Below are 48,877 nucleotides of genomic sequence, written 5' to 3'. Positions count from 1 at the left end.
ATATAAACCTCAAAATAATATTAAAAACAGTGATTATTCTCAGATTTTATCCTACATGTTTCGATTTGATTGTAAACAAGCGTATTTTTTCCATCCTTCAAAAGAGGAACATCATAAAATACTTTATTTAATGACGGGAGTAAGAACTGAAGTCACTCCTACAAAAAATGAAGATGTCCGAGTAGAAAAGATTGGGCTCAAAATTCCAAAAGCTTCAAGATATGAAGAATTTGTGGATAGTATAAAAAAGAGCGAAAAACAATTTTTGGATAAATTAAATCTTTGAATACTCATCTTATTCAACAGATTTCTATATAGTGGTCTAATAAAATTTATAAATGATTAAAGAATAAGATTAATGAAATAAAAATTAGTAACGAGACTAGTTTCTAGCTATAATTTAGATTTGAGATTCTGTTTTTAAGGCTATATATATTCATTTAATCAAATTCAATTATCTTTGTTACACATTGAATTAAACTTCTTTTCATTTTCTAAATTTAAATATTAGTGTAGTGTTAAGAGTCACAATTGATGGTACAATTTAAGGGAAGTTTTTTATAAGGGAGTTTTATTATGGTTAACAATAATATTAATTTAGTTATACATAACGAAATTCAAAAGGGTTTAGAATCAGGTATATACAAACAATTTGGTTCTGTTATCAGAAATAATAAGGGACAAATTATTAAACATCTTAGAGCAGTGGATCTTTCTAAAGATACTGCAAATAAATTAATTGGCAACAAGGCTATAAAAATTGGGCTAATAGGTGCAGGAGTTTTAGCTGTAGGAGGAGTTGGTTATTACGGCTATCGTAGTATTCAGATGAATAGTGTATCAAAAACTTTAATAAAGAGGTTAACTCAGTATTTAATTACCGCTCAAAAAGGAGAATTGACTGAGAAAGATATTGATAAGTTTTTAAATTTCTTAAATAAAAATGAATCTCTGCTAAAGAAATTAGAATTAGATACCTCTCTTGATGAATTATTTGAATTGGTGAAAACTTATACAGAGCAGTTTGCTGAAGCAAACAACTATATATATAATAATGAAACTAAAAGAAAAACTAATCATAACGACAAAATTATTAATCTAAAAGAGTATCTTAAAGTACAAAAGAACATATACAGTTCAGAAGTAATTTAGTTATTTTAATTTTATAATTTGAGATGCTAAAAAAGTTTTAAATCTAATTTCTGAAAATAATTTTTAAATGAGTATTTTTCTTTAAATCATATTTGTTTATTTTCATGTATGGCTTTGAAGTATATGAATCAAAGTAGTAGATGGATGACAAAATTGTATTTTGAGAAGATAAAAAATTTGGAAGAATTGTTGAAATTAGGACAAGAACGGTTGAGATAGTTATTGGAAATAAAAAAGGTAGAATTTATGAAAATTAAAAAAATTAATATTCAAAATTATCGTCTATTGAAGGATTTTTCTTTAGAATTGAAGAGTGAATTGTCGTTAATTGTTGGGAAAAATAATTGCGGAAAAACCTCAGTTTTATCTATATTGGAAAAGGTAATTAATAAAAGATCTAGTTTAACCTGGGAAGATATAAATTTAAATCATAGAAAAGTAATTTTTGAAAATATAAAAAAGGTCTCGGATACTTCTGACTCGGAATTAGAATCTATTTTAGGAATCAACCTTCAAATATGGATTCAGTACTCAGAAGAAGATTCTTATCAAAACATCCAGCCATTTATGATGGATCTAAATCCCGATAATAATTTTATTATTCTTGAATTTACGTATATAATCCCGATTCAAAAACTTCGTGACTTAAATCTTCAGGTTAGTGGTTTCATAGATGATTTTTCAAAGTTTGAGTTGTTCATGAAGAAAAATATGAGTAAACTTTTCGAAATGCAGATTTACTCACTAGGATACAATCCTTATACTCAAAAATTAACAGAAGAAAAATCTGATTTACTTGAAATGAAAGATGTTCATAAAATTATTAAAGTAAGAGGGATCAGTGCTAGTCGAGAAGTATCTAATAAAGAAAATAACCATTCATTGTCTAAGACGTCAAATCAATTTTATAAATTAAATAATGGTGAAGATATTGACAGCAATGCAAATAATTTACTTCGATCTGCAATTTTAAAGGCAGACGAGACTTTAACGAAAGCTTATAGTGGTGATGATAGCAATGAAGGTATATTTACTCCAGTCTTTGAACGAGTAAAAAGATTTGGTGGACATGATAGTGAAGCAGAGTTGGCAATTCATTCATCACTGTCTGAAAAGGATATTTTAAGTAATAATACGACGTTATATTATAAACATGATGATAGTCTATTACCTGAGACATATAATGGTTTGGGATATTTAAATCTATATGGAATAATTTTTGAAATTGAGACTGTAATGGCAGATATAAAACAAGACCCTGCAGATATTAACCTAGTTTATATTGAAGAGCCAGAATCGCATACGCATCCACAATTACAGTATATTTTTATCAAGAATATCAAAGATTTATTAGCAGAACATGTAAAGGAGCTTAAAGAAAAAAGTAGTGCATGTGACATCCAGTCCTTAATTACAACTCATTCATCGCATATTGTATCTGATTGTGATTTTGATGATTTAATTTATTTTAAGCGCAATAATGGTACTGCCACAGCGAAGGCTTTTAATTCTTTAAAAGAAGAATATGGTACAGATAGACTCGGATATAAATTTGTGAAGCAATATCTGACTTTAAATAGTAGTGAATTATTTTTTTCTGATAAAGTTATTTGTATTGAAGGTGATACAGAAAGAATTTTACTACCAACAATGATGAAAAAAGTGGATGTAGCTAACCCAGTTCAACAAAATTCTACTATCATGCCCTTGCTTTCGCAAAATATCTCTATTATTGAAACAGGTGCTCATTCACAAGTATTTAGGAAATTATTTGAATTTTTAGAGCTTAGAATATTGATTATTACTGACATTGATCCAGTAAAGAAGAAAAAAAACGGTCGTCTTACTTCTTGTTCAGCCCAAAAAGCAACATCTACTTCAAATTCATCAATTAAAAATTTTTTTGATATTTCTGGGGATAATAATTTTTTAGCAGTTAGTAATAAACGTTTTGAAGACAAAATCAATTCAGATAATAGCATTCGTATCGCATATCAAATTGGCGATCCAGAGAGTAGCTATCAGCCAGCTAGTTTTGAAGATGCTTTTATTAGCTTGAATAGTCAGTTTATCTTAGATAATAAAGAGAATTTAATAGAATATGAGGCGCTTAAGAGTTTTAGTAAAAGTGATATTTACGATTTGTATCATTTTGCTAGGGATAAAGTGAACAAAAAATCTGCCTTTGCATCAAGTCTATTGTATTTTGAAGATGACCAAAATACTTGGAAAGTTCCTAAATACATTTCGGAGGGATTATTATGGTTGAGAGAACAATAGAGCCAGAAGTAGAAAAGGTATTTGAAGCAATCAAAGAAGATAAAAATTTCATTCTTGAAGGTGGTGCTGGAAGTGGAAAAACTTTTTCATTAATTTCTATAATTGAAAAAATATCAAGAGATGAACCAGATAAATCCATTGTATGTATTACATATACTAACAATGCTGTTGCTGAAATTAGAGAGCGGATAACTAATGATAAATTAAAAGTATCAACGATTCATGAATTTATCTGGAGTATCATAGAACAATTTCAAAATGAAATAAAATGCTGTTTAATTGATCTAATAAATGATGATGAGCAGAAAGCATTTATTAGACCTCTTGATTACCCGAGTGAAGATCCACTTACAGATACTTATTTTGAAAACATTCGTGTAGATTATGATGAGCGTTATTCAATGAGTATAATTGATAATCGCGTTCAAATTAGTCATGACCATATTGTAATAGTTGCTGAAAAAATGTTTTCTACATATCCTAAGTTATGCGATATTTTGATCGATATAGCTGATTATATTTTTGTAGATGAATACCAGGATACTAGTCCGTTAGTTGTAAAAATTTTATTGGAATATATACAGAATAGAACAAAGAAAAATATTGTGGGATTTTTTGGAGATTCTATGCAATCCATCTATGACTCAGGAATAGGAGATTTAAGTTCATATAATTTGGAAAAGATAGCAAAAGCTCAAAATCGTCGCAATCCTAAAAAAGTTATTGATTTAGCTAATAAATTTAGAGATGATGGATTAGTCCAAATTCCTTCGGGGGATGTAGACGCTCCGAACATGAATAATGGTAATGTAATTCAAGGGGTGGTGAAATTCATCTATGGCGATGGAATTAATCATCTTGAAGATCTTAGAAATAGTAAACTATACAAAGATTTAGAATTTGATATATCTCAAAAAACAAAGGAATTACGCCTGACACATAAACTTAATGCTGAAATGGCAGGTTTCTCTAAGCTATTTGAATTATATAATTCTGATTTATTTGTAAAGTTAATTACAAATATGAAGAAAAAAATTAGTGCAAACGAGCTAGTTGATAAAGGAAAATCGTTTGAAGAACTAGTAGAAGAGGCAAAAATAGTTTTTGGAAAGGGCGGTCCATTAATAATTGATATTGTAAAATCTACTCCAGAACTTTTAGCTATTTACAATATAATTAAGACATTTTCGTTTGAAGAAGTGATTAGTAAGAGTAAAATTAATAAAGATTCTTTATTGGCTTATAAATTTAATGGTTTAAATAATAGATATGAGGCTGGTACAGATAGAGATAGGATTCTTAAAAGATTAGATTTAATTTATGAACTATTAGAACTATATAAAATAGGTAAACATAATGAATTTTTGCGTATTACTCGTTTTAAAATAACTTCGTCAGATGATAAAATTACTCTATCTAAAATTATGACGGAAATCTCTGCTAATGATACTACAATTGGAAGAGTCATAGAACTTGCAGAGAGAACAGGATTAATTTCAAAGGACGACTTATTTACTAGTTTTATTGAAAATAAGGGATGTTATTTATGGTTACGACTCGAGAAATTACCATTTCAAGAATATGTAAATAGTATTGCTTATCTTAGAGAATATGTATCAGTCATAACCCAGCATAAGGTTAAAGGTAGTGAGTATGAGAATGTCTTAGTTTTGTTAGACAACGGAAGATGGAATCAATATAATTTTAACACTATATTTGGAAAAGGTTCAGCTAATGAGAATGTTCAAAACAGGACTAAGAAACTTTTTTATGTTGCAATCACTAGAGCAATGAAAAATTTAATTGTTTACATGCCAAGTAATGATCAACAGATTGTTGAAAAAGCTCAAGATTATTTTGAATCCAGTGATATTGTTGATGTTCTATGTTTAGACAAAGCGTAAATAATAATATTTGTTAACTTAAATTTAGTAAGGAGAAAGTATGATTACATTACGAAAAAAAATTCTTGAATTTGATATTACAGGTGTTTTAGGTTCTGAAATTAATCAGCATATTGATTTTTTTAATATTGGAGTTGAAGAAGCTTATGTTGCAATAAAAAATAATGATGACAGTAAAGCTCTGTCCATTTTAAAAATATTAAAATCACAACTAGACATAGAGTATAAGTATTTTGATTCTAAAAGGTTTTGGGATTTTGCAACATTAAACGACGCTTATAGTTATGTTGATGGCATAAAAAGAGCTAGTCGAGCATTGGTGGGAGCACCCAATTATCGAAATATGAGATCCATGATTTATGATATTCGAGATTATATGACTAAAACAAGGTTTGACGATGATAGGTATTATGGAAATGTATTCGCTTTAGATGTTGACAAATATTTAGATGAGATGACAGCTTCGGAACGTCATTCGCGTTTTGGAGTATTCCTTCAAGGGATTAGAACATTTTACCATCGACCAGGAAAAGGTACAGCAAAACAATGCCTTACTCTATCTAAAGGTCTTGCTCACAAAGATATAGAGCCTTTTATCTTCGTAGAGCATATTGAGAGATATTTGTGATAATTTATAATGTACCCGTAAATACTTATAATCAAACACATAGAATTTCTTGTGATGTTTTGTTTGTATAAAACAATAACAATTTAAATTGTGTGAACTTTTCGTAAAGTCTAGCTCAACTCGTGTATTTTTAGGGTAAAGTTCACACCATTCAAATGACAGTTATTCAAATTAGATAAAATTCTTCTGTCTAAAAATGTGAGGAAACATTGATTTTAAGCGCATATTGAAACTTATTCAAATAAAAGTGTTTCTAAACTAGCCTTAAGAAAGCTAAAGACTATCAGTAAATTTCTAATGCTACATTTTTATCACAAAAATTTAGATAATTTCATTTAAATGTAAATTATGTGTTTTAATCAAGGAAACTATAGAAGTGATCAAAGGTTAATTTTTGAAATTAAAACGAAGCATCAAATAATAGAAGAATAAAATTTAATATAAAAAAACCTCACCAGAAAAATTTTGGTGGGGTTTTTGGTGGGGAACCAATCAATTTCGATTGATTTTTAACCTTTTATAATAATAGAAAGTGCTGTTAAAACAACCATTTCACTTCAAATCATGTTTATAAATCATTCCCACTCAACAGTTGCAGGTGGTTTACTTGTGATATCATAGACGATACGGTTAACGTGGTCAACTTCGTTTACGATACGGACTGAGATTTTTTGGAGAACTTCCCATGGAATCTTAGCGAAGTCTGCAGTCATTCCATCGATAGAAGTGATGGCACGGATAGCGATAGTATAGTCGTAAGTACGGCCATCTCCCATAACACCTACGGAACGAACGCCAGTGTTAACAGTGAAGTATTGCCAGATATCGCGGTCAAGACCAGCTTTAGCGATTTCTTCACGAAGGATAGCGTCTGATTCACGAACAGTTTCAAGTTTTTCTTCAGTGATTTCACCCATAACACGGATAGCAAGACCTGGTCCTGGGAATGGTTGGCGCCACACGATGTGGTCTGGCATACCAAGTTCAGTACCAAGGGCACGAACCTCATCCTTGTAAAGAGTGTTGAGTGGTTCGATGAGTTCAAACTGCATGTCTTCTGGAAGACCACCCACATTGTGGTGAGACTTGATGGTTTGTGCAGTATCCGTACCTGACTCAATAACGTCTGTATATAGTGTTCCTTGAGCAAGGAATTTCACATCTTTTAGCTTGCTTGCTTCATCATCAAAGACATATACAAACTCGTTACCGATAATCTTACGTTTTTGTTCAGGATCAGATACACCAGCAAGTTTATCCAAGAAACGTTTAGCAGCATCTGCTTTGACAATGTTCAAACCAAACTTACCACCAAGCATATCCATAACTTGGTCAGCTTCTCCTTTACGAAGAAGACCGTGGTCTACAAAGATACAGATTAGTTGATCTCCGATGGCTTTTTGGAGAAGAACCCCAACAACAGAAGAGTCAACACCACCAGAAAGTCCGAGGAGAACACGTTTGTCTCCAACTTTTTCACGGATTTGTTTGATTTGCATCTCGATGAAGTTATCCATAGTCCAATCACCTTTGGCACCACAGATATTTAAAGCAAAGTTACGAAGGATATCATAGCCATGAACTGAGTGGCGAACTTCTGGGTGGAATTGGATACCGTAGATTTTCTTGTCTGGATTTTCAATAGACGCGTATGGACAGTCAGCTGATGTACCAGTACGGATAAAGTCAGCTGGAATTTCAGTAACAGCATCCCCGTGGCTCATCAAGACAAGTTGCTCATCTGGAGTACCCGCAAAAAGAGCAGACTCAGTGTGAGTAAGAGTGGATTGTCCATATTCACGGTTACCAGCATCACCTGCAGGAACAACCTTACCACCAAGCTTGTGAGTCAATAGCTGCATACCGTAGCAGATTCCTAAAATTGGAATTCCAAGTTCAAAAATCTCTGGATCAATATCAAATGAGCCTTCTTCATAAACAGAGTTTGGACCACCTGAAAGTACAATCCCGATAGGATTGATAGCGCGGACTTCGTCAGCCGAAATCTTGTGACTTTTTAGTTCTGAAAAGACACCAATCTCACGGATACGACGTGAGATAAGTTGGTTATACTGGCTACCATAGTCCAGTACGATGATCTTTTCGACATCTTGCAAATCAGTTGAAATGTTGGTCATCTTTTCCCTTTCTTAAAAGAAATATCTTCTTGAATATTCTATCATAAATGCCCCAGAATTACCAACCAAACAAGTGCAGTTTGACTTTTCCCCATGAGATAGGGTACAATGGAAAAAATAAAGAAAAGAAGTGAGCATGCATGTTACCAGCTTATATGAAAATTCATGACCAAATCAAAAAAGGTATTGACGAGGGAAATTGGAAAATTGGAGAAAGACTTCCAAGTGAGCGAGACTTAGCTGAGGAATTTGAGGTTAGCCGTATGACCCTGCGTCAAGCCATCTCCCTTTTGGTCGAGGAAGGAGTTTTGGAGCGTCGTGTGGGTAGCGGGACCTTTGTTTCTAGTACTCGTGTTCAGGAAAAAATGCGTGGAACGACTAGTTTTACGGAAATTGTGAAGGCTCAGGGGAAAACACCATCGAGTCATCTGATTTCCTATCGTCGAACTATTCCTAATGAGCAAGAAGTTGAAAAATTAGGGATCAAGACCACTGAAAATATTATTCGGATGGAACGTGTTCGTTATGCAGATCAAGTTCCGGTAGTCTACGAGGTGGCTTCTATACCTGAGAAATTTATCAAAAATTTCAAGAAAGAAGAAGTAACCAAGCACTTCTTTCAAACCTTACAGAAACATGGTTATCGGATTGGTAAATCTCACCAGACTATTTATGCTCGCTTAGCCAAGGAAAAGATTGCTCATTATCTGGAAGTAGAAAAGGGGCATGCTATTTTAGGACTGACTCAGGTTTCTTACTTTGATGACGGTACAGCTTTTGAGTATGTAAAGAGCCAATATGTCGGAGAACGTTTTGAGTTTTATCTAGAAAATAATTAGTTTTTAAGAAATCTCTTGAAGTTGGGAATCCTATCCACTTTAAGAGTTTTTATTTGGTTAAGATTAGAAAACAGTTTCCGATTAAGAAAAATAGTAATCATACGAGTATTTTTTAAAGATTCGTGTTATAATAGTTAGGTTATATGGTCCCGATAAGGTGGTAGTGAAGGTCGTTTATCGATTCTCTACCAGTACTTTGTAACTCTATAACGAATATTTTTTAAGGGGGGACATTTTTATGTCAGAACGTAAATTATTCACGTCTGAATCTGTATCTGAGGGGCACCCAGATAAGATTGCAGACCAAATTTCAGATGCTATCTTGGATGCTATTTTAGAGCAGGATCCAGAAGCCCACGTTGCTGCTGAAACAGCTGTTTATACTGGTTCAGTGCATGTCTTTGGTGAAATTTCAACTACTGCTTATGTAGATATTAACCGTGTAGTTCGTGATACCATTGCAGAGATCGGTTATACCAATACTGAGTATGGATTCTCAGCTGAAACAGTAGGAGTTCATCCATCATTGGTAGAGCAATCTCCAGATATCGCCCAAGGGGTTAATGAAGCCTTGGAAGTTCGTGGAAACGCAGATCAAGATCCACTTGATTTGATTGGAGCTGGAGACCAAGGTCTCATGTTTGGTTTTGCGGTTAATGAAACTGAAGAACTCATGCCACTTCCAATCTCACTCAGCCACAAGTTGGTTCGTCGTTTGGCAGAACTTCGTAAGTCTGGTGAAATTAGCTATCTTCGTCCAGATGCTAAATCACAAGTTACTGTTGAATATGATGAAAATGACCAGCCAGTGCGCGTGGATACAGTCGTTATTTCAACTCAACACGATCCAGAAGTGAGCAACGACCAAATCCATGAAGATGTGATTAACAAGGTTATTAAAGAAGTGATTCCAGCTTCTTATCTTGACGACGAAACTAAATTCTTCATCAATCCAACAGGTCGTTTCGTTATCGGAGGACCTCAAGGAGACTCAGGTTTGACTGGCCGTAAGATTATCGTGGATACCTATGGTGGCTACTCTCGTCATGGTGGTGGTGCCTTCTCTGGTAAGGATGCGACTAAGGTTGACCGTTCAGCTTCTTATGCAGCTCGCTACATTGCAAAAAACATCGTTGCTGCAGGTCTCGCTAAGAAAGCAGAAGTTCAATTGGCTTATGCCATTGGTGTAGCTCAACCTGTATCTGTTCGTATCGATACCTTCGGTACTGGAACAGTAGCTGAAAGCAAGCTTGAAAAAGCAGCGCGTCAAATCTTTGACCTTCGTCCAGCAGGAATCATCCAAATGCTTGATCTCAAACGTCCAATCTACCGTCAAACTGCGGCTTATGGACACATGGGACGTACAGATATCGATCTTCCATGGGAACGCTTGGATAAGGTTGATGCCTTGAAAGAAGCAGTTAAATAATATTAAAAAAGATTGGTAAAACTACCAATCTTTTTGCATATAAAAACCAGTTGTTGAACTGGTTTTTATTTTGTTGGGATTGAGATTTCAATCAATTTTTCAGAGTAGAGGGTCTTGATATTAGCTTCATCGATATTTTGCTTTTCGATCTTGCGATTCAAGAAAAATTCTTGGATTTTTTCCATTTCTTGTTCGCGGATAGCACGATGTTTATTGGAAATGAGGATTTCATAATGAAGCGGTGCCTGAGTAAAGATAACATCAGTGTTGCCTGCAGAGTAGACTTCTACGAGTGTAGCGTCGGTACTCTCCAGTTGGCTTTTAACAAGGTTTGAGTGAGAATTAGTAGTGTTGATGAGCTTCATAGGCTTTCCTCCTGTGTTTCTATTTCTATTATAGCACTTTTTGGAAAAATTGGAAAAGTTAATTTAAACTTGATGCTGTTTTTTCCAAGCTTCAATTGCCCATTTATGACTGCCACGTTTTAAGTTAGCAATGGCTTCATCGATTGGGAACCAAGCTAGATGATTGAAGTCCTCCAAAGGTTTTTGGATTTCTTGATAAGAAGTAGCTTCGTAGAGATAGGCTGGATTGTAGTAGTAAGTATCACGATGGCTGGAATAGAAATACTCATCTGCTTGTCCATAATAAGTGCCAATCTCAGCTGTAAAACCTAATTCTTCAATCAGTTCTCGTTTGAGAGCTTCAAAATGATCTTCACCTGCTTCAATCTCGCCACCAGGCAAGAACCATGCACCATTTGGAGCTTGAACGAGGATAATCTTTTCATGTGCTGAGTCAGGGATGACTGCATAAACACCATATCTAGTTTTGTAGGTTACACCCTCTTTTTTTTCTCCAAAGGTTGGATTTGTCATAAATTTCTCCTTTATGTGTGCGCTTTCTTTCTATCATATTAAAGAATGCTCTTACTGTCAAGTAAGAACATTCTTTTAGTATGTGGAATTAGTCATTTGAGTCAACTGTTTCCAATTTATTTTTTGATTTAATCATGATTTTACCATTGCTAGTCATGACGGCTTTGAGATTTTTCTCGCTTGGATTTTCAAGGTAGTAGTCCGTAATGGCATCTTCGATGTAGTCTTGGATGGTACGACGGAGTGGGCGAGCTCCCATTTTTGGATCGTAACCAAGGTCTACAAGTTTTTCTTTAACCTTATCTGTTACATCCAAATGGATGTTATTGCTTGAGAGTCGTTTATTGACATCATCTAACATGAGGTCAACGATTTGAAGGAGATTTTCCTTGCTGAGAGCCTTGAATTCAATAATACCATCAAAACGGTTCATGAATTCGGGGCTGAAAAAGTTACCGAGTTCACCTAGAACAGAGTTGGTACGACCTTCTCGAGCAGCACCAAATCCAACACTAGCTTCTGCCTTACCTGTACCTGCATTTGAGGTCATGATAATGATAGCGTCTTTAAAGCTAACAGTTCGTCCTTGACCATCCGTTAAACGACCATCGTCCAAGACTTGAAGGAACATATGCATAACATCTGGATGGGCTTTTTCAACTTCATCCAAGAGGATCAGTGAGTAGGGGTTACGACGAACTTTTTCAGTCAATTGTCCAGCTTCATCGTAGCCAACATAACCTGGAGGGGCACCAACGAGTTTAGCCACGCTGTGTTTTTCCATGTATTCACTCATGTCAAAGCGAATCATGCTGTCAGCAGAACCAAAGAGTTCGATGGCCAGCTGTTTAGAAAGTTCGGTTTTACCGACACCGGTAGGACCAACAAAGAGGAAGCTACCGATTGGACGGTTTGGAGTACCGAGTCCAACACGGTTCCGACGGATAGCCTTGGCGATCTTATCAACTGCATCATCTTGTCCAATAACATGAGCCTTGAGGTCATCTGCTAGGTTGATCAGTTGAGATTGTTCTTTTTCTTTCAAATCACCAACTGGAATATTAGTTTTTTGTTCGATGATGTGTTCGATTGTCTTTTCGCTGATGATTGGGGTATCCTGATCCGTTACCTTAGTCTTTTGCATTTCCTTATACTTGGCAATCTGGTCACGGAAGTAGGCTGCTTTTTCAAAATCTTCATCGCGGGTTGCTTGTGCCTTGAGATTTTCTGCTTCGATTAAGCGTTGGTCGATGACCTTAGGATCTACAAAATTCAAGGTTAAGTTCATTTTTGAACCAGCTTCATCTAGGAGGTCAATGGCCTTGTCTGGCAAGAAACGATCTTGGATGTAGCGGTTAGAAAGGGTAGCGGCCGCTTCGATAGCCCCATCAGTATAGTGAACATGATGGTAATCTTCGTATTTCTTTTGGATACCTTTCAGGATAATAATGGTTTCTTCCACAGTTGGTTCATCAACTTTGACAGGTTGCATACGACGTTCAAGGGCAGCATCTTTTTCGATGATGCGATATTCATTGAGGGTAGTAGCACCAACCAGTTGGAGTTCGCCACGAGCGAGAGCTGGTTTGAGGATATTTCCTGCATCCATATTCCCTTCTCCTGCTGAACCAGCACCGACAATTTCATGAATTTCGTCAATGAAGAGAATAACATCCTCGCGCTCACGAATTTCCTCCATAAGTTTTTGCATGCGCTCTTCGAACTGCCCACGAATTCCTGTGCCTTGGACAAGACTCACGACGTCTAGGCGGATGACTTCTTTTCCTTGAAGCTTATGAGGAACATCACCGTCTACAATTTTTTGAGCCAAGCCTTCAACAACAGCTGTCTTACCAACACCAGGTTCACCGATAAGGACAGGATTGTTTTTGGTTCTACGGTTGAGAATTTCAATAACACGGATGATTTCTTCATCACGACCGATAACAGGGTCGACATTTCCACGACGTGCAATCTCAGTTACATTGATACCGTACTCTTCCAAGAGTCCTTTTTCTTGACTAGGTGGAGGAGTTTGAACTGGCCCACGATTTTGAGGACCGTACCCACCGTTTCCTCCGTATCCTCCACCTGACTGGGTTGGGGGAACATTGTTATTTGAAGAGGGTCTAAAGTTGTTGAGATCGTTAAAGAAATCTCCAAAGGGATCAAAATCACGGTTGTTTAAATCTGTAATGCCCTTGAATAAGCTATTGTTAGGATCTGTTTTGATAATTTTGTAGCAATTTTGACAAAGGTCGATTTGCTTTTGTTGTCCATTGAGATTGGTATAAAGATGAATCGTTGAGTCATTGATTTTACAGTTTTGACAGAGCATACCGCCACCTCATTTCTTTCTTAGTCTTGACTAAATCTAAAAGGTCAAAAATAGTCAAACAAGTATATAATTTAATTATATCATGATTATTGGGCAATTCAAGTAAAAAGATTGGATACTAGCACTATAAATAGTAGAGCGCTAATCTGGAGAAGATTTTGATAGCAAGAAAAAAATCCTATTTGTCATACAAAAAGGATTCTCGTTGGTGAAAGGCGGTGGGACAGAAATCGATAGACAAAGTCTCGATTTCGTAGTCCCGGCTCCGCGAAGATGATTAGGAGTTTTGGGAGTCTAAAAGACGAACGAAAAGTCCAATCAGCTACCGCGTCAAAGTTTGATTGCTAATAAAAAGTGAGGTCGGGATCTTTTGTCCCAACCTCTGTATATCTATTATTAGTATAGAAGTTCGTAAATTTCCATCGCAATCAAGTCGATGCTGTCAAAAGTATATGTTTCACGAGCTTCAACATCACGAAGTGTAAAGATTGGGCCATTTTCTTCATCATGGTTAAAAGCAACTTCAGCTACAACAACTCCCTCGCGCTCAAAGTTACGTTTTAAGTTACCACCATCTTTTGTCATTGCTTCTAGGCGGTTGATGATTCTAACCAAATGTGATTCCATTTTGATTCTCCTCCATTTCTTATCGTTACTATTTTACCATAAAGAGTATCCACTTGACTAGAAAAAACTAAGATTTCTCGCTATTTCTGTTTTCTTTGAAATTTTATTGAAAATAAAAGGAAAAATATTGAATTTTTATTCAAAACATGTTATACTCATACAAGTTTTAAGTTAGAAATTAGAAAGTAGTGGATTTATGAATTTTTCTTTTTTACCTAAATATCTGCCATATTTTAACTATGGTGCTCTCGTAACAGTCTTGATCTCTGTTTTGGTTGTCTTTTTTGGGACAATTTTAGGAGTAGTCTTGGCTTTTGCTCAACGTTCAAAAATGAAGCCCATAGCTTGGCTTGCCAATGTTTATATTTGGATTTTCCGTGGAACACCTATGATGGTACAGATCATGATTGCTTTTGCTCTTATGCATATCAATGCTCCGACAATTCAGATTGGAGTTTTGGGAGTTGATTTTTCACGTTTGATTCCAGGGATTATCATTATCTCTATGAATAGTGGTGCCTATGTATCAGAAACAGTTCGTGCTGGTATCAATGCAGTACCTAAAGGTCAATTAGAGGCGGCTTACTCTCTAGGGATTCGTCCTAAAAATGCCATGCGCTATGTCATCTTGCCACAGGCTATCAAGAATATCTTGCCAGCCTTGGGGAATGAGTTTATTACCATTATCAAGGATAGTTCACTCTTGTCAGCAATCGGTGTTATGGAATTGTGGAATGGAGCTACTACGGTGTCAACAACCACCTACTTGCCTTTAACTCCACTCTTATTTGCTGCCTTTTACTACTTGATTATGACCTCTATCTTGACACTAGCCTTGAAAGCTTTTGAAAATCGTATGGGACAAGGAGAGAAAAAATAATGACTGAAACGCTTATAAAAATTGAAAACCTTCATAAAAACTTTGGGAAGAATGAAGTTTTAAAAGGGATTGATCTTAAAATCAAAAAAGGGGAAGTTGTGGTGATTATCGGACCATCTGGTAGCGGTAAGTCAACCCTCCTTCGCTCTATGAATCTCCTCGAAGAAGCGACAAAAGGAAAGGTTATCTTTGAAGGAGTAGACATTACAGATAAGAAAAACGACCTCTTTGCCATGCGTGAAAAGATGGGAATGGTTTTCCAACAGTTCAATCTCTTCCCAAATATGACAGTTATGGAAAACATTACACTTTCTCCAATTAAGACTAAGGGAGAAAGTAAGGAAGTGGCTGAAAAGAGAGCGCATGAGCTCTTGGAGAAGGTTGGTTTGCCAGATAAGGCCGATGCCTATCCACAAAGCTTGTCGGGCGGGCAACAACAGCGTATCGCTATCGCGCGTGGTCTAGCCATGGAACCAGATGTTTTGCTATTTGATGAACCGACTTCTGCCCTAGACCCAGAAATGGTAGGGGAAGTACTAGCGGTTATGCAAGAACTTGCCAAGTCAGGTATGACCATGGTCATCGTGACGCATGAGATGGGTTTTGCGCGTGAAGTGGCAGACCGTGTCATCTTTATGGCTGACGGTGTTGTTGTCGAAGATGGAACTCCAGAGCAGGTCTTTGAACAAACCCAAGAACAAAGAACCAAGGAGTTTTTGAGTAAGGTTTTGTAAGAATATCATGAAAAGCTCCAAGTGGGCTTTTTCTTATAGTTTCAGACTATAGGGTATCTTAGGTAAGAAGTGTTAGAAGGTCGAGCGTTTTTTTGTTATAATAGAGGATATTTGTTAGAAAAGAGAAAACACATGACACAGATTATTGATGGCAAGGCTTTAGCAGCCAAGCTACAAGGACAATTGGCTGAAAAGACTGCGAAATTGAAGGAAGAGACAGGTTTGGTGCCTGGTTTGGTGGTTATTTTGGTTGGGGACAATCCAGCCAGTCAGGTTTACGTTCGTAACAAGGAACGTTCAGCGATAGCTGCAGGTTTCCAAAGTGAAGTTGTGAGAGTTCCTGAAACCATTACCCAAGAGGAATTGTTGGATTTGATTGCCAAATACAATCAAGATCCAGCTTGGCATGGTATTTTGGTGCAGTTACCATTACCAAAACACATCGATGAAGAAGCTGTTTTATTGGCTATTGATCCAGAAAAGGACGTGGATGGTTTTCATCCGCTCAACATGGGGCGCCTTTGGTCTGGTCATCCAGTTATGATCCCTTCAACTCCAGCTGGCATCATGGAAATGTTTCACGAGTATGGGATTGAACTAGAAGGTAAGAATGCAGTTGTCATTGGTCGTTCTAATATTGTCGGTAAACCAATGGCCCAGTTGTTATTAGCTAAGAATGCAACTGTAACCTTGACCCACTCACGAACACACAATCTTGCCAAGGTAGCTTCTAAGGCCGATATTCTTGTCGTAGCAATCGGTCGTGCTAAGTTTGCGACTGCTGACTTTGTCAAATCTGGGGCTGTTGTTATTGATGTGGGGATGAACCGAGATGAAAATGGCAAGCTCTGTGGAGATGTTGACTATGATGCCGTTGCACCAATCGCTAGCCATATCACACCTGTACCTGGTGGAGTTGGACCTATGACCATTACTATGTTGATGGAGCAGACTTATCAGGCGGCATTGCGTAGTTTGGATAGATAATACAAGCATTGATTTTATATAGTGAAGAAACAAGTTCTAAAAAACGAACTTGTTTTTTCTTGCACTTATTTTAATAAAATTACAGTAAAACTTCTACAAATTATTGAAAATCTTCTACTATTTTGATATATTAAGGTTAACAATATTTATATCTAAAAATTTAGTGGGCGTTCTGGGAGGAGGTTTATTTTTTAGCAAAGAATGTAATCGCTTACTAAATATATAAGAAAGGAAAACAGGATTTAATGGATAAGAGATTTTTTGAAAAACGCTGTCATTTTAGTATTCGTAAATTCGCCATTGGTGCGGCTTCGGTTATGATTGGAGCTAGTATATTTGGTCTTCAGGTAGCGCAAGCTGCGGAAACTGAAACAACTAGTCCCAGCGAAGAAACGATTCACCAAGTTCAACCTTTAGATAAGCTTCCAGATGATCATGTTGTGGCCGTTGCAAAAGCTGAGCAAAATGGCCCACAAGATTCAGCTACTGGAGAAGAAAATGATGCGGTTGAAGCAGCAAAACCAGTAACTGAAGAAAAGATGACTGAGGCTACAAGTCCTAAGGAAGAAAAGGAAGCAGAAGTAGTTAGCCCTAAAAAAGACAAAGTTGAAAAAACTGAAAAACCTGCTACTGAAGTGGACGGGAAAGAGTCTACAGATTCAGAAGCAAGTTCTGACAAGCCAGCAGTTCGAGAAGAACATACTGCTAAACCTAATCAGAATAAACCTGTAACGGACGATAAAAGCAAGGAAGAAAAAGCTTCTGCAAGTGAATTGCCTCAAGCCACAAAAGAGAAGGAAAAAGAAGACCAACTTTTACAGGAAAGAAAACAAAATTTCAACAAAGACTGGTATTTTAAACTAAACGCTCAGGGTGATTTTTCTAAGAAAGATGTGGATGTTCATGACTGGTCTAAGTTGAACCTTCCTCATGACTGGAGTATCTATTTTGATTTCGATCACAAGTCTCCTGCTCGTAATGAAGGTGGTCAACTAAATGGTGGTACTGCCTGGTATCGTAAGACCTTCACGGTTGATGAAGCTGCTAAGGATAAAGATGTTCGTATTAATTTTGATGGAGTTTACATGGACTCCAAGGTCTATGTCAATGGTAAATTTGTAGGTCATTATCCAAGTGGTTACAATCATTTTTCATATGATATCACTGAATTTTTAAATAAGGATGGTAGTGAAAATACCATTGCGGTCCAAGTTACCAATAAACAGCCAAGTAGTCGATGGTACTCAGGAAGTGGGATCTATCGCGATGTGACACTTAGCTATCGTGACAAGGTGCAAGTGGCTGAAAATGGAAACCATATTACAACTCCAAAATTGGCTGAACAAAAAGATGGCAATGTTGAAACACAAATTCAAAGCAAGATAAAAAACACTGCCAAGACTTTAGCCAAGGTATTTGTGGAGCAACAGATTTTTACTAAGGAAGGTAAGGCTGTCTCAGATTTGGTTCGTTCTGTAACTAAGAGTCTATCAGGAAATGAGACAGCAGACTTTAAACAAACGATCTTGGTTAACAAGCCAACTCTCTGGACAACGAAAAGTTATAATCCTCAACTCTATGTTCTTAAAACAAAGGTTTATAATGAAGGTCAGCTAGTTGATGTAACAGAAGATACTTTTGGTTATCGTTATTTCAACTGGACAGCTAAGGAAGGATTCTCTCTTAATGGCGAGAGAATGAAATTCCATGGAGTTAGTATCCACCATGATAACGGTGCCTTGGGGGCAGAAGAAAACTATAAGGCAACCTACCGTAAATTAAAACTCCTGAAAGATATGGGAGTTAACTCTATCCGTACAACCCACAATCCAGCAAGTCCACAGTTGCTTGATGCTGCGGCAAGTCTAGGACTTTTGGTCCAAGAAGAAGCCTTTGATACTTGGTATCGTGGCAAGAAAACGTATGACTATGGACGTTTCTTTGACCAAGATGCAACTCACCCAGAAGCTAAGAAGGGTGAGAAGTGGTCTGATTTTGACCTTAGAACCATGGTTGAACGTGATAAAAATAATCCATCTATCGTTATGTGGTCACTCGGTAACGAAGTTGATGAAGCAGATGGTGGTGAGCGCTCTCTAGAAACAGCTAAGCGTTTGAAAGCCATCATCAAAGCAATTGATACAGAACGTTATGTGACTATGGGTGAAAACAAATTCAGTCGTAGATCAAGCGGCTTGTTCTTAGAATTAGCAGCAATCATGGATGCTGTTGGTATGAACTATGGGGAACGGAATTATGATGCGGTTCGTAAGGAACATCCAGATTGGTTGATTTATGGTTCTGAAACCTCTTCAGCGACTCGAACTCGAGATTCTTATTTTGATCCTGCTCATTTACTCTGGCACGACAATCGCCCAAATCGTCACTATGAACAATCAGACTATGGTAATGACCGTGTAGCCTGGGGTAGAACAGCTACTGAATCTTGGACTTTTGACCGTGATCGTGCTGGCTATGCAGGTCAGTTCATCTGGACTGGTTTTGACTATATCGGTGAACCTACACCATGGCATAACCAAGATAATACACCAGTAAAAAGCTCTTATTTTGGTATCATTGATACGGCAGGCTTGCCTAAGAATGATTTCTATCTCTACCGTAGTGAATGGTATAGTGCCAAAGAAAAACCAACTGTTCGTATCATGCCTCACTGGAATTGGACTGAAGAAACGCTCAAGGAACGTAATATGCTGGTCAATGGTAAGGTTCCAGTTCGGACCTTCTCAAATGCCGCCAGCGTAGAATTGTTCTTGAACAATGAATCCCTTGGTAAGAAGGAATTTGTTAAGAAAACAACTGAAGATGGTCGCCCTTATCACGAGGGAGCTAAACCAAGTGAATTGTACCTTGAGTGGTTGGTGGACTATAAACCAGGTACCTTAACAGCTATTGCTCGTGATGAAAATGGCAAAGAAATTGCGCGTGACAGTGTGACAACAGCAGGGGAGCCAGCTAGAGTTCGTCTCACCAAGGAAGAACATGTCATTACTGCAGACGGTAAAGATTTGTCTTATATCCATTATGAAATCGTTGATGAAGACGGCAATGTTGTACCAACTGCCAATAATCTTGTTCATTTCAATCTTCATGGCCAAGGCCAAATCGTCGGTGTGGACAATGGGGAACAAGCTAGCCGTGAACGTTATAAGGCTCAGAAAGATGGTACATGGCAAAGAAAAGCCTTCAATGGTAAAGGTGTTGTCATTGTAAAATCGACTGAAAAAGAAGGTAAATTCACTCTTTATGCGGATTCTGCAGGTTTAGCCTCTGATCATGCAACAGTCACAACCGTTTCAGGCAAGAAAGAAAATCGCCATTTTGTTGCTTTTGCCCCTGTGAAAGCAAGAACTGATGTCAGCGAAAATCCTAAATTGCCAGAGACTGTGACAGCTATTTATAGCGATGGTAGTGTCGAAGAAAAAGCTGTGACTTGGGACATCCCAGAAGATCTCCTTTCAAGTGCTGGTGAGAAAAAAGTTCTTGGTAGTGTGGAAGGTCTCGAAACCAAGGCTGAAGCTCTTGTTAAGGTGGTTGCACTCGATAAGTGGTTGCCTAAGGTAGCAACAGTCCCAGTGGGAACAGCAGCAGAAGATTTGGATAAAACGGTAACAGCTGTTTTATCAGATGGTAACTTAGTTGATGCGGAAGTCGTTTCTTGGACCTTGAAAGATCCATCTGCCTTGACAAAAGAAGGTGGACGTACCGAAGCAACTGGTAAATTGGAAGGCAATGACTACGAGGTTACGGCAACCTTTATCGCGAGTGATCAGGAAACAGAAAATACGGTTACAGGTCTCACGGTTGGAGATAAGACTCTTGAAAACTTTGAGCCTGGAAAGACCTACTACCGAGTATCCCTTCCTTATACTGCTAAAATCCCAAGTGTTGGAGCACAGACAACAGGCTATCAGGTAACCGTTCAACAAGCTTCAGCAGCTAATGATTATCAGGCTTCTGTATTCTTGAGTGACCAGAAGGGCGATTTAGTTCAAACTTACTTGATTCAATTTGTGAAAGAAGCGCCTGCCTTGACACGCTTGGAAGTAAGCGTTGAAGGAAAAGAGACTGCAACAGAAGACCAAGTTCTCCCTTATCATGTCATTGGGCACTACGAAGATGGTACACAAACTGAATTTTCAGCGTCAGATATCCATTTGGAAGCTAAGTCAGCTGATGGTGGACATCTTGAAGTGAACGGCCAGAACTTGCTTCTTTACAAGAAAGGTAGTGTAACCCTCACTCCTCGTATTGACAATCAAACTGATAAGACTCAGTCTGTAGCAACTGAACTTGTGATAAAAGAAAATACAGTAGACAAGAAAATTGTCAAGCTGCATCCTGTTTCTATCTCTACAGATATCAATCAGCAACCGAATTTGCCTGATCAAATCGGAGCAGAATTTGACAAGGGCTTGCCTCGTAAGGTAGCTGTAACTTGGGACAAGGTAGATGTCAAAGAACTTGGTTACTATCATAGCTTTACCCTTAAAGGTCATGTCGAAGGTACAGATATTGAAGCTTTAGCAAATGTAACTGTTGAAGGTTTGCAGGTTGCAGAAGAAATCAGCCTCACTCTTCCTAAGGGTGAAACGGTTCAATTACCTGCTAGTGTTCGTGCTTATCATTCTAATGGAACAACTGTCTATAAAGATGTCCTTTGGGACAAGGTTCCTGAAAACTTGAGTCAGACTGAAGGTATCTATGAAATCAAGGGTCAATTAGTGGGTAGCCATCTAACTACCAAGGCCCATGTTCGTGTTTCTAGTCAAGTTGTTGCTGGAAATAATATCTCTAAACAGTGGACTGGTTCTCAATTGCCAGCTGCTATTGTATCCAATACGGGTGGGGATGATTCGGCAAGTACTTTGAACGACTTGACAGTTTCAAGAGCCAGTACAGATGTTAAGAATCGATGGACTACATGGCAAACAGGTACTGATAATGACTGGGCATCTATCTTGTTTGGTAATTCAGGAGATTTGACCAAACGCTTTGTTGATAATCTTTCCGTTGATTTCTACACAGACGGAGCTATCGGACTTCCAAAAGAATATGTCATCGAATACTATGTCGGTCAAGAAGTTCCGGATCTTCCAAACGATGTCAATCATGCTCAAGGAGATGCGAAGCATCCATTTAACAATGCTGCCAACTGGAAGGCTGTAGAAAATCTTCACGCTCCTGGACAATTATCTGCAGGTCAAACAAACCACTTTACATTTGATAAGGTTGAAACTTATGCTGTTCGTATGCGTATGAAGAAGGCAGATGGAAAGGCTGGTGTTGGTTTAACAGAAATTACTATTTTAGGAAGTAAGGTTCCAAGTGCTACCAGCTCAGAAATTTCTATCCAAGTAGATGGTAAGAAGCTCGAACATTTCAATCCATCTAAGACAGATTATTATATTCCTCAAGCTAGCAAGGAAATCACTGCCACAGCCAGCAACAACGGTTTGGTAACGGTTGTTCCAGCAACAAGTGAAAAAGGTGCGACACGTCTTATCTTGAAAGCTGAGGATGGAACTGTTCTTAAAGAATATCGTATCTTCCGTGATGACGAAAAAGAGTCAACACAACCAGCAGCTGCGGAAAATAGTGCCCAGACCTTGAAAGTTGGCGATCAACTTCAATTGCCTACCGAAGTAACAGTCTACTATCCATCACAGACTGGCTGGGTTAAAGCTAACCTTGCTGTCCAATGGGATGCAGTTCCAGAACATGCGACTGCCCAAGAAGGTAACTTTGAAGTGCTTGGTCATGTTCTAGGAACAGACTTAACAACCAAGATGCAAGTAACAGTTGTTACAAAAGGTAATCAAGTTATCTCAGAAAATGCAAGCAATAATGCGACAGATTCTAAAGCCTTTGCATCTACTACAAATGATACACAAGCAGCTTCTCGGGATAAAATTTTCTATATCAACGATGGTCACTTTAACGAAGATGGACGTTGGACTAACTGGTCTCGTACTCCGAAAGATCAAGAAACATCTGTGGGAATTCTCTTTAAGAAGAATGGTCAGATTACACCTCAGTCTGTTGGAAAAGTAGCTATTCAGTTCTTTAAGGACAGTGGAACAGACGCACCAGCGACAATGGTATTAGAAAGATATGTTGGGCCTGCCTATACAGAACCAAGCACTATTTCTCGCTATGAAGAGAATGCGGATCATCCATTTAACAAGGCAGAGAACTGGCAAGAAATTCCTTATAAGGCGTCTGGAGAAATCGTGGCTGGTAAGCCAATCGAATTTACCTTTGATCCAATTCAGACAACAGCTATTCGAGCACGCATGACTCGTAAATCTACAACTAATGGTCTAGCAATGGTCGAATTTAGTGCTTACTCGCCTGCTAAAGCAAATGATGTGGAAACTCCTTCAGTGACTATTTCGGTTGCTGGAAAAGCATTAGAAAACTTTGATCCTGAGGTTTCAGATTATACAGTGAGCTTAAATGGCACTAAACCACAGGTGACTGCTCAAGCAAGTGGTCACGGTGTGACAACGGTTGTTGAGTCTAGTCAGGATAACCTTCCTACTCTTGTCCGTCTTCTTGCTAAGGATGGTAGTCTTGTCAAGGAATATCGTATTCATTTCAAACCTAGTCACCGTATAGTTCCTGAAGAAGGCGACCAAAGTCCTGTTCTCGAACGACCAAGTCTAGAAGTTGTCAAGAGCGAAATTCCATTTAAGGAAATTATTCGTGAAAACAATGACTTAGCTCAAGATGAACGTCGTGTAATCTCAGAAGGTAAGAAGGGTGAAAGAGTTGATTATGTTGAGGTTCTAGGATTTAACCGTACCACTGTTCATATAGATACGACTGAGGCGCAAGATCGAGTTGTTGAAGTTAAGGTCAAACCAGCCATTACTACTAGCAAAGGTGACGAGCCAGCTCCAGTCGTAGAAATTCCAGAATTTGATGGTGGCGTCAATGCTGCTGAAGCTGCCAAGCATGAGTTGCCAGAATACACAGATGCAATCGGGACAGCAGGTGATGAGCCAGCGCCAGTAGTAGAAGTCCCAGAATTTGAAGGTGGTGTCAATGCAGTAGAAGCCGCTAAGAATGAATTGCCAGAATACACAGATGCAATCGGCACAGTAGGCGACGAGCCAGCACCAGTGGTAGAAGTGCCAGAATTTGAGGGCGGCGTCAATGCAGTAGAAGCCGCTAAAAACGAGTTGCCAGAATACACAGAGGCAGTTGGCACAGTAGGCGATGAGCCAGCTCCAGTAGTAGAAGTGCCAGAATTTGAGGGCGGCGTCAATGCAATAGAAGCCGCTAAAAACGAGTTGCCAGAATACACAGAGGCAGTTGGCACAGTAGGCGATGAGCCAGCTCCAGTAGTAGAAATCCCAGAATTCAAGGGTGGTGTCAATGCAGTAGAGGCAGCTAAGAATGAAGTCCCAGAATTTACAGGTGGCGTCAATGCTCTAGAAGCCGCTAAGAATGAATTGCCAGAATACACAGAAGCAATCAGCACAGTAGGCGACGAACCAGCTCCTGTAGTAGAAGTGCCAGAATTTGAGGGCGGAGTCAATGCAGTAGAAGCCGCTAAAAACGAGTTGCCAGAATACACAGAAGCAATCGGCACAGTAGGCAACGAACCAGCTCCGGTAGTAGAAGTCCCAGAATTCAAGGGCGGAGTCAATGCGGTAGAGGCAGCTAAGAACGAAGTCCTAGAATTTACAGGTAGCGTTAATGCTGTGGAAGCAGCCAAGAACGAGCTGCCAGAATACACAGGAACATTGGCTACAGTGGGAAATGAGCCAGCTCCAAGTGTGGAAAAACCAGCTGCAGAGGTTCAAATCTTATCTGATAAGGAAACTGGAGTTCTGGTAGCAGGGCTATCTCAAGACTTGGATGCTAATCTCAAGCTTCAAGTTCAAAAAGTTCTACGCCAAGAATTAGCTGGTAAGCAATATGATGCTTATCAAGTGAAATTACTGGATAAAGACAACCAGATGGTTGCTCCAAAAGGTGCGGTTCTAGTAAGATTACCAGTTAAAGATCAGATTCAAGAGGTTTATCACATGAGCTTAGATCAAGGCTTGCAGGTCCAAAGGGTGACGCTAGTAGGTGACACAGTTGAATTTGTCACCAAAGATCTAGGACTTTATGCGATTGTCTATAAAGAACAAAACCAAGAACCAGTAGAATCAGATCGTGTAACTACAGTTAATGGAGAGGCCCTTGAAAATGCTTCAGGAAAAGCAAGTGCAGCAAGACTTCCAGAAACAGGTGAAACTCAATCTGATACAGCTGCCTTCCTAGCAAGCCTCAGTCTTGTTTTATCAGTGGCTCTACTAACTGTTAAACGTAAAGAAAAATAAGGCTGATAACTTCCAGCTCTTAAAAAGCTAACCATTATAAAAGAAGAGGCTGGGACAAAAGTCCTAGCCTCTCGATTGTCTTTGGATTGTCGAGCAAGACGCAGTGGTTGAGTGGGTTCTACTACGCTGATTTCATCAGCTTTTACAGCCCTGCTCAACTGTGCGGAGGTGGGACGGTGAAATCGAATTCTAACGAATTACCGATTTCTGTCCCACAGTCTTTATTAATTGGGTAGTGAGGTGTATAATTGAAGTAAGAGAATGTGAGGAGAAGGACCATGATTGTAAAAGTTTGTAATGCAGATTATAGTCTCCAGTGGGATGGGATGTATCAATTTGCTCTTGAAAACTATCCTCAGATTCAAGAATGGGAATTGGAGAAGCTAGCAAAGTTTATTGCTTATGAACAGGACCATCATCGTCAGACCATTGTGGAATGTGAGAATCTTGAATTAAAAATACAAATTCATGATTACTTGCAAGAGCATAGCTTTTTTCCTCCCTACAGACCAAGTCATCGCCTTGTAGCTTCTACCTATGATATCCAGAGGAAGTTGGTTACTTCAAATTATTGTAGTCATACTTGTACAGTTGAGGTGGCTCAGGCTATTTTTCAGACTGGAAAAATCATGTCGGCGGTAAAAGTATTTGGTAAAAGTGGGGCTGAGATAGTTACAGATAGTCGTAATGCAGCTTCTGATCCAGCAGACTATTTTGACTATATCATGTTCGGATGGTCTAATACGACTTCGGGTTACCGACTCGCTATGGAGCGTTTGTTAGGAAGGGCACCTTCTGAAGAGGAATTGCAAGAAAAGTTCATTCCTGGCGTTAGTTTTCATTTTCTGTATGAAGAATTAATTCAAGCGCCAGGTTATATCTTTGATGGCTATCATGTTGCGAAGGTAAGAGATAGTTTAGATTTGAATACCTTTCTTCATTTGTGTATCATCCCGTCAAAAGATAAGGCTTGTTTTGAAGGTTTGATTCCTTGTCAATTACAAGATAGAGTGATTTACCTAGACTATGAGGGAGAAGGGTTACAGGCTTGGAATACCAAGGTTAATCAAGTACTACATTGTAAGGATAAGTTGAAGGAGTAGTGTATGAAAGAGATTGATCAAGCTCTACTGAAAAAAGTGATCATCGAGCGTCCTCGTTCTAGTCATAAGGGAGACTACGGGCGTCTTCTCTTGATCGGTGGGACTTATCCCTATGGGGGAGCGATTATTATGGCTGCCTTAGGGGCTGTTAAAAGTGGCGCAGGCTTGGTGACAGTAGCGACGGATAAAGAGAATATTCCAGCTCTGCATAGCCATCTGCCGGAGGCCATGGCTTTTGACATTGATGATAAGCAATTACTGGAGCAACAGTTACAGAAAGCAAGTGTTGTTTTGGTCGGACCTGGACTAGTGGATGATGAGCGTGGAGAAGAGCTTCTCCAAACAGTCTTTCATTATTCAAATCAAGACCAGACCCTCATACTGGATGGTGGTGCCCTATCCATTTTTGCTAAGACGGGAATGAAATTTCCTAAGGATCAGCTTGTTTTAACTCCTCATCAAAGGGAATGGCAAGTCTTGTCAGGATTAGATTTGACTTCCCAAGGAACTGAGGAAACAGGAGAGACTTTGAAGAGATTTCCTTCAGGAACGATTTTAGTTCAAAAAGGTCCTGCGACTCGAATCTGGCAAGCTGGACAAGTTGATTGTTATCAGCTGAGTGTCGGTGGCCCCTATCAGGCAACTGGAGGCATGGGGGATACTCTGGCTGGTATGATTGCTGGCTTTGCAGGCCAATTTCCACAAGTTAGTCTCTATGAAAGAGTGACTGTAGCGACCTATCTACATTCAGCAATTGCTCAAGAACTAGCTGAGGACAATTTTGTAGTTCTGCCAACCACGATTAGTCAACATATCCTAGCCTTCATGAAGAGGATACAAAAAGACACCTGAGGTTTTGAGTCCACTGAAAAAGTCATCAAATTGATGGCTTTTTTGTTATACTAGAGATGAGGTGAAATAATGCTTGATAATCAGTTAACTATGGATGTCAGTCCTTATTCTAGTTTGTATAATATCGTTGTTCCGAAAACCCACTTTTTACGTCAGCTAACTGAACTCTGTGATTTCAGCTTTATTTATGATGAACTAGAAAAGAATTATCGTCCCGATTTTGGGCGTAAAGCTTATTCACCGATTATGATGTTCAAATATCTCTTGTTGAAAGATATTTATAAGTTATCAGATGTCGATGTGGTGGAACGTTCCTTGTCAGATATGGCCTTTAAATTTTTTCTTGGTCTAGCTCCGGAGGATTCTGTTATCGAACCATCCTCTCTGACAAAATTTAGAAAGCTAAGAATTAAAGATAACAAACTGCTTGATGTATTGATTCAAAAGTCTGTTCAAATTGCACTCGAACATAACTTGATTAAGAGTAAAATCCTCATTGTGGATGCCACTCACACCAAATCTCATTATAATCATAAGAAGCCCCAAGAAATTCTTAGGGAGCGTTCAAAAGCTTTACGTAAAACGATTTATAAACATTCAGAAGATATCAAAATAGAATTTCCAAAGAAACCTCAAGAAGATAACCTCGAAGCAGAGTTGACCTATACAGAGGAATTAATGGCTGTGGTTGAAAAACACGAGGAACTCTTAGCCCTACCGGCTGTTTCTCAAAAGTTCAATTACCTAAAAGAGGCTGTCGATGATGACTTAGAACACTTGGAAGCTTCTGTTAAGGAGCAGGCTAGACTTGGACATAAGACAGCTGATATAAAAGTCATATCGCTATGACAGATGAACGGATTATTACTGCTTGTGTGGTCACTTCTGGTGAACAAAGCGATGGGAAATATTTACCTGAGTTATATGCCAAAACAAAGGAAAATAGTCTGGACATCGAGACTATTATTGGTGATGCGGCTTATTCAGGAAAGGACAACATTCAACTAGCTCGCAAAGAAAAGATTCATTTGGTGTCAAAACTGAACCCTTCAGTTTCAAAAGGTTACCGTAAAGAAGAGGATGCGTTTGAATTTAATAAAGATGCAGGGCTATTTGTCTGTCCAGAAGGACACATGGCTGTTCGCAAAGCAAGGACAGGAAAAAAATATCAAAATAAAAATCAAGTTGTCACTCATTACTTTGACATTGAGAAGTGCAAGAGTTGCCTTTCCAAGGAAGGGTGTTATACGGAGGGGGCAAAGTCTAAAACTTATTCAATAACCATTAAGAGTAACGACCATCTTTTCCAGAAGAAATTTCAGGAAACACCTTATTTTAAAGAAATGGCCAGACATCGCTATAAAATCGAAGCGAAGAATGCCGAACTAAAACAGAGACATGGCTTTGATGTTGCAAGGGCATCGGGTCTTTTCAACATGGAGTTACAGGCAGCCACAAGCATCTTCGTGGTCAATATGAAACGAATTATGACCTTAATAAATAAAAAATAACCGAGGATTTCGCTCAAATCGGTGAGAGACTCCTCGGTTTTCATTTTATTAAAAGTAAGAGAGTTACTTTTTCAGTGGGCTCGAGGTTTTCAGGTGCCTTTTGACTATTAGAAGAGGCCTTTGACCTTATCAACAAGATTACCGATTCCTTCTGATCCTGAAATCAAACTTTGAGCCTGACTAAGGTATTCACCGAGCTGGTCCTTATTTTCTTCGACAAAGGTTTTTGCGGCAGCCAAATCTTTTTTCTCGATTAGCTCTTTTACTTGATTAAACAAATCTAATGGGTTCATGATGTAACTCCTTTTCTACACTTCTATTCAATCATTTTTGTTCAAAACTTGCAAGAAACTTGACTCTTCAAATCAAGTTCATGGATGTCAAATGCTGTAAATTTTGATATAATTTTTAATGATGAATTTTAGAAATGATCGGTACGTTGTCGTGGATTTAGAGGCGACCAGTACCGGAAGCAAGGCAAAAATTATCCAAGTAGGAATCGTGGTCATTGAAAATGGCGAGATTGTTGACCAATATGCCACGGATGTCAATCCTCACGAACCCTTGGATTCTCATATCAAAGAATTAACGGGTTTGACCGACCAGCGACTAGCAGAGGCACCAGAGTTTTCTCAGGTGGCTGGAAAAATTTTTGACTTGGTCAAGGACGGTGTTTTTGTTGCGCACAATGTCCAGTTCGATGCCAATTTGTTGGCAGAATTTCTCTTTTTTGAGGGCTATGAATTGCGCACTCCTCGTATCGATACAGTCGAGTTGGCTCAGGTGTTTTATCCTCAACTTGAAAAGTATAATCTGGGGATTCTCTGTCAAGAGTTGGGAATTTCACTAGAAAAAGCCCATACTGCCTTATCAGATGCCCAAGCAACAGCAGAGCTCTTTCTTTGTATGCGACAAAAAATGTTTGGACTGCCAAAAGGCTTATTGGAGCGCTTGTTAAGTTTGTCAGATGGTTTATTATATGAGTCTTATCTGGTCATCGAGGAAGTTTATCAGAAGCAGTCGATCCTAGTTGAACATGACTTGGTAGAGGTGCAAGGTTTATTTTTAAGAAAAGAAAAGCTAGCCCTTTCTCCACGTAAACTCTCAAAAGATTTCCAAACCAATATTGCCTTGTTGGATTTGGAAGATAGAGCCTCACAAGCTAGTTTTTCTCAAAAGGTTCAAGATTTTCTACAGAATGAGAAAATTGCTTTTGTGCAAGCTCAGACTGGAATTGGGAAAACCTACGGCTATTTGTTACCCGCTTTATCACTAGAAAACGAAAAAGGAATCCTTCTCAGTGTTCCTACTAAAGTTCTACAAAATCAAGTGATGCAAGAAGAAGCTCGTAGGCTGGAAGAGGTCTTTCACCTTTCGATTCATAATCTTAAAGGACCACAGAATTATCTAAAACTAGATGCCTTTCATGCAGCACTAGAGGAAGAAGAATCCAATCGTTTGTACACTCGATTTAAGATGCAACTCTTGGTTTGGTTAACCGAGACAGAAACGGGGGACCTAGACGAGATTGGTCAGCTTTACCGTTACCAGCAGTTTTTACCAAACTTGGTACACGATGGTAATCTTCCCAAAGCTTCTCTCTTTTGGCTAGAGGATTTTTGGAGACGGGGGCAGAAAAAAGCTCGCTCTTGCCAGCTACTTGTGACCAATCATGCTTACCTCGTTACTCGACTTGAAGATGATCCTAGTCTCTTAGAAGGGCGTCTCTTGATTTTGGATGAGGCCCAGAAGATCTTATTAACTTTGGAAAATCTTTTACAAAAGAGTTTTGTTTTAAACGACATAGTAGACCAACTAGATCAAGCCTTGGTTCGCGAAAAAGGGATGCTTCAGAGACGCTTGATGGAGAGTATTCGCTTTGAGCTTTGTCACTTGATGGATCAGTTCCTATCTGGCAAACGAAGAATGTGCCCGACGACTACAATAGCACAACTCCAACAGGATTTCTCTGAGCTAGACGTTCAAGGTTTCCAGGACTATCAGCGATTTTTCTGCACTGATGGAGAATTTTGGCTATCAACCTCAGACTTGTCTAGCAAGAAGGTTGTCATTTCTTCCAGTCGCAATCAACGTCTGCTCTTTTCGGAGATTTTTCCAGAAAGCTGTCAACTCTTAGCTGTCTCTGCAACCTTGGAAATTAGTAGCAGAGTATCTTTACCAGAACTAATGGGATTCCCACATGCAGCTTTTGATAAATTGGATGAGAATTTTCAAGAAAATCAAGAAATTTTTGTCGTCAAGGATTTTCCATTGGTGACAGAAACCTCTCAAGAAGACTATGCTCAGGCTCTCTTAGAAGTGCTGGAAGATTTGTCCTATCTTGAAGAACCCATGCTCGTTTTATTCACTTCAAAAGACCTTTTGTTGCAGGTATCAGATTCTTTATCTCTTTCTCATTTAGCTCAATATAAGAACGGGGATCCTGCTCAACTCAAGAAACGATTTGAAAGAGGAGACTCTCACCTCTTGCTAGGGACAGGAAGTTTTTGGGAGGGAGTTGATTTTGCGACTCACCCTCGAGTAATTGAAGTGGTGACTCGCTTGCCCTTCCAAAATCCAGAAGATCCCTTTACGAAAAAAATGAATCAGGAACTGCGTCTTGAAGGGAAAAATCCTTTCTATGACTATCAACTGCCGATGGCTATTATTCGCCTCAAACAAGCGATTGGTAGAACCATGCGTCGTCTTGGACAGCGCTCATCTGTCCTGATCTTGGATAGCCGAATGACAAGCAAACGATATGGAAAGCAGATTAGCAAGGCCTTGTCACAGACTAGTCGAGTGAGAGAAGTTGGCAAAGAGCAAGTATTCTCAAAAGTTCAAGAATTTTTACACAAAAAATAAAATAAACATCTGAAAGAATGAAGGAGACCTTTATGAAACGTTCTCTCGACTCTCGAGTCGATTATAGTTTGATTTTACCAGTATTTTGTTTGCTGGTGATTGGAGTTGTGGCTATTTACATAGCTGTCAGTCATGACTATCCACATAATATTTGGCCAATTCTCGGTCAGCAACTAGCATGGATCGTCTTGGGAATTATCATCAGCTTTGTAGTCATGTTCTTTAATACAAAATTTTTATGGCAGGCGACTCCCTATCTTTATGCCCTAGGTCTAGCCCTTATGGTTTTACCCTTGATTTTTTACAATCCTAATTTAGTGGCAGCAACAGGGGCTAAAAACTGGGTGTCAATTGGAGGAGTGACACTTTTCCAACCTTCCGAATTCATGAAAATTTCCTATATTTTGATCTTGGCTCGGGTTGTTGTTCAATTCACACAGAAACACAAGGAAAGTGAACGAACGATTCCTTTAGATTTCCTCTTGATATTGTGGATGATTATCTTCACGCTGCCAGTCTTAGGTTTACTGGCCCTGCAGAGTGACTTAGGAACGGCCTTGGTCTTTGTCGCAATCTTTGCGGGACTGGTCTTGCTTTCTGGAGTATCATGGAAAATCATCATTCCAATTTTTGTAACAGCTGTATCGGGAATTGCAGGATTTTTGGCAATTTTCATCACAAAAGATGGGCGTGCTTTCATACATCAAATCGGGATGCCAACCTATCAGATTAACCGTATCCTTGCTTGGCTCAATCCATTTGATTATGCACAAACGACCACCTATCAACAGGCCCAAGGGCAAATCGCCATCGGTAGTGGAGGCTTGTTTGGTCAAGGATTTAATGTATCCAATCTCCTCATTCCCGTTCGTGAGAGTGATATGATTTTTACAGTCATTGCAGAAGATTTTGGTTTTATCGGATCTGTCCTTGTAATTACACTTTATCTCCTACTTATCTATCGAATGTTAAAAATCACTCTGAAGTCCAATAACCAATTTTATACCTACATTTCAACTGGATTTATTATGATGCTTTTGTTCCATATCTTTGAAAATATCGGTGCAGTGACAGGCCTCCTTCCTCTGACAGGGATTCCTCTCCCATTCATTTCCCAAGGGGGATCGGCCATTATCAGTAATCTGATTGGTGTTGGATTGCTTCTATCGATGAGTTATCAAACGCATCTAGCCGAAGAAAAGAGCGGTAAGACAAGATTTAAACGGAAGAAAGTTGTTTTGAAAAAAGTTAAATAAGGAGTAAATCATGGCTAAAGTTGCAGTTATCTTAGCAGATGGCTTTGAAGAAATCGAAGCCCTAACAGTTGTGGATGTATTACGTCGTGCCAATATTGCTTGTCATATGGTTGGTTTTGAAGCCCAAGTGACAGGATCACATGCCATCCAAGTACAAGCAGATCGTGTGTTTGATGGTGAATTATCTGAGTACGACATGATTGTCTTACCAGGAGGTATGCCAGGATCAGCAAATTTACGCGATCATGAACTTTTGATTGCTGAACTTCAAAAATGTGAACAAGTCGGTAAAAAAATAGCTGCCATCTGTGCAGCACCAATTGTTCTGAATCGCGCTGGTCTCCTCAAGGATAAAGAGTTCACCTGCTACGATGGTGTTCAAGAGCAAATTACTGATGGTCACTATCGCAAGGAAACAGTAGTTATTGACGGTCAGTTAACAACTAGTCGCGGTCCAGCTACTGCACTTGCCTTTGCTTATAACCTAGTGGAACAACTTGGTGGCGATGCAAATGGTTTGAGAGAAGCTATGCTTTATCGTGATGTATTTGGTTTAGATTAAGTGAAACGAGAAGAATCTATCAATTAGGGGATTCTTCTCGTTTTTTACTGTTAAAATAGAAGGAAATCGTCGCTTTTTTGATAAAAAAATGCTATAATGAAGGGTATGAAATATCACGATTACATCTGGGATTTAGGTGGAACTTTGCTTGATAATTATGAGACTTCGACCGCTGCTTTTGTGGAAACATTAGCTCAATTTGGAATCGAAGAAGAACATGATAAAGTTTACAATGCCTTGAAAGTGTCAACTGCTTTTGCGATTGACCGTTTTGCCCCAACAATAGAGAATTTTTTAGAAAAATACAAGGAAAACGAAGCGCGAGAGCTTGAACATCCAGCCTTGTTTGAGGGAGTACCTGCTTTATTGGAGGAAATCTCAGACCAGGGAGGACGGAATTTTTTAGTTTCGCATCGCAATGACCAAGTTTTGGAAATCCTTGAAAAGACTGGAATTGCTGCCTATTTTACAGAAGTAGTAACAGCTAGTTCTGGCTTCAAGAGAAAACCCAATCCAGAGTCAATGATTTATTTGCGAGATAAGTACAAGATAAGCTCTGGCATCGTTATTGGTGATCGACCTATAGACATTGAAGCTGGACAAGCAGCTGGCTTAGCGACGCATCTCTTTGAAAATATCGTGACATTGAGACAAGTATTAGACATGTAAGAAAAAGGAAAAAAATGACAGAAGAAATCAAAAACCAACAGGCACAGGATTATGATGCCAGTCAGATTCAAGTTTTGGAAGGTCTGGAAGCCGTTCGTATGCGTCCTGGAATGTATATCGGATCGACTTCAAAAGAAGGTCTTCACCACCTAGTCTGGGAAATCGTTGATAACTCTATCGATGAGGCCTTGGCGGGATTTGCTAGTCATATTCAGGTCTTTATTGAGCCAGATGACTCTATTACGGTTGTTGATGATGGACGTGGTATCCCTGTTGATATTCAAGAAAAGACAGGCCGTCCTGCCGTTGAAACTGTCTTTACCGTTCTTCACGCTGGAGGTAAATTTGGCGGTGGCGGTTACAAGGTTTCAGGTGGACTCCACGGTGTAGGTTCATCGGTTGTAAATGCTCTTTCTACTCAGTTGGATGTTCGTGTTCACAAAAATGGAAAAATCCATTACCAAGAATACCGTCGTGGACATGTTGTTGCTGACCTTGAGGTGATTGGAGATACAGATAAAACAGGTACAACCGTACACTTTATTCCAGACCCAGAGATTTTTACAGAAACAACAACTTTTGATTTCGATAAATTAAACAAACGTATCCAAGAACTCGCCTTTCTGAATCGTGGCCTTCAAATCTCCATCACTGACAAACGTGAGGGACTTGAACAAACAAAACACTACCACTACGAAGGTGGGATTGCGAGCTATGTTGAGTATATCAATGAAAACAAGGATGTCATCTTTGATACGCCAATCTACACTGATGGAGAAATGGATGATATCACAGTTGAAGTAGCCATGCAGTACACAACTGGTTACCATGAAAATGTCATGAGTTTCGCCAATAATATTCATACTCATGAAGGTGGAACACATGAGCAAGGGTTCCGTACAGCCCTAACTCGTGTCATTAATGACTACGCTCGTAAAAACAAACTCCTCAAAGACAATGAAGATAATCTAACAGGTGAGGATGTCCGTGAAGGCTTGACTGCTGTTATCTCGGTTAAACATCCAAATCCTCAGTTTGAAGGACAAACGAAAACTAAACTTGGAAATAGTGAAGTTGTCAAGATTACCAACCGACTCTTTAGTGAAGCATTTTCAGACTTCCTAATGGAAAATCCTCAGATTGCTAAACGCATCGTAGAAAAAGGGATTCTGGCAGCTAAGGCGCGTGTCGCAGCCAAGCGTGCGCGTGAAGTTACCCGTAAGAAGTCAGGTTTAGAGATTTCAAACCTTCCAGGGAAATTAGCAGACTGTTCCTCAAACAATCCAGCTGAAACTGAACTGTTCATCGTCGAAGGAGATTCAGCAGGAGGTTCTGCAAAGTCTGGTCGTGACCGTGAATTCCAAGCGATTTTACCGATTCGCGGTAAAATCCTCAACGTTGAAAAGGCCAGCATGGATAAGATCCTTGCCAATGAAGAAATTCGCAGTCTCTTCACAGCTATGGGAACAGGCTTTGGTGCTGAATTTGATGTCAGCAAGGCCCGTTACCAAAAACTCGTTATCATGACGGATGCCGATGTTGATGGAGCCCACATCCGTACCCTCTTGTTAACCTTGATTTATCGTTATATGAAACCCGTTTTAGAAGCAGGTTATGTTTATATCGCTCAACCACCAATTTACGGTGTTAAGGTCGGCAGTGAAATTAAAGAATACATCCAACCTGGAGCAGATCAAGAAACCCGTCTCCAGGAAGCCTTAGCTCGCTATAGTGAAGGACGTTCAAAACCAACTATTCAGCGTTATAAAGGTCTTGGAGAAATGGATGATCATCAGCTTTGGGAAACAACTATGAATCCTGAACATCGTCTCATGGCGCGTGTATCAGTTGATGATGCTGCAGAAGCAGATAAAATCTTTGATATGCTCATGGGTGATCGTGTAGAACCACGTCGAGAATTTATTGAAGAGAATGCTGTTTACAGTACGCTTGACGTCTAAAAAAATTTGGAAATAGTTCCCATGGTTTGAAAAATATGATATAATCATTACAATTGTTTCAAGTATAAAAAGGAGTTTGATATGTCTGATAATCTGTTGATTATTATTATGATTGTAATCGCGGCTCTTCTGATCATTGCTTATGTTGTAGCGATTTTGTTACGCAAACGAAATGAAAAGAGGCTCGCAGTACTAGAAGGAAGAAAGGAAGAGTTGTATAACCTTCCAGTTAACGATGAAGTAGAAGCTGTTAAGAATATGCATCTGATTGGTCAAAGTCAGATTGCATTTAGAGAGTGGAATCAAAAATGGGTAGACCTATCCCTCAACTCATTTGCAGATATTGAGAATAATCTGTTTGAAGCAGAAGGGTACAATAATTCATTTCGCTTTTTGAAAGCTCAACACAAAATTGATCAAATTGAAAGCCAAATTACCCTTATCGAAGAAGATATTGCTTCCATTCGAAATGCTTTAGCAGATCTAGAAAAACAAGAATCCAAAAATAGTGGTCGTGTCTTGCATGCTTTAGATTTATTTGAAAGCCTGCAGAAAACAGTCGCAGAAGATTCTGAGAAATATGGTCAAGCACTTCCTGAAATTGAAAAACAATTGGAGAACATCCAATCTGAATTTTCTCAATTTGTGACGCTAAACTCTTCAGGAGATCCAGTTGAAGCAGCAGGAATTTTGGATAATGCTGAAAACCATATCCTCGCTTTGACACATATCGTAGAGAGAATTCCAGCAATTGTTACTAAACTAACGACAGAACTCCCTGATCAACTTGAAGATCTGGAGGCTGGCTATCGTAAGTTGCTTGATGCTAACTATCACTTTGTAGAAACTGATATTGAATCGCGTTTGCAGTTGTTGTATGAAGCATTGAAAAATAACCAAGAAAATATTAAAAAATTGGAATTGGATAATGCTGAATATGAAAACACTCAGATTCAAGAAGAAATCAATGCTCTCTATAATATTTTCACACGAGAGATTGCTTCTCAAAAGGTTGTTGAAAACTTGTTGTCAACACTTCCAACCTATCTTGACCACTTAAAAGACAACAATCAGGTCTTGGTAAAAGATATTGAACGCTTGAGCAAAACTTACTTGATGTCTGAGAGTGATGTCAATCACGTCCGTCGTCTTCAAGTGGATTTGGATTCCTTAGAAGTTACAGTTAGTGATTTGACTTCAGAACAAGAGGAATATTCAGAAGCTTACTCTGTATTGGAAGAACGTTTAGAAAATGTTCAAGCTACATTAAAAGAAATTGAAGATGATCAAGTTTCAGTGAGCGAACGTTTAGTACAGATTGAAAAAGATGATGTTAATGCTCGTCAAAAGGCAAATGTTTACGTCAATCGTCTCCACACAATCAAGCGCTACATGGAAAAGAGAAATCTTCCAGGAATCCCACAGAACTTCTTGAAATTATTCTTTGCTGCTAGCCATAGTACTGAGGATTTGATGGCAGAGTTGGAACAGTCACAAGTCAACATTGAGTCTGTTAATCGTATCCTAGAAATTGCAACTCACGATATGGAAGTTTTGGAAACAGAAACTTACAGTATTGTGCAATATGCAACCTTGACAGAGCAATTGCTTCAATATTCTAACCGCTACAGATCATTTGATGAAGGGATTCAACAAGCCTTCCATGAATCTTTAGAAATCTTTGAAAATGCCTTTGATTATCAAGCATCTTTCGAAAAGATTTCCCAAGCTTTGGAAGTTGCTGAACCAGGGGTAACAAATCGCTTTGTTTCCTCATATGAAAAAACAAGAGAAATCATTCGATTTTAATTAAGAAAATTATATAGAAATCTGAATTGCACCCTGAAAGTTAGAGCCAAAAATCTAACTTTTGGGGTGTTTTTATGTGAGTAAAGAACATAGATATCAAAGTGCAATGTAATGAAATAAAATATAAACAGAGAGATTAGGAAAGTCAAAATAATTTTTAGTAATGTTTTAGAAGCGACAGTGTACTATTCTATATTCGATATACAATAAGATCAAAAATTCACGCCCCTTTCAAAAATATTTGGCATGGTTGACGAATTCGAGATTCTTTGATATATTAAACCTAATGACTAAACATATGAGGTGAACCATGTATACAAAACTACAAAAAATAATCAACAAGCACAAGAAAATGACCTATGGTCTTATTGGTGCTCTTATACTTCTGATACTTGTAGTTTTTTCTTTTTTAGGAGCATCTGACAATAAAGAAGCTACCATTGTGAATGAATCGAAAACTAAGGATGCATCATCACAAAAAACAAAGGATGTAAGCAAGGATACATCTACTAGCTCTCAAGAAAAAACTAGCCAATCTTCTGAAACTGAGAAGGCTTCTTCTACTAGTACATCAGCTTCATCATCAACTTCTACTACAGAAGACAAGCAAACTAGTGAACCTGTCTACGAACCATCTACGTCATCATATACATCTGATGCTAATACATCAACGTATGAAGAGCCTACTTCAAATTATGCTGAACCTGCATATGAAGAACCTGCAGCATCAACCTATACTCCTGCGTCATCATCAAATAGTTATACTGAAATCACAAGAGATGATATGAAAAAACACAATAAAGCCGTTGCCGAATGGGATGAAGCAAATGGTTTTGGTGGGGAAGGTCTTGATCGCGGTGATGGTTATCTTGGTTGGTAATCGTAAACACAGATATACATATTTTTGTGAATCAAAAGAAAGTCCTATGGAAATCTAGGACTTTTCTTTTACCTTTCTTTTCTTTAAAAATGGACATTTTCCTATTTATCATTGAAATTATAGGCCTGATTTGATATGATAAGACTATGACTAAAAAAAGAACAAATTGTAAAACAAATGACAAGAAGAAAAGAAATTTATGGATTATTGTGGGGCTTCTATTCTTCACAATCCTAACATTAGGTGCAGGTATTGCTTATAAAGTCTTGACCAAGCAAGCTTTTGAGCAAAAAATTGAAGCACTGAAAAAAGAAAAAGATGATTCCTATTCACAAGGAAGTCAGAAAGAGAATTTTCGTAAGGGGCAGGCAGAAATCATCACCTACTATCCTATGACGGGGGACAAGGTCATTACCTCTGTTCAGGATATCATTGTAAAAGATATTACGGATAAAGTAGAAGATAAAGAACATTTGATTTTTTACTATTCTGAAAAAGATTCATCCTCTATCAAAGGTGTGGAGAGCCATCTTGTAAAAAAACAGGCCTATGACCTGAGTGATTCTACTGTTGTGGAATTAGAAAATACGTCGTTAGATCAGCTTTATCTTAAGGAAGATGGGACTCTGTTTACATTAGATCAGCTCTTTACAGATGCTAGCAAAGCTAAAGAGAAGTTTCTTGAGGATATCAAGTCAACGCTCCAAGATAAAAAGATTGAACAAACACTTGTTGATCAAGTAACAGCCGATTTTTCAGCTAGCGATTTATCATCTTGGAAGTTTGCATACAAAGATAGTCAATTGGTTCTTTATCCAATCAAAGCAACCAATAATGTAGAAGAAATAGCTTTGCCTATTTCAGACTTCTTTGATGTTATCCAATCGTCCTATCTAACTGAAAAGGATGCAGAACTTTATAAGAAGGCTCAGGCTGAGAAAAATAAAAAAGTAGTAGCTCTTACCTTTGATGATGGACCAGATGGAAATACAACTCCACAAGCTTTAGATATTCTAGCCAAGTATAAGATTAAAGCAACCTTCTTTGTTCAAGGAAAAAATATTTCAGGTAATGAGTCGATCCTTAAACGTATGCAATCTGAAGGTCATGAAGTTGGAAACCATAGCTGGAATCATCCAATTTTAACAAAATTGTCATTGGAAGACGCTAAGAAACAGCTTACAGATACAGAAGATGCTATTACAAAAGTTCTTGGTAAAAGCTCTAAATTGATGCGTCCACCATACGGAGCAATCTCAGATGATATTCGCAATAGCTTTGATTTAAGCTTTATCATGTGGGATGTGGATAGTTTCGATTGGAAGAGTAAAAATGAAGCAGCGATTTTGACAGAAATTCAGCGTCAGGCAAGCAATGGATCTATCATTTTAATGCATGATATCCATCAAACATCTGTTAATTCATTACCAAAAGTAATTGAGTATCTACAGGAACAAGGATATAGTTTTGTGACTGTATCAGATCTACTCAACACTCGTTTGAAGCCACATGAGATTTACTATTCTCGTAACCAGTAAGTTCACAGTAGGCAAATATTTAAAAAAATTAAAAAAAGATAGTTTTAATCTTGACAAGTAGGGGAAAACTTGATATCATATAAAAGTTGAGAAAAGCAGAAGTGAGAACTTCTCGCCTTGCGACTAACGTTGTCTGGCCCCTACGGATCAAATTTCAGAAATGAAATACAATCATGTAGTGCGGGTTTGCGTTAGCAAGTCCGCTCTTGTTTTTCTCTAAATTAAAAAAAGAGGTGAAAACCATAGCAAAGCAAGACTTATTCATCAATGATGAAATTCGTGTACGCGAAGTTCGCTTAATCGGTCTTGAAGGTGAGCAATTGGGTATCAAACCACTAAGCGAAGCGCAAGCACTTGCGGACGAAGCTAATGTGGACTTGGTTCTCATTCAACCTCAAGCTAAACCTCCTGTTGCGAAAATTATGGACTACGGTAAGTTCAAATTTGAGTACCAGAAGAAACAAAAAGAGCAACGCAAAAAACAAAGCGTTGTGACCGTGAAAGAAGTTCGTTTGAGCCCAGTTATCGACAAGGGTGATTTCGAAACTAAACTTCGCAATGCTCGCAAGTTCCTTGAAAAAGGAAACAAAGTGAAGGTATCTATTCGCTTTAAGGGGCGTATGATCACCCATAAAGAGATTGGTGCAAAAGTTTTAGCCGAGTTCGCTGAAGCAACTCAAGATATTGCTATCATTGAACAACGTGCTAAAATGGATGGACGCCAAATGTTCATGCAATTGGCGCCAGCAACTGACAAAAAATAATTGTCAGAAAGTTAAATAAAGGAGAAAAAATCATGCCAAAACAAAAAACACACCGCGCATCAGCTAAACGTTTCAAACGTACAGGTTCTGGTGGACTTAAACGTTTCCGTGCTTACACATCTCACCGTTTCCACGGAAAAACTAAAAAACAACGTCGTCATCTTCGTAAAGCATCTATGGTGCATTCAGGAGATTTCAAACGTATCAAGGCAATGCTTACTCGCTTGAAATAATCGCGTATTTGTAAGTAAACAATTCTAGGAAATATTTGGAGGAAATAAAACATGGCACGTGTTAAAGGTGGCGTTGTATCACGCAAACGTCGTAAACGTATTCTTAAATTAGCAAAAGGTTACTATGGAGCTAAACACATCTTGTTCCGTACTGCAAAAGAACAAGTAATGAACTCTTACTACTATGCATACCGTGACCGTCGTCAAAAGAAACGTGACTTCCGTAAATTGTGGATCACACGTATCAATGCGGCAGCTCGTTTGAACGGACTTTCATACTCACAATTGATGCATGGTTTGAAATTGGCTGAGATCGAAGTTAACCGTAAAATGCTTGCTGACTTGGCTGTTAACGATGCAGCAGCTTTCACAGCTCTTGCAGATGCAGCTAAAGCAAAACTTGGTAAATAATTATTCATAAGACTGGTGCAAGTTTGTCCCAGTCTTTTTTAACAAAGGAGAAAAAAATGGCTTCTAAAATGCTACACACTTGCTTGCGAGTTGAAAATCTTGAAAAATCAATCGCTTTTTATCAAGATGCTTTTGGTTTTAAGGAATTACGTCGTAGAGACTTTCCAGACTATGCGTTCACTATTGTTTATCTTGGACTTGAAGGTGATGATTATGAGTTGGAGTTGACTTATAACTATGATCACGGACCATATGTTGTCGGTGACGGTTTTGCTCACATCGCCTTAAGCACACCTGATCTTGAGGCTCTTCATAAAGAACATAGCGACAAAGGCTATGAAGTGACAGCACCTAATGGACTTCCAGGGACTCAACCAAACTATTACTTTATCAAAGATCCAGATGGATACAAGGTAGAAGTGATTCGTGAAAATTCATTATAGTTCCTATCGAGTAGCTTGTATGCTACTCGTTTTTTTAATTTGTAGTAGAATGAAAGAAAAAGAATGGCGTCAAGGTCATGAAAGTTCATGTAAAAGATGATTTTTGGCAACTATTTCCAGATGCTCAAATCTCTGTATTGGTGGTAAAAGGTCTCAACAATACTATTGATGAGAATGAGGATCCATATTTTAAAGCTTTACTAGATGAAGGGATCAAAAAAGCTCGGATTTTTATACCAGATGAAAATTTCACTCAGAATGAAGTGATTCAAGAATGGCGCCAGGCATTCACTAAATTCAAAACCAAAAAAGGTGCTCGTTCTTCTATTGAAGCTTTATTAAAGCGTGTAAGTCAAGGAAGAGAATTTAATCCAATAAATCCTTTGGTAGATATTTATAATAGTGTTTCACTTTCTTACGCTGTTCCTTGTGGGGGAGAGGATTTAGCTAAGATTGTTGGTGACTTATGTCTCGGAAGAGCTCAAGGGAATGAATCCTTCTTTCCACTAGGGGCCGAAAGTGATGCTTCTGCATTAGCCGATGAAATTATTTATTTTGATGAACAAGGTGCGGTTTGTCGGTGTTTAAACTGGCGTGAAGCCCAAAGAACCATGTTAACAGAAGAAACCAAAGATGCTGTTTTAGTCATTGAAGCTATCAATGAAGAACAGGCATCAAGAGCTCGGGAAGCAATGCTAGAATTACATACTAAAATTGAGGAATATTTCGGTGTTAGTGGCAAGATCAGTCACTTGACAGCTACAAATCCTATCTTGGAAATAGAATGATAAGTGAGAATCACAGTTAATTCAGCTGTGGTTCTTTTTCTACAAGGGAAGAAAGAAATTGTTTTTCTATTTTCTAAAATGGTATAATATAAGAAGAAAAAGGGAGGTGATAGCGAGTGATTGCACAACTTGATACAAAAACGGTTTATAGTTTCATGGAGAGTATGATTTCCATTCAGAAGTATGTTGACCAAGGGAAAGCATACGGCTACTCAGCACTTGGAATCATGGATATTGACAATCTCTATGGGGCTTATTATTTTATCAAAGAGTGCCAAAAACAGGGGATTCAGCCCTTATTAGGTCTTGAGGTGACTGTTCATCATAAGGAGGAACTCATCAACCTTCGATTTTTGGCCTTGTCAAATCATGGCTATCGAAATCTCATGAAGATTTCGACTCTAAAAATGACAGGTAAAAAGGAATGGACTGATTTTTCTCCCTATCTAGAAGATGTTTGTGTTATTGTTCCCTATTATTCTGCAATTGATTCCTTGGACTTAGGGCATGACTATTATATCGGAGTGTATCCAGATACACCTCAGTCGAATTTTTCTCACTCCATTCTCCCACTTTATCGTGTTAATTCCTTCGAATCTGAGGATTTAGAAACGCTTCAAATGCTCAAGGCGATTAAGGAAAATGTGACCTTGCGAGAGGTAGATGTTCAATCGCAACAAGGCTTGTTTTTACCTGCTGACCGTCTTGAACAATTTTTTGTAGAAAAGTTTCCAAAAGCTTTAGACAATCTATCTGAACTGATTGGAGCAACTACTTATGAGATTGATAGTAGTCTCAAGCTTCCACGCTTCAATCCAGAGCGTCCTGCTGTTGAAGAGTTGCGCGAAAGAGCTATTAAGGGCTTGGAACAGAAAGGCTTACTAGATTCAGTTTATCAGGCTCGTTTGGAAGAAGAACTATCTGTGATTCATGACATGGGATTCGATGACTACTTCTTAGTTGTCTGGGATCTCTTACGTTTTGGTCGTTCTCAAGGATATTATATGGGTATGGGACGTGGATCTGCAGTTGGAAGTCTAGTGGCCTATGCTCTAGATATCACTGGTATTGACCCTGTGGCTAAGAATCTCATCTTTGAGCGCTTTTTAAATCGTGAACGCTATACCATGCCTGATATCGATATTGATATTCCTGATATCTATCGTCCTGAATTTATCCGTTATGTTCGTGACCGTTATGGTAGTATTCACGCTGCTCAAATAGTCACCTACTCGACTTTTGGTGCCAAACAGGCTATCCGAGATGTTTTTAAACGGTATGGTGTTCCCGAGTACGAGTTGACATCCATAACCAAGAAAATTGGTTTCAAAGATACCTTGACAAGCGCCTATGAAGGCAATCTAGGATTTAGACAACTGATTCAAAGCAGGATTGAGTACCAAAAGGCTTTTGAAATTGCCAAAAAGATAGAAGGCTATCCTCGACAGACTTCTATCCATGCTGCTGGTGTCGTGATTAGTGATAAAAATCTAACGGACTATATTCCTCTTAAGTATGGTGAGGATATGCTCATTACCCAGTATGATGCTCATGGAGTTGAAGGAAACGGCTTGCTCAAGATGGACTTCTTGGGTCTTCGAAACCTAACCTTCGCTCAAAAAATGCAGGAGCTCTTATATGAAACTCAAGGAATTCAGCTAAGGATTGAGGATATAGACCTTGAGGATAAAGAAACTTTAGCCCTCTTTGCAGCTGGGAAGACCAAGGGAATCTTTCAATTTGAACAACCTGGTGCTATTCGCTTATTAAAGCGCGTGAAACCAGAAAGATTTGAAGAAGTAGTGGCAACGACTTCCCTCAACAGACCTGGAGCGAGTGACTATATCGACAACTTTGTGGCTCGAAAACATGGTAAAGAAAAGGTAACAGTTCTGGACCCAGTTTTGGAAGATATTCTGGCTCCAACTTATGGCATTATGCTTTACCAAGAACAGGTGATGCAAGTGGCACAGCGTTACGCTGGTTTCAGCCTTGGGAAGGCCGACATTTTACGTCGTGCCATGGGGAAAAAGAACGCAGCTGAGATGCACCGAATGGAGGAAAGTTTCATCCAAGGAGCACTCGAAAAAGGGCATAGTAAAGAACAGGCTCAGCAGGTTTTTGCTGTCATGGAAAAATTTGCTGGTTATGGTTTCAACCGATCGCATGCTTATGCTTATGCGGCTTTAGCCTTCCAGCTTGCTTACTTTAAAACACATTACCCAGAAATCTTTTATCAAGTCATGCTCAACTATGCCAGTGGAGATTATATTCTCGATGCGCTTGAAATGGGCTTTGAACTGACACCACTCTCTATCAATACAATTCCGTATCTGGATAAATTGACAGACAAGACTATTTACTTGGGGCTTAAGAGTATCAAGGGGATGCCTCGAGATTTTGCCTATTGGATTTTAGAGAATCGTCCTTTTAGCAGTGTCGAAGATTTTGTCACTCGCTTGCCTAAAAATTATCAGAAGTTGAGTCTTTTAACTCCCCTAGTCGAGATTGGTTTATTCGATAGTTTTGAAAAAAATCGCCAAAAAATCTTATCCAATTTACCTACTTTGTTTATTTTTGTGGAAGAATTGGGTAGTTTGTTTGCAGATAATAGCTACAATTGGCTTGAGAGTGAGGATTTTACGCAAGTCGAAAAGTTTCGTAAGGAACAGGAGTGGCTTGGAGTCGGTATTAGTCCACATCCCTTACTGATTTTAGCAAAGAATTCCCTCTATCCAATTGTGAGTTTGTCTGAACTATCTGAAGGACAGACAGCTACAGTACTCGTTGAGCTACAGTCTATCCGAGTAATCAGAACTAAAAAAGGTGAAAATATGGCCTTTTTGAAAGTTAGTGATAGCAAATCAAATTTGGAAGTTACTGTTTTTTCTGATCAGTATCGCCAATTTAACAATCTCTTACATGAAGGAAGATTTTACTACCTAAATGGAAAAGTGCAGGCAAGAGACGGTCGCCTTCAGTTAGTGTTAAATAATCTAAAAGAAGCAGTGAGTGAACGATTTTGGATTCAGGCTGCTGATCATGAACATGATTCTGAAATTTATCATATTTTAGAACAATACAAGGGACAAATTCCAGTCATTATACGCTACGAAAATGAACAAAAAAATGTTCTGTTGCCGGGTTATTTTGTTGCAAAAGATGTTAGTTTGCAGGAATCTTTGAGTCAAATAACTATGAAAACGATTTATCGTTAAAAATCAATGAAAATAAAAGAATTTTAACTTTAATTATGGTATAATCAGTTAGAATGTTAAAAGAAAAAGGAGCAAAACCAAATGAAACGTATTGCTGTTTTGACTAGTGGTGGAGACGCCCCTGGTATGAATGCTGCCATCCGTGCAGTAGTTCGTCAAGCAATCTCAGAAGGAATGGAAGTTTTTGGTATCTATGATGGATACGCAGGTATGGTTGCCGGCGAAATTTATCCACTTGATGCTGCTTCAGTGGGAGACATCATTTCACGTGGTGGTACTTTCCTTCACTCTGCTCGTTATCCTGAGTTTGCAAAACTCGAAGGTCAACTTAAAGGGATTGAGCAGTTGAAAAAACACGGTATCGAAGGTGTCGTGGTTATCGGTGGTGACGGTTCTTATCACGGAGCTATGCGCTTGACTGAGCATGGATTCCCTGCTATCGGACTTCCAGGAACAATCGATAACGATATCGTAGGTACTGATTTCACAATCGGATTTGATACTGCAGTTACAACTGCAATGGATGCCATCGATAAGATTCGTGATACCTCATCAAGTCACCGTCGTACTTTCGTAGTTGAAGTTATGGGACGTAATGCTGGAGATATCGCTCTTTGGGCTGGTATTGCCACTGGTGCTGATGAAATTATTATCCCTGAAGAAGGCTTCAAGATGGAAGACATCGTAGCAAGTATCAAAGCTGGATATGAACACGGTAAGAAACACAACATTATCGTTTTGGCAGAAGGTGTTATGTCAGCGGCTGAATTTGGTCAAAAGCTAAAAGAAGCTGGAGATACAAGCGACCTTCGTGTAACTGAACTTGGTCATATCCAACGTGGTGGATCTCCAACTGCTCGTGACCGTGTATTGGCGTCACGTATGGGAGCACATGCTGTTAAACTTCTTAAACAAGGAATCGGTGGTGTAGCTGTTGGTATCCGTAACGAGAAAATGGTTGAAAATCCAATTCTTGGAACTGCAGAAGAAGGAGCTTTGTTTAGCCTAACAGCTGATGGTAAGATTGTTGTTAACAATCCTCATAAAGCTGACCTTGAACTTTCTGCTTTGAACAAGAGCTTGTCATAATCAACTTTAACTAAACTGGTAAAATGACCATAAAAGGTCAAATTATATAAAGGAGTCACAAAAATCATGAACAAACGTGTAAAAATCGTTGCAACTTTGGGTCCTGCGGTAGAAATCCGTGGTGGTAAAAAATTCGGTGAAGACGGATACTGGGGTGAAAAACTTGACGTTGAAGCTTCAGCTAAAAACATTGCTCAATTGATTGAAGCAGGAGCTAACACTTTCCGTTTCAACTTCTCACACGGTGACCACCAAGAACAAGGTGACCGTATGGCAACTGTTAAACTTGCAGAAAAACTTGCAGGTAAAAAAGTTGGTTTCCTTCTTGATACTAAAGGACCAGAAATCCGTACTGAATTGTTCGAAGGTGAAGCTAAAGAGTACTCATACAAAACTGGTGAAAAAATCCGTGTTGCAACTAAACAAGGTATCAAATCAACTCGTGAAGTGATTGCTTTGAACGTTGCTGGAGCTCTTGACATCTATGATGACGTTGAAGTTGGTCGCCAAGTATTGGTTGACGATGGTAAACTTGGTCTTCGTGTTGTAGAAAAAGACGATGCAGCTCGTGAATTTGTCGTTGAAGTTGAAAACGACGGTGTTATCGCTAAACAAAAAGGTGTAAACATCCCTAACACTAAAATTCCTTTCCCAGCTCTTGCTGAACGTGATAACGCTGATATCCGCTTCGGTCTTGAACAAGGTATCAACTTCATCGCGATCTCATTCGTACGTACTGCAAAAGACGTTAACGAAGTTCGTGCAATCTGTGAAGAAACTGGTAACGGTCACGTTCAATTGTTCGCAAAAATCGAAAACCAACAAGGTATCGATAACTTGGACGAAATCATTGAAGCTGCTGACGGTATCATGATCGCTCGTGGTGACATGGGTATCGAAGTACCATTTGAAATGGTTCCAGTTTACCAAAAAATGATCATCACTAAAGTGAATGCTGCTGGTAAAGTTGTTATCACTGCAACAAACATGCTTGAAACAATGACTGAAAAACCACGTGCAACTCGTTCAGAAGTATCAGACGTATTCAACGCTGTTATCGACGGAACTGATGCTACAATGCTTTCAGGTGAGTCAGCAAATGGTAAATACCCACTTGAGTCTGTTCGTACAATGGCAACTATCGATAAGAACGCTCAAACTCTTCTTAACGAATACGGACGTTTGAACTCAGATTCATTTGAACGTAACTCTAAGACAGAAGTTATGGCTTCAGCAGTTAAAGACGCTACAAACTCAATGGACATCAAATTGGTTGTAACTCTTACTAAGACTGGTCACACAGCACGTTTGATCTCTAAATATCGTCCAAATGCTGATATCTTGGCATTGACATTTGACGAATTGACAGAACGTGGATTGATGTTGAACTGGGGTGTTATCCCAATGTTGACAGAAGCTCCATCATCAACTGATGACATGTTTGAAATTGCTGAACGTAAAGCAGTTGAAGCAGGTCTTGTACAATCTGGTGACGATATCGTTATCGTTGCAGGTGTGCCACTTGGTGAAGCAGTTCGTACTAACACAATGCGTATCCGCACTGTACGTTAATCTAACATTAAAAAACCTATCATATCAAGCTTTACAGCTTGTATGATAGGTCTTTTTTATGTGACTATTAGTCCGTCTCGCTCCGTGAGGTGCGAGACAAATAAACCACCCGCTATGCGGGTGCGCGTCGAAGGTTATACCAAAAAAACTCCAAACGCGATACAATAAAGGTGTTCAAGCCA

The 48,877-nt window shown here is 38.7% G+C and carries 34 protein-coding genes, 2 pseudogenes and 1 other annotated feature; of the genes and pseudogenes, 30 read left to right on the top strand and 6 right to left on the bottom strand.

The window, feature by feature from the left end:
- From GEZ89_RS09585 to GEZ89_RS06590, 5 genes and pseudogenes are all read left to right on the top strand, one after another.
- Nucleotides 1-286, top strand: a pseudogene (locus GEZ89_RS09585) (hypothetical protein); the annotation flags it as partial.
- A gap of 290 nt (nucleotides 287-576) precedes the next feature.
- Nucleotides 577-1,152 (top strand): hypothetical protein, encoded by a 576-nt coding sequence (locus GEZ89_RS06605; RefSeq protein WP_153225423.1) that lies wholly within the window; start codon nucleotides 577-579, stop codon nucleotides 1,150-1,152.
- Nucleotides 1,153-1,398: 246 nt separating this feature from the next.
- Nucleotides 1,399-3,432, top strand: a complete 2,034-nt coding sequence (locus tag GEZ89_RS06600) for an ATP-dependent nuclease (protein WP_153225422.1) — start codon at nucleotides 1,399-1,401, stop codon at nucleotides 3,430-3,432.
- Entirely contained in the window at nucleotides 3,414-5,336 is a 1,923-nt protein-coding gene (locus GEZ89_RS06595) for an ATP-dependent helicase (RefSeq protein ID WP_153225421.1), read from the top strand. The genes GEZ89_RS06600 and GEZ89_RS06595 overlap by 19 nt, the downstream gene beginning before the upstream one ends.
- A 40-nt stretch (nucleotides 5,337-5,376) precedes the next feature.
- Nucleotides 5,377-5,964, top strand: a complete 588-nt coding sequence (locus tag GEZ89_RS06590) for a hypothetical protein (RefSeq protein ID WP_153225420.1) — start codon at nucleotides 5,377-5,379, stop codon at nucleotides 5,962-5,964.
- Between the two features lie 575 nt (nucleotides 5,965-6,539).
- Here GEZ89_RS06590 and guaA read toward each other — a convergent pair.
- Complete coding sequence (gene guaA, locus GEZ89_RS06585) at nucleotides 6,540-8,102, bottom strand: glutamine-hydrolyzing GMP synthase (RefSeq protein ID WP_060955503.1); 1,563 nt, start codon at nucleotides 8,100-8,102, stop codon at nucleotides 6,540-6,542.
- Between the two features lie 140 nt (nucleotides 8,103-8,242).
- Here guaA and GEZ89_RS06580 point away from each other — a divergent pair, with 140 nt between their 5' ends.
- Complete coding sequence (locus GEZ89_RS06580; protein ID WP_153225419.1) at nucleotides 8,243-8,941, top strand: GntR family transcriptional regulator; 699 nt, start codon at nucleotides 8,243-8,245, stop codon at nucleotides 8,939-8,941.
- Between the two features lie 238 nt (nucleotides 8,942-9,179).
- Complete coding sequence (gene metK, locus GEZ89_RS06575) at nucleotides 9,180-10,370, top strand: methionine adenosyltransferase (RefSeq protein ID WP_153225418.1); 1,191 nt, start codon at nucleotides 9,180-9,182, stop codon at nucleotides 10,368-10,370.
- 65 nt (nucleotides 10,371-10,435) lie between these two features.
- On the opposite strand, the gene GEZ89_RS06570 is transcribed toward metK, so the two are convergent.
- The 4 genes from GEZ89_RS06570 to GEZ89_RS06555 form a co-directional block, all read right to left on the bottom strand.
- A complete protein-coding gene (locus GEZ89_RS06570) occupies nucleotides 10,436-10,735 on the bottom strand; it encodes a DUF1827 family protein (protein ID WP_153225417.1) in 300 nt (99 codons plus the stop codon).
- A 63-nt stretch (nucleotides 10,736-10,798) separates the two neighbouring features.
- Nucleotides 10,799-11,248 carry an NUDIX hydrolase gene (locus GEZ89_RS06565; protein ID WP_045762885.1) on the bottom strand — a complete coding sequence of 150 codons (450 nt, stop codon included), beginning with the start codon at nucleotides 11,246-11,248 and terminating at the stop codon, nucleotides 10,799-10,801.
- A gap of 88 nt (nucleotides 11,249-11,336) precedes the next feature.
- Nucleotides 11,337-13,586 (bottom strand): ATP-dependent Clp protease ATP-binding subunit, encoded by a 2,250-nt coding sequence (locus GEZ89_RS06560; RefSeq protein ID WP_153225416.1) that lies wholly within the window; start codon nucleotides 13,584-13,586, stop codon nucleotides 11,337-11,339.
- A 396-nt stretch (nucleotides 13,587-13,982) separates the two neighbouring features.
- Nucleotides 13,983-14,213 (bottom strand): DUF1797 family protein, encoded by a 231-nt coding sequence (locus GEZ89_RS06555; RefSeq protein WP_000443576.1) that lies wholly within the window; start codon nucleotides 14,211-14,213, stop codon nucleotides 13,983-13,985.
- A 196-nt stretch (nucleotides 14,214-14,409) separates the two neighbouring features.
- Here GEZ89_RS06555 and GEZ89_RS06550 point away from each other — a divergent pair, with 196 nt between their 5' ends.
- The 7 genes and pseudogenes from GEZ89_RS06550 (at nucleotide 14,410) to GEZ89_RS06520 (ending at nucleotide 28,637) form a co-directional block, all read left to right on the top strand.
- On the top strand, nucleotides 14,410-15,093 hold the full coding sequence (locus tag GEZ89_RS06550; RefSeq protein WP_153225415.1) for an amino acid ABC transporter permease: 684 nt from the start codon (nucleotides 14,410-14,412) through the stop codon (nucleotides 15,091-15,093).
- Nucleotides 15,093-15,827, top strand: coding sequence for an amino acid ABC transporter ATP-binding protein (locus GEZ89_RS06545; protein ID WP_153225414.1), 735 nt, complete (start codon nucleotides 15,093-15,095; stop codon nucleotides 15,825-15,827). The genes GEZ89_RS06550 and GEZ89_RS06545 overlap by 1 nt, the downstream gene beginning before the upstream one ends.
- A 132-nt stretch (nucleotides 15,828-15,959) precedes the next feature.
- On the top strand, nucleotides 15,960-16,814 hold the full coding sequence (locus GEZ89_RS06540; protein ID WP_228113873.1) for a bifunctional methylenetetrahydrofolate dehydrogenase/methenyltetrahydrofolate cyclohydrolase: 855 nt from the start codon (nucleotides 15,960-15,962) through the stop codon (nucleotides 16,812-16,814).
- Between the two features lie 245 nt (nucleotides 16,815-17,059).
- Nucleotides 17,060-25,171 (top strand): SIALI-17 repeat-containing surface protein, encoded by an 8,112-nt coding sequence (locus GEZ89_RS06535; RefSeq protein ID WP_153225412.1) that lies wholly within the window; start codon nucleotides 17,060-17,062, stop codon nucleotides 25,169-25,171.
- Nucleotides 25,172-25,449: 278 nt separating this feature from the next.
- Nucleotides 25,450-26,274 carry a phosphate ABC transporter ATPase gene (locus tag GEZ89_RS06530; RefSeq protein WP_153225411.1) on the top strand — a complete coding sequence of 275 codons (825 nt, stop codon included), beginning with the start codon at nucleotides 25,450-25,452 and terminating at the stop codon, nucleotides 26,272-26,274.
- 3 nt (nucleotides 26,275-26,277) lie between these two features.
- The gene (locus tag GEZ89_RS06525; RefSeq protein ID WP_153225410.1) at nucleotides 26,278-27,126 is read left to right on the top strand and encodes an NAD(P)H-hydrate dehydratase; all 849 of its coding nucleotides are present in this window, start codon (nucleotides 26,278-26,280) and stop codon (nucleotides 27,124-27,126) included.
- 69 nt (nucleotides 27,127-27,195) lie between these two features.
- Nucleotides 27,196-28,637, top strand: a pseudogene (locus GEZ89_RS06520) (IS1182 family transposase).
- Nucleotides 28,638-28,744: 107 nt separating this feature from the next.
- On the opposite strand, the gene GEZ89_RS06515 reads toward GEZ89_RS06520, so the two are convergent.
- Nucleotides 28,745-28,930 carry a hypothetical protein gene (locus tag GEZ89_RS06515; protein ID WP_075230421.1) on the bottom strand — a complete coding sequence of 62 codons (186 nt, stop codon included), beginning with the start codon at nucleotides 28,928-28,930 and terminating at the stop codon, nucleotides 28,745-28,747.
- A gap of 118 nt (nucleotides 28,931-29,048) precedes the next feature.
- Between GEZ89_RS06515 and GEZ89_RS06510 the strand changes: the two genes are divergently transcribed.
- The 16 genes from GEZ89_RS06510 to pyk all read left to right on the top strand — a co-directional run bounded on the left by GEZ89_RS06510 (nucleotide 29,049) and on the right by pyk (nucleotide 48,695).
- Entirely contained in the window at nucleotides 29,049-31,502 is a 2,454-nt protein-coding gene (locus GEZ89_RS06510) for a bifunctional DnaQ family exonuclease/ATP-dependent helicase (protein WP_194251841.1), read from the top strand.
- 32 nt (nucleotides 31,503-31,534) lie between these two features.
- Nucleotides 31,535-32,758 carry an FtsW/RodA/SpoVE family cell cycle protein gene (locus GEZ89_RS06505; RefSeq protein WP_153225409.1) on the top strand — a complete coding sequence of 408 codons (1,224 nt, stop codon included), beginning with the start codon at nucleotides 31,535-31,537 and terminating at the stop codon, nucleotides 32,756-32,758.
- 10 nt (nucleotides 32,759-32,768) lie between these two features.
- Entirely contained in the window at nucleotides 32,769-33,320 is a 552-nt protein-coding gene (locus GEZ89_RS06500; RefSeq protein WP_153225408.1) for a DJ-1 family glyoxalase III, read from the top strand.
- Nucleotides 33,321-33,425: 105 nt separating this feature from the next.
- A complete protein-coding gene (locus GEZ89_RS06495; protein ID WP_281334610.1) occupies nucleotides 33,426-33,989 on the top strand; it encodes an HAD family hydrolase in 564 nt (187 codons plus the stop codon).
- Nucleotides 33,990-34,003: 14 nt separating this feature from the next.
- The gene (gyrB, locus tag GEZ89_RS06490; protein ID WP_153225406.1) at nucleotides 34,004-35,950 is read left to right on the top strand and encodes a DNA topoisomerase (ATP-hydrolyzing) subunit B; all 1,947 of its coding nucleotides are present in this window, start codon (nucleotides 34,004-34,006) and stop codon (nucleotides 35,948-35,950) included.
- A gap of 81 nt (nucleotides 35,951-36,031) precedes the next feature.
- Nucleotides 36,032-37,759, top strand: coding sequence for a septation ring formation regulator EzrA (ezrA, locus tag GEZ89_RS06485; protein ID WP_153225405.1), 1,728 nt, complete (start codon nucleotides 36,032-36,034; stop codon nucleotides 37,757-37,759).
- A 310-nt stretch (nucleotides 37,760-38,069) separates the two neighbouring features.
- A complete protein-coding gene (locus tag GEZ89_RS06480; RefSeq protein ID WP_153225404.1) occupies nucleotides 38,070-38,639 on the top strand; it encodes a hypothetical protein in 570 nt (189 codons plus the stop codon).
- A 146-nt stretch (nucleotides 38,640-38,785) separates the two neighbouring features.
- Entirely contained in the window at nucleotides 38,786-40,177 is a 1,392-nt protein-coding gene (gene pgdA, locus GEZ89_RS06475) for a peptidoglycan-N-acetylglucosamine deacetylase PgdA (RefSeq protein ID WP_153225403.1), read from the top strand.
- Between the two features lie 87 nt (nucleotides 40,178-40,264).
- Nucleotides 40,265-40,395 (top strand) — a sequence feature (ribosomal protein L20 leader region).
- Between the two features lie 15 nt (nucleotides 40,396-40,410).
- Entirely contained in the window at nucleotides 40,411-40,941 is a 531-nt protein-coding gene (infC, locus tag GEZ89_RS06470) for a translation initiation factor IF-3 (RefSeq protein WP_000848177.1), read from the top strand.
- A 32-nt stretch (nucleotides 40,942-40,973) separates the two neighbouring features.
- On the top strand, nucleotides 40,974-41,174 hold the full coding sequence (gene rpmI, locus GEZ89_RS06465; RefSeq protein ID WP_001125942.1) for a 50S ribosomal protein L35: 201 nt from the start codon (nucleotides 40,974-40,976) through the stop codon (nucleotides 41,172-41,174).
- Between the two features lie 51 nt (nucleotides 41,175-41,225).
- Nucleotides 41,226-41,585: a 50S ribosomal protein L20 gene (gene rplT, locus GEZ89_RS06460; protein WP_000124830.1), complete on the top strand. Its 360-nt coding sequence runs from the start codon at nucleotides 41,226-41,228 to the stop codon at nucleotides 41,583-41,585.
- 56 nt (nucleotides 41,586-41,641) lie between these two features.
- The gene (locus GEZ89_RS06455; RefSeq protein ID WP_000157160.1) at nucleotides 41,642-42,028 is read left to right on the top strand and encodes a VOC family protein; all 387 of its coding nucleotides are present in this window, start codon (nucleotides 41,642-41,644) and stop codon (nucleotides 42,026-42,028) included.
- 77 nt (nucleotides 42,029-42,105) lie between these two features.
- Entirely contained in the window at nucleotides 42,106-42,816 is a 711-nt protein-coding gene (locus GEZ89_RS06450; RefSeq protein WP_153225402.1) for a B3/4 domain-containing protein, read from the top strand.
- Between the two features lie 116 nt (nucleotides 42,817-42,932).
- Entirely contained in the window at nucleotides 42,933-46,034 is a 3,102-nt protein-coding gene (locus tag GEZ89_RS06445) for a DNA polymerase III subunit alpha (protein ID WP_322741492.1), read from the top strand.
- Between the two features lie 81 nt (nucleotides 46,035-46,115).
- Nucleotides 46,116-47,123 (top strand): 6-phosphofructokinase, encoded by a 1,008-nt coding sequence (gene pfkA, locus GEZ89_RS06440; RefSeq protein WP_000820873.1) that lies wholly within the window; start codon nucleotides 46,116-46,118, stop codon nucleotides 47,121-47,123.
- 66 nt (nucleotides 47,124-47,189) lie between these two features.
- Nucleotides 47,190-48,695 (top strand): pyruvate kinase, encoded by a 1,506-nt coding sequence (pyk, locus tag GEZ89_RS06435; protein ID WP_153225401.1) that lies wholly within the window; start codon nucleotides 47,190-47,192, stop codon nucleotides 48,693-48,695.
- Nucleotides 48,696-48,877 lie beyond the last annotated feature (182 nt).

The organism is Streptococcus mitis, from assembly GCF_009496285.1.
GTDB classification, from domain to species: Bacteria; Bacillota; Bacilli; order Lactobacillales; family Streptococcaceae; genus Streptococcus; species Streptococcus mitis_BP.
This window is presented reverse-complemented; position numbering and strand designations above follow the sequence as displayed.

Coding starts and splice junctions, on each gene's coding strand:
- GEZ89_RS06605 (WP_153225423.1), top strand. CDS start 577: ATGGTTAACAATAATATTAATTTAGTTATACATAACGAAATTCAAAAG.
- GEZ89_RS06600 (WP_153225422.1), top strand. CDS start 1,399: ATGAAAATTAAAAAAATTAATATTCAAAATTATCGTCTATTGAAGGAT.
- GEZ89_RS06595 (WP_153225421.1), top strand. CDS start 3,414: ATGGTTGAGAGAACAATAGAGCCAGAAGTAGAAAAGGTATTTGAAGCA.
- GEZ89_RS06590 (WP_153225420.1), top strand. CDS start 5,377: ATGATTACATTACGAAAAAAAATTCTTGAATTTGATATTACAGGTGTT.
- guaA (WP_060955503.1), bottom strand. CDS start 8,102: ATGACCAACATTTCAACTGATTTGCAAGATGTCGAAAAGATCATCGTA.
- GEZ89_RS06580 (WP_153225419.1), top strand. CDS start 8,243: ATGTTACCAGCTTATATGAAAATTCATGACCAAATCAAAAAAGGTATT.
- metK (WP_153225418.1), top strand. CDS start 9,180: ATGTCAGAACGTAAATTATTCACGTCTGAATCTGTATCTGAGGGGCAC.
- GEZ89_RS06570 (WP_153225417.1), bottom strand. CDS start 10,735: ATGAAGCTCATCAACACTACTAATTCTCACTCAAACCTTGTTAAAAGC.
- GEZ89_RS06565 (WP_045762885.1), bottom strand. CDS start 11,248: ATGACAAATCCAACCTTTGGAGAAAAAAAAGAGGGTGTAACCTACAAA.
- GEZ89_RS06560 (WP_153225416.1), bottom strand. CDS start 13,586: ATGCTCTGTCAAAACTGTAAAATCAATGACTCAACGATTCATCTTTAT.
- GEZ89_RS06555 (WP_000443576.1), bottom strand. CDS start 14,213: ATGGAATCACATTTGGTTAGAATCATCAACCGCCTAGAAGCAATGACA.
- GEZ89_RS06550 (WP_153225415.1), top strand. CDS start 14,410: ATGAATTTTTCTTTTTTACCTAAATATCTGCCATATTTTAACTATGGT.
- GEZ89_RS06545 (WP_153225414.1), top strand. CDS start 15,093: ATGACTGAAACGCTTATAAAAATTGAAAACCTTCATAAAAACTTTGGG.
- GEZ89_RS06540 (WP_228113873.1), top strand. CDS start 15,960: ATGACACAGATTATTGATGGCAAGGCTTTAGCAGCCAAGCTACAAGGA.
- GEZ89_RS06535 (WP_153225412.1), top strand. CDS start 17,060: ATGGATAAGAGATTTTTTGAAAAACGCTGTCATTTTAGTATTCGTAAA.
- GEZ89_RS06530 (WP_153225411.1), top strand. CDS start 25,450: ATGATTGTAAAAGTTTGTAATGCAGATTATAGTCTCCAGTGGGATGGG.
- GEZ89_RS06525 (WP_153225410.1), top strand. CDS start 26,278: ATGAAAGAGATTGATCAAGCTCTACTGAAAAAAGTGATCATCGAGCGT.
- GEZ89_RS06515 (WP_075230421.1), bottom strand. CDS start 28,930: ATGAACCCATTAGATTTGTTTAATCAAGTAAAAGAGCTAATCGAGAAA.
- GEZ89_RS06510 (WP_194251841.1), top strand. CDS start 29,049: ATGATGAATTTTAGAAATGATCGGTACGTTGTCGTGGATTTAGAGGCG.
- GEZ89_RS06505 (WP_153225409.1), top strand. CDS start 31,535: ATGAAACGTTCTCTCGACTCTCGAGTCGATTATAGTTTGATTTTACCA.
- GEZ89_RS06500 (WP_153225408.1), top strand. CDS start 32,769: ATGGCTAAAGTTGCAGTTATCTTAGCAGATGGCTTTGAAGAAATCGAA.
- GEZ89_RS06495 (WP_281334610.1), top strand. CDS start 33,426: ATGAAATATCACGATTACATCTGGGATTTAGGTGGAACTTTGCTTGAT.
- gyrB (WP_153225406.1), top strand. CDS start 34,004: ATGACAGAAGAAATCAAAAACCAACAGGCACAGGATTATGATGCCAGT.
- ezrA (WP_153225405.1), top strand. CDS start 36,032: ATGTCTGATAATCTGTTGATTATTATTATGATTGTAATCGCGGCTCTT.
- GEZ89_RS06480 (WP_153225404.1), top strand. CDS start 38,070: ATGTATACAAAACTACAAAAAATAATCAACAAGCACAAGAAAATGACC.
- pgdA (WP_153225403.1), top strand. CDS start 38,786: ATGACTAAAAAAAGAACAAATTGTAAAACAAATGACAAGAAGAAAAGA.
- rpmI (WP_001125942.1), top strand. CDS start 40,974: ATGCCAAAACAAAAAACACACCGCGCATCAGCTAAACGTTTCAAACGT.
- rplT (WP_000124830.1), top strand. CDS start 41,226: ATGGCACGTGTTAAAGGTGGCGTTGTATCACGCAAACGTCGTAAACGT.
- GEZ89_RS06455 (WP_000157160.1), top strand. CDS start 41,642: ATGGCTTCTAAAATGCTACACACTTGCTTGCGAGTTGAAAATCTTGAA.
- GEZ89_RS06450 (WP_153225402.1), top strand. CDS start 42,106: ATGAAAGTTCATGTAAAAGATGATTTTTGGCAACTATTTCCAGATGCT.
- pfkA (WP_000820873.1), top strand. CDS start 46,116: ATGAAACGTATTGCTGTTTTGACTAGTGGTGGAGACGCCCCTGGTATG.
- pyk (WP_153225401.1), top strand. CDS start 47,190: ATGAACAAACGTGTAAAAATCGTTGCAACTTTGGGTCCTGCGGTAGAA.